Origin of the sequence: Moraxella sp. CTOTU47616 (genome assembly GCF_032017465.1) — a bacterium.
Lineage (GTDB): Bacteria > Pseudomonadota > Gammaproteobacteria > Pseudomonadales > Moraxellaceae > Faucicola > Faucicola tetraodonis.
Genome location: NZ_DALZPU010000001.1, coordinates 173,014 through 230,684, shown reverse-complemented (window position 1 = coordinate 230,684; position 57,671 = coordinate 173,014). Strand labels below are relative to the sequence as shown.

Annotated in this window: 52 protein-coding genes (2 of these 52 only partly in view); 31 read left to right on the top strand and 21 right to left on the bottom strand. The window is 43.7% G+C overall.

The window, feature by feature from the left end:
• Window positions 1-1,403, top strand: the 3' portion of a protein-coding gene (locus tag RTS10_RS00960) for an NAD(P)H-hydrate dehydratase (RefSeq protein WP_312538775.1). The gene continues 274 nt to the left of window position 1, outside the view; 1,403 of the gene's 1,677 nt are visible here — the last part of the coding sequence; its start codon lies beyond the left edge, outside the window; it ends in the stop codon at window positions 1,401-1,403.
• 111 nt (window positions 1,404-1,514) lie between these two features.
• Here RTS10_RS00960 and RTS10_RS00955 read toward each other — a convergent pair whose 3' ends face one another.
• The gene (locus RTS10_RS00955; RefSeq protein ID WP_312538774.1) at window positions 1,515-1,991 is read right to left on the bottom strand and encodes a DUF4124 domain-containing protein; all 477 of its coding nucleotides are present in this window, start codon (window positions 1,989-1,991) and stop codon (window positions 1,515-1,517) included.
• Window positions 1,992-2,747: 756 nt separating this feature from the next.
• Between RTS10_RS00955 and RTS10_RS00950 the strand changes: the two genes are divergently transcribed.
• From RTS10_RS00950 to RTS10_RS00915, 8 genes are all read left to right on the top strand, one after another.
• On the top strand, window positions 2,748-4,463 hold the full coding sequence (locus RTS10_RS00950) for an acetolactate synthase 3 large subunit (protein ID WP_264754942.1): 1,716 nt from the start codon (window positions 2,748-2,750) through the stop codon (window positions 4,461-4,463).
• Window positions 4,463-4,954, top strand: coding sequence for an acetolactate synthase small subunit (ilvN, locus tag RTS10_RS00945; protein WP_007116784.1), 492 nt, complete (start codon window positions 4,463-4,465; stop codon window positions 4,952-4,954). Before RTS10_RS00950 ends, ilvN begins: the two co-directional genes overlap by 1 nt.
• 56 nt (window positions 4,955-5,010) lie before the next feature.
• The gene (gene ilvC, locus RTS10_RS00940; protein ID WP_065252581.1) at window positions 5,011-6,027 is read left to right on the top strand and encodes a ketol-acid reductoisomerase; all 1,017 of its coding nucleotides are present in this window, start codon (window positions 5,011-5,013) and stop codon (window positions 6,025-6,027) included.
• A 148-nt stretch (window positions 6,028-6,175) separates the two neighbouring features.
• On the top strand, window positions 6,176-6,715 hold the full coding sequence (locus RTS10_RS00935; RefSeq protein WP_312538772.1) for a hypothetical protein: 540 nt from the start codon (window positions 6,176-6,178) through the stop codon (window positions 6,713-6,715).
• Between the two features lie 211 nt (window positions 6,716-6,926).
• Window positions 6,927-7,139, top strand: coding sequence for a cold-shock protein (locus RTS10_RS00930; RefSeq protein WP_007116781.1), 213 nt, complete (start codon window positions 6,927-6,929; stop codon window positions 7,137-7,139).
• 469 nt (window positions 7,140-7,608) lie between these two features.
• Entirely contained in the window at window positions 7,609-8,358 is a 750-nt protein-coding gene (locus RTS10_RS00925; protein WP_312538770.1) for an electron transfer flavoprotein subunit beta/FixA family protein, read from the top strand.
• 83 nt (window positions 8,359-8,441) lie between these two features.
• The gene (locus RTS10_RS00920) at window positions 8,442-9,374 is read left to right on the top strand and encodes an electron transfer flavoprotein subunit alpha/FixB family protein (RefSeq protein WP_201664265.1); all 933 of its coding nucleotides are present in this window, start codon (window positions 8,442-8,444) and stop codon (window positions 9,372-9,374) included.
• Between the two features lie 207 nt (window positions 9,375-9,581).
• Complete coding sequence (locus RTS10_RS00915) at window positions 9,582-10,217, top strand: hypothetical protein (RefSeq protein WP_312538768.1); 636 nt, start codon at window positions 9,582-9,584, stop codon at window positions 10,215-10,217.
• 89 nt (window positions 10,218-10,306) lie between these two features.
• On the opposite strand, the gene corA is transcribed toward RTS10_RS00915, so the two are convergent.
• The 3 genes from corA to RTS10_RS00900 all read right to left on the bottom strand — a co-directional run bounded on the left by corA (window position 10,307) and on the right by RTS10_RS00900 (window position 12,994).
• Window positions 10,307-11,467: a magnesium/cobalt transporter CorA gene (gene corA, locus RTS10_RS00910; protein WP_312539002.1), complete on the bottom strand. Its 1,161-nt coding sequence runs from the start codon at window positions 11,465-11,467 to the stop codon at window positions 10,307-10,309.
• A gap of 505 nt (window positions 11,468-11,972) precedes the next feature.
• Entirely contained in the window at window positions 11,973-12,356 is a 384-nt protein-coding gene (locus RTS10_RS00905) for a DUF2237 family protein (protein WP_065252584.1), read from the bottom strand.
• Window positions 12,357-12,400: 44 nt separating this feature from the next.
• Window positions 12,401-12,994, bottom strand: coding sequence for a glutathione S-transferase N-terminal domain-containing protein (locus RTS10_RS00900; protein WP_312538767.1), 594 nt, complete (start codon window positions 12,992-12,994; stop codon window positions 12,401-12,403).
• A 303-nt stretch (window positions 12,995-13,297) separates the two neighbouring features.
• On the opposite strand from RTS10_RS00900, the gene RTS10_RS00895 reads away from it, so the two are divergent.
• From RTS10_RS00895 to RTS10_RS00885, 3 genes are read left to right on the top strand one after another with little or no spacing between them, the layout of a single operon-like run.
• On the top strand, window positions 13,298-14,593 hold the full coding sequence (locus tag RTS10_RS00895) for an ATP phosphoribosyltransferase regulatory subunit (RefSeq protein WP_312538766.1): 1,296 nt from the start codon (window positions 13,298-13,300) through the stop codon (window positions 14,591-14,593).
• A 57-nt stretch (window positions 14,594-14,650) separates the two neighbouring features.
• Window positions 14,651-15,949 carry an adenylosuccinate synthase gene (locus RTS10_RS00890; RefSeq protein WP_007116772.1) on the top strand — a complete coding sequence of 433 codons (1,299 nt, stop codon included), beginning with the start codon at window positions 14,651-14,653 and terminating at the stop codon, window positions 15,947-15,949.
• A 56-nt stretch (window positions 15,950-16,005) separates the two neighbouring features.
• Window positions 16,006-16,734, top strand: coding sequence for a sulfite exporter TauE/SafE family protein (locus tag RTS10_RS00885; protein WP_007116771.1), 729 nt, complete (start codon window positions 16,006-16,008; stop codon window positions 16,732-16,734).
• 2 nt (window positions 16,735-16,736) lie between these two features.
• Here RTS10_RS00885 and RTS10_RS00880 read toward each other — a convergent pair whose 3' ends face one another.
• From RTS10_RS00880 to RTS10_RS00865, 4 genes are read right to left on the bottom strand one after another with little or no spacing between them, the layout of a single operon-like run.
• Window positions 16,737-17,363, bottom strand: coding sequence for a LysE family translocator (locus tag RTS10_RS00880; protein ID WP_312538764.1), 627 nt, complete (start codon window positions 17,361-17,363; stop codon window positions 16,737-16,739).
• 41 nt (window positions 17,364-17,404) lie between these two features.
• The gene (locus RTS10_RS00875; protein WP_312538763.1) at window positions 17,405-18,223 is read right to left on the bottom strand and encodes an ABC transporter permease; all 819 of its coding nucleotides are present in this window, start codon (window positions 18,221-18,223) and stop codon (window positions 17,405-17,407) included.
• Window positions 18,220-18,936, bottom strand: coding sequence for an ABC transporter ATP-binding protein (locus tag RTS10_RS00870; protein ID WP_312538762.1), 717 nt, complete (start codon window positions 18,934-18,936; stop codon window positions 18,220-18,222). Before RTS10_RS00870 ends, RTS10_RS00875 begins: the two co-directional genes overlap by 4 nt.
• A 57-nt stretch (window positions 18,937-18,993) precedes the next feature.
• A complete protein-coding gene (locus RTS10_RS00865) occupies window positions 18,994-19,602 on the bottom strand; it encodes a cob(I)yrinic acid a,c-diamide adenosyltransferase (protein WP_312538761.1) in 609 nt (202 codons plus the stop codon).
• A 107-nt stretch (window positions 19,603-19,709) separates the two neighbouring features.
• Here RTS10_RS00865 and cysS point away from each other — a divergent pair, with 107 nt between their 5' ends.
• From cysS to pdxH, 5 genes are all read left to right on the top strand, one after another.
• Window positions 19,710-21,158: a cysteine--tRNA ligase gene (gene cysS / locus RTS10_RS00860; RefSeq protein ID WP_312538760.1), complete on the top strand. Its 1,449-nt coding sequence runs from the start codon at window positions 19,710-19,712 to the stop codon at window positions 21,156-21,158.
• Complete coding sequence (locus tag RTS10_RS00855; RefSeq protein WP_007116765.1) at window positions 21,159-21,584, top strand: YqaA family protein; 426 nt, start codon at window positions 21,159-21,161, stop codon at window positions 21,582-21,584.
• Window positions 21,585-21,803: 219 nt separating this feature from the next.
• Window positions 21,804-23,270 (top strand): IMP dehydrogenase, encoded by a 1,467-nt coding sequence (gene guaB, locus RTS10_RS00850; RefSeq protein WP_312538758.1) that lies wholly within the window; start codon window positions 21,804-21,806, stop codon window positions 23,268-23,270.
• 200 nt (window positions 23,271-23,470) lie between these two features.
• Complete coding sequence (glmM, locus tag RTS10_RS00845; protein ID WP_239742166.1) at window positions 23,471-24,826, top strand: phosphoglucosamine mutase; 1,356 nt, start codon at window positions 23,471-23,473, stop codon at window positions 24,824-24,826.
• Window positions 24,827-24,851: 25 nt separating this feature from the next.
• Complete coding sequence (gene pdxH, locus RTS10_RS00840) at window positions 24,852-25,511, top strand: pyridoxamine 5'-phosphate oxidase (RefSeq protein WP_312383450.1); 660 nt, start codon at window positions 24,852-24,854, stop codon at window positions 25,509-25,511.
• Between the two features lie 56 nt (window positions 25,512-25,567).
• Here pdxH and RTS10_RS00835 read toward each other — a convergent pair whose 3' ends face one another.
• The gene (locus RTS10_RS00835) at window positions 25,568-26,287 is read right to left on the bottom strand and encodes a Bax inhibitor-1/YccA family protein (RefSeq protein ID WP_007116760.1); all 720 of its coding nucleotides are present in this window, start codon (window positions 26,285-26,287) and stop codon (window positions 25,568-25,570) included.
• 201 nt (window positions 26,288-26,488) lie between these two features.
• Here RTS10_RS00835 and RTS10_RS00830 point away from each other — a divergent pair, with 201 nt between their 5' ends.
• The gene (locus tag RTS10_RS00830; protein ID WP_007116759.1) at window positions 26,489-27,421 is read left to right on the top strand and encodes an NAD(+) kinase; all 933 of its coding nucleotides are present in this window, start codon (window positions 26,489-26,491) and stop codon (window positions 27,419-27,421) included.
• Window positions 27,422-27,470: 49 nt separating this feature from the next.
• On the opposite strand, the gene RTS10_RS00825 is transcribed toward RTS10_RS00830, so the two are convergent.
• The gene (locus RTS10_RS00825) at window positions 27,471-28,814 is read right to left on the bottom strand and encodes a lytic murein transglycosylase (RefSeq protein WP_312538757.1); all 1,344 of its coding nucleotides are present in this window, start codon (window positions 28,812-28,814) and stop codon (window positions 27,471-27,473) included.
• Window positions 28,815-29,066: 252 nt separating this feature from the next.
• Between RTS10_RS00825 and ppnP the strand changes: the two genes are divergently transcribed.
• A complete protein-coding gene (ppnP, locus tag RTS10_RS00820; protein ID WP_036597446.1) occupies window positions 29,067-29,354 on the top strand; it encodes a pyrimidine/purine nucleoside phosphorylase in 288 nt (95 codons plus the stop codon).
• A gap of 67 nt (window positions 29,355-29,421) precedes the next feature.
• Here the strand turns inward: ppnP and RTS10_RS00815 are convergent, their stop codons facing one another.
• Both RTS10_RS00815 and RTS10_RS00810 read right to left on the bottom strand, forming a co-directional pair.
• Window positions 29,422-30,402, bottom strand: coding sequence for a pirin family protein (locus RTS10_RS00815; RefSeq protein ID WP_312538754.1), 981 nt, complete (start codon window positions 30,400-30,402; stop codon window positions 29,422-29,424).
• A 158-nt stretch (window positions 30,403-30,560) separates the two neighbouring features.
• The gene (locus RTS10_RS00810) at window positions 30,561-32,516 is read right to left on the bottom strand and encodes an ATP-binding cassette domain-containing protein (RefSeq protein ID WP_312524043.1); all 1,956 of its coding nucleotides are present in this window, start codon (window positions 32,514-32,516) and stop codon (window positions 30,561-30,563) included.
• Window positions 32,517-32,620: 104 nt separating this feature from the next.
• On the opposite strand from RTS10_RS00810, the gene RTS10_RS00805 reads away from it, so the two are divergent.
• Both RTS10_RS00805 and RTS10_RS00800 read left to right on the top strand, forming a co-directional pair.
• Window positions 32,621-32,896 (top strand): SlyX family protein, encoded by a 276-nt coding sequence (locus RTS10_RS00805; protein ID WP_282841006.1) that lies wholly within the window; start codon window positions 32,621-32,623, stop codon window positions 32,894-32,896.
• A 360-nt stretch (window positions 32,897-33,256) separates the two neighbouring features.
• A complete protein-coding gene (locus tag RTS10_RS00800) occupies window positions 33,257-34,420 on the top strand; it encodes a PilT/PilU family type 4a pilus ATPase (protein ID WP_219331197.1) in 1,164 nt (387 codons plus the stop codon).
• 122 nt (window positions 34,421-34,542) lie between these two features.
• On the opposite strand, the gene RTS10_RS00795 is transcribed toward RTS10_RS00800, so the two are convergent.
• A complete protein-coding gene (locus RTS10_RS00795) occupies window positions 34,543-35,640 on the bottom strand; it encodes a 3-deoxy-7-phosphoheptulonate synthase (RefSeq protein WP_312538752.1) in 1,098 nt (365 codons plus the stop codon).
• Between the two features lie 328 nt (window positions 35,641-35,968).
• Here RTS10_RS00795 and lpxB point away from each other — a divergent pair, with 328 nt between their 5' ends.
• The gene (gene lpxB / locus RTS10_RS00790; RefSeq protein WP_312538750.1) at window positions 35,969-37,357 is read left to right on the top strand and encodes a lipid-A-disaccharide synthase; all 1,389 of its coding nucleotides are present in this window, start codon (window positions 35,969-35,971) and stop codon (window positions 37,355-37,357) included.
• Window positions 37,358-37,416: 59 nt separating this feature from the next.
• Here the strand turns inward: lpxB and RTS10_RS00785 are convergent, their stop codons facing one another.
• Together RTS10_RS00785 and purD are read right to left on the bottom strand one after the other, a co-directional pair.
• Window positions 37,417-38,832 carry an ABC1 kinase family protein gene (locus RTS10_RS00785; RefSeq protein WP_312538749.1) on the bottom strand — a complete coding sequence of 472 codons (1,416 nt, stop codon included), beginning with the start codon at window positions 38,830-38,832 and terminating at the stop codon, window positions 37,417-37,419.
• A 172-nt stretch (window positions 38,833-39,004) separates the two neighbouring features.
• On the bottom strand, window positions 39,005-40,309 hold the full coding sequence (purD, locus tag RTS10_RS00780; protein ID WP_312538748.1) for a phosphoribosylamine--glycine ligase: 1,305 nt from the start codon (window positions 40,307-40,309) through the stop codon (window positions 39,005-39,007).
• Between the two features lie 68 nt (window positions 40,310-40,377).
• Between purD and RTS10_RS00775 the strand changes: the two genes are divergently transcribed.
• Window positions 40,378-41,100, top strand: coding sequence for a ribonuclease HII (locus RTS10_RS00775; RefSeq protein WP_096488846.1), 723 nt, complete (start codon window positions 40,378-40,380; stop codon window positions 41,098-41,100).
• 213 nt (window positions 41,101-41,313) lie between these two features.
• On the opposite strand, the gene RTS10_RS00770 is transcribed toward RTS10_RS00775, so the two are convergent.
• Entirely contained in the window at window positions 41,314-41,769 is a 456-nt protein-coding gene (locus RTS10_RS00770) for a DIP1984 family protein (protein WP_007116746.1), read from the bottom strand.
• 35 nt (window positions 41,770-41,804) lie between these two features.
• A complete protein-coding gene (locus RTS10_RS00765) occupies window positions 41,805-42,677 on the bottom strand; it encodes a glycerophosphodiester phosphodiesterase (RefSeq protein ID WP_312538745.1) in 873 nt (290 codons plus the stop codon).
• 147 nt (window positions 42,678-42,824) lie between these two features.
• Between RTS10_RS00765 and RTS10_RS00760 the strand changes: the two genes are divergently transcribed.
• The 3 genes from RTS10_RS00760 (at window position 42,825) to pgeF (ending at window position 46,162) form a co-directional block, all read left to right on the top strand.
• Window positions 42,825-43,862, top strand: coding sequence for a hypothetical protein (locus RTS10_RS00760; RefSeq protein WP_312538744.1), 1,038 nt, complete (start codon window positions 42,825-42,827; stop codon window positions 43,860-43,862).
• A gap of 142 nt (window positions 43,863-44,004) precedes the next feature.
• Window positions 44,005-45,186, top strand: a complete 1,182-nt coding sequence (gene prpF, locus RTS10_RS00755) for a 2-methylaconitate cis-trans isomerase PrpF (protein ID WP_409455565.1) — start codon at window positions 44,005-44,007, stop codon at window positions 45,184-45,186.
• 67 nt (window positions 45,187-45,253) lie between these two features.
• Window positions 45,254-46,162, top strand: a complete 909-nt coding sequence (pgeF, locus tag RTS10_RS00750; protein WP_312538740.1) for a peptidoglycan editing factor PgeF — start codon at window positions 45,254-45,256, stop codon at window positions 46,160-46,162.
• Window positions 46,163-46,221: 59 nt separating this feature from the next.
• Here the strand turns inward: pgeF and RTS10_RS00745 are convergent, their stop codons facing one another.
• Complete coding sequence (locus RTS10_RS00745; RefSeq protein ID WP_312538739.1) at window positions 46,222-47,865, bottom strand: peptidylprolyl isomerase; 1,644 nt, start codon at window positions 47,863-47,865, stop codon at window positions 46,222-46,224.
• A 244-nt stretch (window positions 47,866-48,109) separates the two neighbouring features.
• Window positions 48,110-51,094, bottom strand: a complete 2,985-nt coding sequence (locus tag RTS10_RS00740) for an LPS-assembly protein LptD (protein ID WP_312538738.1) — start codon at window positions 51,092-51,094, stop codon at window positions 48,110-48,112.
• Window positions 51,095-51,259: 165 nt separating this feature from the next.
• On the opposite strand from RTS10_RS00740, the gene RTS10_RS00735 reads away from it, so the two are divergent.
• The 4 genes from RTS10_RS00735 to RTS10_RS00720 all read left to right on the top strand — a co-directional run bounded on the left by RTS10_RS00735 (window position 51,260) and on the right by RTS10_RS00720 (window position 56,011).
• Window positions 51,260-52,372, top strand: a complete 1,113-nt coding sequence (locus RTS10_RS00735; RefSeq protein ID WP_312538736.1) for an aminoglycoside phosphotransferase family protein — start codon at window positions 51,260-51,262, stop codon at window positions 52,370-52,372.
• Window positions 52,373-52,378: 6 nt separating this feature from the next.
• The gene (murU, locus tag RTS10_RS00730; protein WP_312538735.1) at window positions 52,379-53,077 is read left to right on the top strand and encodes an N-acetylmuramate alpha-1-phosphate uridylyltransferase MurU; all 699 of its coding nucleotides are present in this window, start codon (window positions 52,379-52,381) and stop codon (window positions 53,075-53,077) included.
• A 190-nt stretch (window positions 53,078-53,267) separates the two neighbouring features.
• Window positions 53,268-55,265 carry a transketolase gene (gene tkt, locus RTS10_RS00725; RefSeq protein ID WP_060994992.1) on the top strand — a complete coding sequence of 666 codons (1,998 nt, stop codon included), beginning with the start codon at window positions 53,268-53,270 and terminating at the stop codon, window positions 55,263-55,265.
• An 8-nt stretch (window positions 55,266-55,273) separates the two neighbouring features.
• Window positions 55,274-56,011, top strand: a complete 738-nt coding sequence (locus RTS10_RS00720; protein ID WP_083106203.1) for a phosphoribosyltransferase — start codon at window positions 55,274-55,276, stop codon at window positions 56,009-56,011.
• A gap of 23 nt (window positions 56,012-56,034) precedes the next feature.
• Here the strand turns inward: RTS10_RS00720 and RTS10_RS00715 are convergent, their stop codons facing one another.
• Window positions 56,035-56,820 carry a UDP-2,3-diacylglucosamine diphosphatase gene (locus tag RTS10_RS00715; protein WP_312538733.1) on the bottom strand — a complete coding sequence of 262 codons (786 nt, stop codon included), beginning with the start codon at window positions 56,818-56,820 and terminating at the stop codon, window positions 56,035-56,037.
• A 9-nt stretch (window positions 56,821-56,829) separates the two neighbouring features.
• Complete coding sequence (locus tag RTS10_RS00710; RefSeq protein WP_036593522.1) at window positions 56,830-57,339, bottom strand: peptidylprolyl isomerase; 510 nt, start codon at window positions 57,337-57,339, stop codon at window positions 56,830-56,832.
• 212 nt (window positions 57,340-57,551) lie between these two features.
• Between RTS10_RS00710 and RTS10_RS00705 the strand changes: the two genes are divergently transcribed.
• Window positions 57,552-57,671 carry the 5' portion of a glutamine--tRNA ligase/YqeY domain fusion protein gene (locus tag RTS10_RS00705; protein WP_312538732.1) on the top strand. It continues 1,632 nt past the right edge of the window, so only the first 120 of its 1,752 coding nucleotides appear in the window; its start codon is at window positions 57,552-57,554; its stop codon lies beyond the right edge, outside the window.

Sequence of the window (57,671 nt, the reverse complement as noted above, 5' to 3'; positions counted from 1 at the left end):
GCGATGCTTGGTTGGTGGCGCATTATGTCAACCAGCTTTGCCCGCATTGGTCAGTTACCGTAGTACAAGTCGCAGCGCCTAGCACCCTCGACAGCCAAACAGCAAAGCACATGTACCTGTCAAACTGTCCAAATGCGGCAAAATACTTGACGTTGACAGCATTTTTACAGCCATTCTATGAGCTTGGTTTAAGCTATCAGTATGATGTGGTGATTGATGGGTTGTTGGGGATTGGACTCGATGGCAAGCCTAGCGATGATTATCAGACAATCATCAATTGGATTAATCAATACCGCAAGCAAGTTCACGCTTGTCAAGTCATCAGCATCGATGTACCCAGCGGACTTAATGCCGCTACGGGCGAAGTGTACGATGACATTGCGATTAAAGCAGACAAGACACTTTGTTTAATCGGGCGAAAGGTCGGACTGCATATCGGGGGTAGTAAAGATTATGTTGGCAGCGTTATCGATGTGCCTTTGCTCCCTATTGAGCAATCAGGCATCTTGTTGCATTCCACGCTACCTAACTTACCACAACGTCAGCAGGTGAGCCATAAAGGTACGTATGGTCATGTACTCATCATCGGTGGCAATCGGTTACAGGATGGGCATGGCATGGCAGGGGCGGCGATATTGGCCGCCAATGCAGCATTGAGCAGTGGTGCAGGCAAAGTCACTGTTGCCTGTCATCGTGATTTTCATCCAGCCATTGTCACCGCTTTGCCCAATGCCATGACCGCGGATTTACACAATATCGCTAGCGTCATCGAGCTGATTGACGCGGTGGATGTGGTTGCCATCGGCATGGGTTTGGGTAGGGATAAAGTAACGCTTGATTTATTTAACCAGTATCTTATGGCCATCAAGCAATCAGAGAAGCTATGTGTCATTGACGCTGATGGTTTATACCATTTAGCAGATTGGGCAAGCACGAGTGACGGTTTAAATGCTCCCATTCAACCACGATTGGGACAGTCAAACCAACGGTTTTACCTAACGCCGCATTCAGCGGAAGCAGGACGTTTGCTCAATCAGCCCTATACTGATATCGATCGAGACAAAATCAGCGCGATTCGGGCATTAGCTCACCAATATGGGGGCAATTGGCTTATCAAAGGGGCGCAAACAATTGTGCTTGAAGGTGACAGTCTTGAGCGTGACAGCATTGATATTTGCGGCTTGGGTAATGCCGGTATGGCAACGGCTGGCATGGGCGACTGCTTGGCAGGTCTGATGGCGGGCTTATTGGGGCAAGCAATTGCCGCACCCATGCTAGCCTCCGTGCTCATACATGCCAAAGCGGGTGATACGTTAGCAGAAAAAATGGGTGAATATGCGTTGCAAGCCAATCACATGGCATCGGCAATCGGTGACATCATCCATCAATTCACGCAAGATTAAAATCATGGCAGGTTAAGAAGGTTCAATAGAAAAAAGGTGAGAATTCACTCACCTTTAACCTTTACACACCGTTAATTTTAATTGAATGCTAAAGTCATATAGCATGCAAAGTTATTTACAGTATTGGCTCACTGTTTGCGCGACTTGCTGACGGCGTAGCTCAATTTCACGACCATCTAAATATTTACGTTCACCTTTATTATCCATCTCATAGACGCGCCCGCCTTGGTTTAAGTTGGCAAGGGTACTTTGTAAGGCTTTACAGCGCTCCGCATCTTGCTGTTTTTTGAGTTGCTGATTTTGTGCTTCAAGTTCAGCAGCGCGTTTTTGATCAGCTGTCAGCGTTGGTGATACACCTGATGCAGCACCTGTAGTATTGCCAGCGGTTGCAGGTGCAAGACTACTAGGTCCAAGTTCACGGGTATTAACCACTTGCACTTGTCGCAAATTAACACCATTGGTCGGCGCATATTGGCTATAATGCGGCACACCATTTTTGTCAGTCCACTTGTAGTAAGTGGCTGCATTTGAACTCGCCATAACGAATGGTGATAACATGAGTGATAACAAAAACAGTGGCTTTAACATTGTTTTTCCTATGCAAGAAACGAGAAAATTATGCGATAGCCTATCACAGCTTGATAGCTTTTAGCAGTAAATTTCGACAAGATAATCGTTTAATTTCCTAAAGGTAATTTTCTAAAAATGACTGGCTCAATCAGTCTGAGATTTTAAAGTTTATCAATCCTTAAAACCAAGCCTTAAAATCAAGCTTCAGACAATTCATTTATCTATAACTAAAAGTTATAAATCCTAGTAGCTTTTTTTTATTGACAAGTGTTAAAAAAACTCACATCATAAGTCCTCTACTGGTCGTTAGTAACAATTATCGTTGGTTACTAATTGGTAAAATCTAAGCTAATTGGCGCTATCCGCTGATTAGGCTCTACAATTGGATGAGAGCATTTTTTACCGTTGTTGTTGTTTATGAATCTAAACAAAAGAATCTAACAACCCTGACTTATCGGTCAACAAAGACAAAAAGTAGCCATCAATTTATACATTACGTAATTTTTGTGATGCTTTCTTTTTTGGTTATCATGCTTTTTGCCCTCGTCTGATTTGTTCACTGTTACCTTATGGCAGTGTTGAAGATTCTTGCTAATCATTTAGCAATTTTTATCTAAAACAACTTCCCAGTATCATTTTTGAAGACGACCATAAAAGGTGATGACAGTGACTCAAACTACCCAAGCTCCCAATATGACGGGAGAAAACCAAACGGCTCACGCTGCACCCAATTTTGACAAAAAAACCGCCAAAGCCTCAGCAGGTGAACCTGTGATGATGTCTGGTGCAGAAATGCTGGTGCAAGCGCTAATTGACGAAGGTGTCGAATACATTTTTGGCTATCCAGGCGGCGCCGTGTTGCATATTTATGATGCTTTGTTCAAACAAGATAGCATTGAGCACATCCTCGTGCGTCACGAACAAGCAGCGGGTCATATGGCAGATGCTTATTCCCGTGTCACAGGTCAAACAGGGGTGGTATTAGCGACATCAGGTCCAGGCGCCACCAATACGGTTACTGCCATCGCAACCGCGTTTATGGATTCCATTCCGATGGTTATCATCTCAGGTCAGGTGCCTTCAAGCCTCATCGGTGATGATGCGTTCCAAGAAACTGATATGATTGGTGTGTCACGTCCGGTCGTCAAACACAGTTTTCAAGTACGTCATGCCAGCGAAATCCCAGAAATCGTGCGTAAAGCGTTTTATATCGCAAGCTCTGGTCGCCCAGGTCCTGTGGTGATTGATGTACCCAAAGACAAAACCGCGCCTAACGAAAAATTCCCTTACCATTTCCCTGAGTCGGTCAGTATGCGTTCTTACCAACCATCGGTTCGCGGTCATTCAGGACAAATTCGTAAAGCCATCGAAACCTTAATTGCTGCCAAACGCCCTGTTCTATATTCAGGGGGTGGCGTGATTGCGTCAAACGCAAGTGCAGAATTAACCGCATTAGCCCGTTTACTTAATTTACCGGTGACCAATACTTTGATGGGTTTGGGCGCTTATCCAGGATCGGATAAACAGTTTTTAGGTATGCTTGGGATGCATGGGACGTATGAAGCCAATATGACCATGCATAATTCAGATGTGATTTTGGCTGTGGGCGCGCGTTTTGATGACCGTGTGACCAACAATACGCAAAAATTCTGTCCAAACGCTAAAATTATCCATATTGATATCGACCCTGCATCAATCTCAAAAACCATCAACGCACATATCCCGATTGTCGGTGATGTAAAAAATGTGCTAAGCGATATGCTCGCCGTATTAACAGAAAATAACGGACAGCTTGACCAAGCCGCGCTAAATGATTGGTGGGCGCAAATCAATGAATGGCGTAAACGTCATGGTCTACGCTATGACAAAGACGACAGCAATGGCATGAAACCACAGCACGTTGTTGAGCGCTTATATGAGTTAACGCATGGTAAAGCTATCATCACATCTGATGTGGGTCAGCACCAAATGTTTGCCGCCCTATACTATAAATATGACGAACCCCGTCAATGGTTAAACTCAGGTGGGTTAGGCACCATGGGGGTAGGATTACCTTATGCAATGGCAGCCAAACTTGCTAACCCAGAGCGTGATGTGGTCTGTATCACCGGTGAAGGCTCAATTCAGATGAATATCCAAGAGCTATCAACTTGCCTACAATATAACTTACCAGTGAAGATTTTAAATCTTAACAACGCCCAGTTGGGTATGGTCAAGCAATGGCAAGATATGATTTATGAAGGTCGCCATTCGCACTCTTATATGGATTCATTACCAGATTTTGTCAAACTTGCAGAAGCTTACGGTCATGTCGGTATCCAAATCACTGACCCAGCCAAACTTGATGAACAACTTGCTTATGCCTTATCCCTCAAAGATCGATTGGTATTTATCGATGTACTCGTCGATAAAAACGAGCATGTTTATCCAATGCAATTAGCAGGTCAGTCAATGCGTGATATGTGGTTAGCCAAAGGGGAGCGTACCTAATGAAACATTTAATTTCTGTCTTAATGGAAAATGAATCAGGGTCACTGTCTCGTGTAGTTGGCTTATTTTCACAACGTGGCTACAACATCGAGACATTGAACGTCGCGCCAACCGATGACCCGACTTTATCGCGTTTGACCTTGACCACAGATACCGATCAAAATAAGATTGAGCAAGTGACCAAACAGTTGCACAAGCTGATTGAAATCGTTAAAGTAACCACGCTGACCGATAGTGTACATATTGAGCGCGAACTCATGCTGATTAAAGTGCGTGCCACGGGTAGCAACCGTGAAGAAGTGAAGCGCTGTGCGGATATCTTCCGTGCAAGTATTGTTGATATCACGCCCAATGTCTATACCATTCAAATTGTCGGTGACACGGCAAAATTGGACGGCTTTATCGAATTGATGGGACGTGAACGCATTTTAGAGGTAGTACGTTCTGGTGTTATTGGTATCGCTCGGGGTGAAAAAATCCTCAGCGTCTAAATTTACCAACCTTTTAATCTTTTAATAGTAGTTGTTTTTTACACAAGGAAATAGTTATGAACATTTTTTATGATAAAGATTGTGATCTATCAATCATCCAAGGCAAAAAAGTTGCGATTATCGGCTATGGCTCACAAGGTCACGCCCACGCATTAAACCTAAAAGACAGCGGTGTTGATGTCACCGTAGGTCTTCGTAAAGATTCATCATCTTGGAAAAAAGCAGAAAATGCCGGTCTAAAAGTGGCTGAAGTAGAAGAAGCAGTCAAGCAAGCCGACCTAGTCATGATTTTGACCCCTGACGAATTCCAAAAACAATTATACAATGACGTGATTGAGCCAAACATCAAACAAGGTGCCACGCTTGCATTTGCCCATGGTTTCTCAATCCATTACAACCAAGTGGTACCACGCAAAGACCTAGACGTCATCATGATTGCGCCAAAAGCACCGGGTCATACCGTGCGTAACGAATTTGCCACAGGCGGCGGTATTCCTGACTTAATCGCCGTTTACCAAGATGCCTCTGGTCAAGCCAAACAAGTCGCATTGTCTTACGCGATGGGCGTCGGCGGTGGTCGTTCAGGCATCATCGAAACAACGTTCAAAGACGAAACTGAAACGGACCTATTTGGTGAGCAAGCGGTACTGTGTGGTGGTGCGGTTGAACTGGTCAAAATGGGCTTTGAAACCTTGGTTGAAGCAGGTTATGCCCCAGAAATGGCGTACTTTGAATGTCTACACGAATTAAAATTGATTGTAGACTTGATGTACCAAGGCGGTATTGCTGATATGAACTACTCAATCAGTAACAACGCAGAATACGGTGAATACGTGACAGGTCTAGAAGTTATTAATGACCAATCACGTGAAGCGATGCGTAATGCCCTAAAACGTATCCAATCAGGCGAATATGCAAAAATGTTTATCGCTGAAGGTATGTCAAATTACCCATCAATGACAGCGCGCCGTCGTCAAACCGCTGAGCACGAAATCGAAAAAACAGGTGCCAAACTTCGCGGTATGATGCCTTGGATTACCTCAAGCAAAATCATCGACAAAGAGAAGAACTAGTTTTGCACCCAGTTAGTTTGACCAATGACATCATACCCATTTGGTAAAAACAATAAAATGACAATAACCCTGCGCTGTGTAAAGTTACATGGACAGGGTTTTTTAGTATAAAATAATGGGTATCGATGTAAACTTTATGAGATATGTTTTGAATATAGCGTCTGTTTGGCAGTTATCCACTGCAACTTTGTTAAACACTTTTAGCGGCATGAGTGCTTTGCCTGCATTGGCAAATCCTTTGAATTACCTCATCGGGGATAGCTATACGTTAAATTGGCAAGCAATTTATCTGGTCGGTACGTTAATTGTCGCCCTACTGATTGCCTATGAATCCATTGTTTTGAAGAAAAATTTAGGAAAACTGCCGCAATCAACGTTATTTAGCGTGAGCTCCATATTAGAAACTGTGTGGCTCATGGTATCTGTGGTTGCCGTATATTATGGCGCATTTAGTAGCATTGCCAAAGTCGTGCCATTTGCCTATATTTTGTATAGCATATTTGGTTGGATTTACGGATTTTATCTACTCAAAGACCAGGCGGGCGATATTAAAGATGTCGATGACATGAGTATGCCCATCAAATATATGGACTATAGCCTATCATTTTCACTGGTGATTACGGTGACCAGCATTGCGATATTTATCAATATGTTGATGAACGGTGTTATCGCCTTTAATCTAGCTTAATAAAGTCAATTGAAATCCCTTTTTAATTGTAACTTTGTGGTAAAAAAATCAAAAAATAGTAGGTGAAACGCTAAAACTAGGCTATACTGTCATTATTCGCTAAAATACACTTAACAAACTTTTGGCGATGACAATTTATAACACCCTGTATTTACCTAAGTAATTGCAAGCGTTATAGATAACATAGTTAATTTTTAATGTAGGATTTTTTATGTCAGATAAAGCTACTGGTACTGTAAAATGGTTCAATGAGAGCAAAGGTTTCGGCTTCATCGCTCAAGACAATGGCGGTCAAGACGTTTTTGCTCATTACAGTGCAATCCAAGGTTCAGGTTTTAAAACACTTAAAGAAGGTCAACGTGTGAGCTTCGTATTGAGCCAAGGTCAAAAAGGCCCACAAGCCGAACAAATCGAAGCACAATAATAATAACTACAAGCTTAATTGTTTGTTTATTAACTGCTTATCTTAATTAGCTTGCAATAAAGAAAAACAACCAGACGATAGGTTGTTTTTTTTTGCGCGTTTGTTTTGTGTTCAATGTTTATATCAAGCACAAGACATTGTATGTTGAATATTTAGTTAAAAAATTTCCCTAATTATTTTAGTTATGATATATTCGAAAAATTCAAGAATTTTTGATGTTTTCCAACCATTTTTTTATGACTTAAAATTCATAGGATTTTCTTGATTTGTTGGGTAAGTTATCGCAACATATATTATTAACAAAGATAATGGGTATTGTGAGTATTCACAGTATAACTATTCTTTTTAGCTTGCTAAGTTAGCTCACCAAGCTAGTTTAAGTTAAGAAGAATAGGGTGTTCATTTTATCATGACTGGGGATACTTGGATTTATCCTCCTTTTTTAATTCATATAACAAACGAGGAACGTATGAAAGCATTAGTTGCTGTTAAACGTGTAGTTGACTATAACGTAAAAGTTCGTGTAAAAGCGGACAACACTGGTGTTGACTTAACCAATGTTAAAATGTCTGTAAACCCATTTGATGAGATTGCTGTGGAAGAAGCTGTACGCCTACAAGAAGCGGGCGTCGTCTCTGAAATTGTTGTTGTATCTATCGGTCCAAAAGAAGCACAAGAACAAATCCGTGGCGCAATGGCACTGGGTGCAGATCGTGGTATTTTAGTTGAAACTACTGACACTGTGCGTCCACTACAAGTCGCAAAAATTTTAAAAGCGATTGCACAAGCTGAAGCTGCTGACATCATTTTACTAGGCAAACAAGCGATTGATGATGACAACAACCAAACAGGTCAAATGCTAGCGGCATTGATGGATGTAGGTCAAGCAACCTTTGCATCACAAGTAAAAGTCGAAGGTGGTAGCGTCAATGTAACACGTGAAATCGATGGTGGCTTACAAACCGTTCAGTTATCATTGCCTGCGGTTATCACCACTGATTTACGTTTAAATGAACCACGTTATGCCAAACTGCCTAACATCATGAAAGCGAAGAAAAAACCATTAGAAGAGAAAAAACCAGAAGATTATGGTGTTTCTACCGCTAGTAACATTCAAATCGTAAAAGTAACGCCACCTTCAGAGCGTAAAGCGGGTGTTAAAGTTAAATCGGTTGACGAGTTAGTCGATAAATTAAGAAACGAAGCTAAAGTTATCTAATTATTAGTTATCTAATCATTTAACTACCTTCAATTTAATTCGTCATTTAACGATAGCGATTATCAAATATTAAGGAAAATCTCATGGCAATTTTAGTATATGCAGAACATGATAATAAAGAGCTGAAAAAAGCAACACTCAACACCGTAACGGCAGCAAGCAAAATCGGTGGCGATATCGTTGTGTTAGTTGCAGGTCTTGGCTGTGAAGCCGTGGCAGAACAAGCCGCTAAAGTAGCGGGGGTATCAAAGGTGCTTTGCGCAAGTAACGCTGCTTTTGAACATCAACTGGCTGAAAACGTTGCTAAACTCGTCGTATCGCTTGCAGGTGATTATAGCCATATCGTGGTGCCAGCGACAACAACGGGTAAAAACTTCTTACCACGCGTTGCCGCTTTGTTAGACGTAAATATGTTAACTGATGTGACCGCTGTGATTGATGCAGAGACATTTGAACGTCCAATCTACGCAGGTAATGCCATTGCAACCGTTAAAGATACTGAAAGCAAAAAAGTCATCACAGTTCGTACTACTGCATTTGATGCAGCGGCAGCAGAAGGCGGCGCAGCCAGCATAGAACAAGTAAGCGCAGGCGAAGATGCGGGTAAATCAAAATTTGTCGGTGAAGAACTGGCAAAATCTGATCGTCCAGAATTAACTGCTGCAGAGATTGTTGTATCGGGTGGTCGTGCATTAGCCAGCGGTGAAAACTTCACCAAATATATTGAGCCCCTCGCTGATAAACTAGGCGCTGCGATGGGTGCATCACGTGCCGCAGTTGACGCAGGTTATGTGCCAAACGACCTACAAGTGGGTCAAACGGGTAAAATTGTCGCACCAAACCTATATATCGCCGCAGGTATCTCAGGTGCTATTCAGCATTTGGCAGGTATGAAAGATTCAAAAGTTATCGTTGCCATCAACAATGACCCAGAAGCGCCTATCTCTCAAGTGGCTGATTATTTCCTAGAAGGTGATATTTTTGCAATCTTGCCAGAACTAACTAGCAAATTGTAATTGCCGCTATCATAAGCTACTAAGCGATAAATATATAGGCGATAAATATAAAAAAACCTCATGCTTTTTGAGGTTTTTTTATTTGCTATTTACTCGTTAAGCAGTGACTTAATTATCGCTAAAAGTATATTGATTGTTGTATAGCGACTAGGTAATATAATAAAAATTGTGGGATTTTATTGGTAGTAAATTTTTTGGAAATAAATCGTGAAAATGGATTTAAAAAAATTCCGTACAGAAATGCAGCAGCGGCTTAGCGAGCAGCAACTAGACAATGTGAAAGTACGTCCCTTTATCTGTTCAGGGTCACCCCTTAATTGCAAAATTATGATGGTCGGCTACAATCCAGCTCGCGAAGTTAATTTAGACGTGTTTGATGCAAATATTTGGCATGATGACATAGGGTTTGATCGTGAATCGTTTGCTGAACATTATGACATCGCTAGCTACAATGATGATTTACAGTGGAATCGCAACCATATATTTCAGCAAAATTTGATTGATGAAATCTCAAATCATCCTGTGATTGAAACTTACCTTTATAGTGTTATCACCCCCAAAAAGACTTTATTAAGCCCCCAGCATAAACGTACGCATCTATTTGATTGGCTATATGGTATTCTCAAACCTGTTTTAATCATTACCCAAAATATGGATGTCATTAAATATTTTGAGCGAGAAGCCAATAAAACTCTTGTGAGAAATACATTTAACGCCATTACTTATCGCGATTTACACTGTGTGATTTTGCCCATCAGCCATTTATCCAAAAAATGGAATGACACCGAAATGTACCATTTGAAAGCAGAAATTGATGAGCTGTTTAATTTAATTACTGTTTAGAGAATAGTGTTTAATTGATAAATTTATAAACCAATAATAAAAAAACCTAACAGCATCATCTGTTAAGCTTTTATAATTAAAGATAAAATTTATAACCAACCTGCCTTTTTAAAGCGATAGTAAAGCGTGAAACAAATGGTCAAAATAACGGCTAATAAGACATAGTAGGCATAATGCATTTTTAGTTCAGGCATATTTTCAAAGTTCATCCCATAAATCCCTGCGACCGCGGTCGGAACCGCGAGGATACCTGCCCAAGCGGCAAGTTTTCGTACCACATCATTCTGACCCGTATTTACCACTGCCATGTAAGTATCCATGGCAACACTGAGCATTTCGTTGAGTCCATTGACCGCATCGAGCGCACGCAGTAGATGGTCATTGACGTCGCGAAAATACGGTTTGGCTTGGCTAGGGAAACTTGGAATCAAATCAGTCTTTTTATGATTGATAAAAAAATTACAGATATCTTGTACGGGTAAGATGACAGCACGCATATGTACGAGCTGTGATTTTAATTCATACAAATTGCGCAGCGTATGCTTGTTAAAGTTTTCAGAGAAAATTTCCCGTTCTTGCTCGCGCAAATAACGTCCTAATTTTTCAGTGACAGGTAAGTAGTTATCGACGATAAAGTCTAAGATGGCGTGCAGCACAAAGATGGGTCCAAGGCGTAATTTTTCTGGTCGGCGATGGCAAAAATCTCGCACACTTTGGTAGCTATGAGAGGCACCTTGACGAATAGTGATGATATATTGCTTGCCCATAAAGATAGCCGTAGTGCCATAACGAATGGTGTTTTCGGTCAATTTGGCGGTTCGTACCACCACGAACACGCTATCATTACCATAGCTTTCAACTTTGGCGCGTTGATGCTCAGCGAAAGCATCTTCAATGGCAAGTTCGTGTAAGTCGAATGCCTCTTGGACTTCTCGAATGGTTTCGATACTTGGGTCATGCAGTCCTACCCAAACAAATACGTTGTTGTTGGATAATTCGCGGCGCACATCATCAAGTTCAATCTCGCCGATTTTTTCCCCAGATTTACGAGAGTAGGCAAAGCAGTTGGCAATCTCATTTTTCCCTTTAAAGCGATCTTCGGTGATTTCAGCTTCAGGGTTGTACTCAGGGGGTGGTACATCGGTCGGTGCATAGACTTCGACAGTGCCATCATCATCATAATCTTCGCCATAGATATAACTATCATCACCGTGCAAATCGAGTTCTTCATCAGTGATTTCATCATACATGAAATCCGCATTGGCAAGGGTAAAAGCATCTGCAGACATATCATGTGGCGGATTAAGCGCTGAGGCTAAAGGCGGCGTTACGCGCTGGGTCGTCTGAGTGGGGTGCTCTAATAAATCGTCGCTGCGTTCAGATAAATTTTTGTTTTGGTGGGGTGGCGTCATAACCAAAAACCTCGCTATCACGATTTGAAAGAGTTATATCAGATCGAATAAATGTGTCCAGTCGTTATCAAAGTACTAAAAGGTAGCAACCACAAAACAGCAAGTAAACATCAAAGTAGGCAAATGCGCCTGTGTGTTCTTGCTATTTTGTAATTCTCAGTGATTTTTAAACGAATAAAAAAGAAGTCATGCATTGACAATGCAATCATACGGCTAAAATTAGATGGATAATGATAACAGTGAAAAATGACAATCTCAAGATAATTATACGTGAAAGCCCCCTAAAACCTAGATTAATCTCGTTAACCATAGGCTTAGCAACGGTCATTTTTTCACTATCGGCTTAAATAGCATACTGCTGCAGTGTCTCTATATCTACTAACTCTAAGAGACTCTCATGACATGCGGCAAGTTTTAGCGGCGGCGCAACCCCCGCATCCAATGCTTCCACCCAGCGCAGGGCACACACGCACCAAAAATCATTGGGCTGCAGCCCTGGAAAACCAAATTCGGGTAAAGGCGTCACCAAATCATTGCCTTTGGCAACAGAAAATTCTAAGAATTCTCGGGTCATTTTGGCGCAAACCGTGTGTAAGCCGACGTCACCAGCGCCAGTATGACAAAAACCATTTCGATAATAACCTGTTAACGGGTCAAAACAGCAACTCGCTAATGCGGTACCCAGTACATTGGTTTGGTTTAATTCAGCTTTTGGATGATAGGACATAGTGAGCTCTTTTTACGTTTTGATTGGGCTAGATGGATGATTGGCTAAAGTTGAGAGATAAATGTTGGTAGTTTTTCTAAAGCAGTACTCTGAGTTTTTTGCATAAAATCTCGCTGATAAAATTGCTCCAGTGCCGCTTTGTTTGCCTCAGTGACTGCCTTGTCAAACACCTCAGCCAAACGTAATTTTAAATACCCTAAGGCAATGCCAAAAAAGATTTGGCCGAGCGCATCGCTTTGTGCATCGAGCTGTGGTGCATTGGGGAGTAAATTCGACAATAGACTAGTTGAGCGCTCAATAAATGGATGTGGGGCAGCACTTGCTGGCTGAAAGCGCTCGGTGGCAAAGGCGCGAACAGCTTGATTGATAATGCCAAGGCTCAGGCTTGTTAAAGCGGCAGATTTTTCATCAGCGAAAATTTGCGGCATCAGATGCGCCAAAATCACACTGCTTTCGGTGATGAGTAATTGATTATCGGTGAGCAGGGCAGGTACTTGGCTAAAAGGGTTGACCGCTAATAATTCTTGTGGGTTTTCCCAAGGCATGACAAATATAAGCTCGGCATCGATTTGCTGGCGTAAACAGGCGACCATCACGAGACGGGCGAAAGGGGAAGTAGTTGAGACAAAGAGTTTCATGGGTGAATTGGATTTCCCTATACTGGTTGCATGGCTGTAAGTTTTAATAAATAAGTTTCAAAAAATTTTATAGGAGTTTAGCATAAAAAATTGGGCAATAAAAAAATGCCTAACCCCAGTGAAGCTATGATACAATGAAAAGGAAAAGTGCCCTTATTTTATTCTTTGCTTATTTTATTTTTGTAAGTGCCCTTCTCATCGATTATTCTATGATTTTACATGGTAATTCATGGTCTATGTTTTCATATGGCCGCTTGTTGTCATGTCTAGTGATATATCATTTAATCATCCTTAGGATTTATTGTGTCAAATTTAGCATCAAATTCCACAAATGTGGCAAATCAGTCTGCTTTTTATCTTAATACAAAAAATACTTGGCTATTACCCGATGGGGTTGTCGACTTACTATCAACCGAAGCGGTAAAGCAAGAAACCCTGCGTTATCAATTGACCCGTATTTTAATCAGCCATGGCTATGAATTTATTAGCCCGCCTATGATTGAATATACCGAAAGCTTGCTCGGCTATGCGTCTGAAGATGTTAAATTACAAACTTTTAAAATCATTGATCAGCTAACCGGTCGGCTCATGGGGGTACGCGCAGATATCACCCCACAAATTGCGCGGATTGATGCGCGTCTACACAATAATCAAGACACTAGTAACCCATCAAAATCAATTTCCCGCTATTGTTATGCAGGGCATGTAATCTATACCATGCCAAAGGGCTTATTTGGTTCGCGCACCCCGCTACAGTTGGGGGCTGAGATTTTTGGTACCGACTCACTAGCCAGTGAAGTGGAGCTATTAGATGTGCTATTTACCTTGTTAGATAGCACGGATGTGATTGCACGCTCGCATATTGATATTGGTCATGTGGCGATTTTTCAGCAGCTTTGCCAGCTTGCCAGTGTACCTACGTATCTGCAAGAAAAACTCATTGAGCTCTATGCCAATAAAGCGTTACCTGAGCTGAAACTTTTGACCAGCAAAATGAGCCAGTTTGGCGAACTTGCCAACGATTTTTATGTGCTAGGCGAGGCAGGTAATGACTTGCAAAAACTGAGCGAACGGCTCTCAACTCAAGCCAAACACGATGCTATCATTGCCAAAGCCTTGTCTGATTTGACTTATTTGGTGAGCTATCTTGAAGACCACTGGGATGCCAACGTCAGTGTCGATGTCACAGGATTGGGATATCACTATCATACAGGCGTTGTCTTTAATGTGTACGTGGCAGATGAGTCATTGCCGCTGATTCGTGGTGGTCGTTTTAGCAACCATTTTCATCATGAAGTTGATAATACCGATGCCGTGCGTTCCGGCGTTGGCTTTAGCTGCGAGCTAAACCGTTGGCAAAATCATATCCAGGTACATGAGCAGCCTTTTACCGTGGTACCTTATAGCCATGTACAAACTATTTTACATGTACCCAATCATCCTGATGCGCCAGCGCTCAAACAAGCGATTGACTCACTACGCCAAGAAGGGCATCGGGTGATGATTGCGCTGGATGAAACCGATGAACCTGAGCAAACCACCCATCGTTTGCAAGTAGCGAATGGGGTTTGGTACTTAGAGCATTTGGCAGAAAATTAATTTTTAAGCTGTTGTAAACTTGTTTTTAGCAATTACTTTGATAAAAGGTGACTTATCATGAAACATACGGGAAAAAACGTCGTTGTCCTTGGTAGCCAGTGGGGCGATGAGGGTAAAGGCAAAATCGTTGACTTATTGACTGAAAAAGCCAGTGCGGTGGCGCGCTATCAAGGCGGTCATAATGCTGGTCACACTTTAGTCGTTGGCGGTAAAAAAACCGTATTACATTTGATTCCATCGGGTATTCTACGTGAAGGTGTCACTTGCTACATCGGTAATGGCGTGGTGCTAGCCCCAGATGCGCTATTAAAAGAAATGCAATCACTGGTTGAAGCAGGCGTGCCTGTGCGTGAGCGACTTCGTATTTCGCCCAACTGCCCACTGATCATGCCACAGCATGTAGCGCTTGACCAAGCCCGTGAAATCAAACGCGGCAACAACAAAATTGGCACGACCGGTCGTGGTATCGGCCCTGCGTACGAAGATAAAGTAGCGCGCCGTGCATTGCGTTTTGCTGACTTGTTGCGAGCTGATTTTGCCGATAAATTAAAAACTAACCTTGAGTTCCATAACTTTGCCTTGACCCAATACTATGGGGTGGACGCAGTCGATTTTGAGGCGACCTTAAAGTTGGCAGAAGAGTGGCGTGATGCGCTAAAAGACTTGGTAGCTGATGTGACGGGCGAGCTTGACAAGCTATGCAAAGAAGGCAAAAACTTAATGTTTGAGGGCGCGCAAGGTACATTGCTTGACGTTGACCACGGCACTTATCCCTTCGTTACCAGCTCAAATACCACCGCTGGCGGCGTGGCGACGGGCACCGGTCTTGGACCCTTGTACTTTGACTACGTATTGGGTATCACCAAAGCTTACACCACACGCGTGGGGGCGGGTCCCTTCCCAACTGAGCTATTTGATGATATCGGTGAGCACATCGGTACTGTCGGTCAAGAATTTGGTGCTACCACGGGCCGCGCCCGTCGTTGTGGTTGGTTTGATGCAGCGATTCTACGCCGTGCTGTGGTACTAAACTCCCTATCTGGTATCTGCTTGACCAAGCTTGATGTGTTAGATGACCTTGAACAGCTCAATATCTGCACAGGTTATGAGTTGCCAAGTGGGGAAGTTTGCGGCTCTAGCGATGCGGAGTTTTACGAGAACGTGAAACCTATCTATGAAACTTTGCCAGGCTGGAAAACGAGCACTGTGGGCGTGACAGAGTATGACAAGCTACCTGAAAATGCCAAAGCTTATATCAAGCGCATTGAGCAGCTTATCGAGTGCCCCGTTGACATTATCTCAACAGGCCCTGACCGTGCTGAAACCATCGTGCTACGCGACCCATACGATGCCTAACCCTCACTTATCAAAAAACCCGATGTGACGTCGGGTTTTTTATTTTAGGGCAAAAAATGCTGAATGATAGCTTACTCGCCTTAGCCAATTTATTAACCTCTGCTTTAACCGCTATCACAGGCGTGGGCGGCGGCATGATACTCATTGGACTGATGCCATTTTTTGTGCCTGCAGCAGCGATTGTGCCAGTGCATGGCGTGACCCAGCTTGTCAGTAATGCCACGCGCGCTTGGTTTGGTCGGGATGCCCTAGACTTTACCTATTTTTGGCAATTTTTGGCGGGCTCATTGACGGGACTGTTGGTATTTGGCGTGTTAGTTCGCTTTATCCATTTAGAGCTTATTCCGTTATTTATCGGCATTTATATCTTACTAATAACTTGGTCAAGCACTTTTAACCGAGTGATTCGCCGTTTTGAAAGTTTCTTTTTAGTAGGATTTGCACAAACGGGCTTGGGCGTGTTTGTTGGCACACCGGGTCCGCTCAATATCGCCATGCTCAATAAGTACTATGATGATAACAATGTCGTCGTTACTACGGGCGCCTTGATGATGACGGTGGTGCATACCGCTAAATTGATAGTTTATGTGGCGATGGGATTTGTGTTTGCCGATTATTGGCAATTGCTAGTGATGATGGTCATCATGGCAACCGTAGGCTCATGGCTTGGTACCCGACTGCGCCATAAAATCCGTTTAGACTGGCTAGAAAAAATCCTGCCGTATCTACTCACCCTCATAGCGCTCAAATTGATTGTCGATATCGCCCGTCACTATTTTTTTTGAACCTAATGCCAAAAAATCTCAGTAATAAGCGCGATGGCGATGATAATAAATATCAAGCCACATAAGCGATTAAGCCACATCAAGCGATTGCCCAATTGCAGCCAATCCGACAGTTTTTTGCCACTCATGGTATAAACCAGTTGCCAAGTTATCTCAATCATAAAAAAACCCACCGTGAGCATGAGGTATTGCGGCAGTAGAGGCGCGGAAAAGTTGATAAATTTGGGGAAAAATGCGGCAAAAAACAAAATCGCCTTGGGGTTGGACAACGACACCCAAACCCCTGTTTTAAACAGTTGCGCGGGGGTCGGTATCACCTGTAACTGGTCACTGTGCAATTCGCTGTCAGCTTGGCGCCAAGATTTTATCCCAAGATAGGCTAAATACAGCGCGCCCACGACTTTGATAATGGTCAGTAAAACAGGCGCGTTGGTACTGATAAGCCCTAGCCCTAACAGTGACGTTGTCAATAAAATAAATAAACCCATGCTCAGCCCTGCCAACGTCCACAGGGTTTTTTTGATGCCATAATTGACACCAAATTGGAACGCTAACAGCATATTAGAGCCAGGCGCTGCCGAGATAAGGCAAGTACTGATTAAAAAAAATAAGAAATTTTGCAGGGTCATTAGAATTTTTAGTAAATAAATGAAAGATAGCCAATTAACGGTTAATGAGAAGTGTTGGCAGAGGGTGGAATGACAAACTGCCACTGCGGGTTAAAAAACCGTCGAAAAATCAGCAAAGTCGCTATTGTACACCCTAATGTACTGCTGGTGGCAATTAAAAACAGGGTAATAATTTGATAAAGCACGGCTTGGTGCGGGTCTGCGCCTGCCAAAATTTGTCCTGTCATCATACCCGGCAAGCTCACTAACCCCACCACCATCATGCTGTTAATCGTCGGTGTGATACCATTTTGAATGGCAGCAATGACATAGGGTTTTGCGGTTTCCCAAGGCGTGGCGGACAATGCCAAATAGGTATTAATCATACTTTGTTCGCGATGAAAACTGCTGACAAGTTGGTTCATAGAGAGTGAGACAGCGGTCAATGAATTACCTAAAATCAGCCCCAATAACGGTATCATGACTTGCGGACGAAACCATGTAGCTGCGTTGTCTGACAGCACCCACCCACCACCAAATATAGCTACCACCCAACTACTGACAAACACCGCCAACGCCGTATCCCAAAATAAACCTTGATAAGGCTTTTTAACCCGATTTTTGGCAGCGATACTAGCGATAATCGACATAAAAGTCAAAATTGCCAACACTTCATACCATTGCTCTCTGGCAAAAATCCACGCAAGTACCAGTCCAATTAAGCTTAGTTGAACCACCGTGCGAAAACTTGCAATGAGCAGGGATTTGACGATACCCAATTTTAACCAAACACTGATTGCCATCACCAGTAATAATGCCAGGCTTGCCAGCGCTACTTGTAGGTAGGAGATAGCGGGCATGGTGATGGCTAACATCATCATGGCTGATTGCCTTGTGATACGGATGCGCGTACTTTGCTATCCACCGTTAACTTGTGATTGCTCAATTGACCATTAGCCATCGTCCAGTGGCTAGTGCCAATCGCCAATAAGCGCTGAATTTGGGTCGGTTCATGGCTGATCCACACGACGGTAGCATTGGGGATGGATTGATACCAGTGGTTAATCAATGTTTCGACTTGCTGGGTGGTAGTGGTATCAAGGGAGGCGGTAGGCTCATCGAGTAATAAAATGGTCGGGTGCAACTGTAGCGTGCGTAATAAATTGACGAGCTGTTTTTCGCCACCCGATAAGCTGCGGCTATCTTGCTGTAAAAACTGCGGTGATTTGCCAAGGTTAACTAGGTGCTGTTCATGCCAAGATACATCGAGTTTTTTGTCTTTATAAAGTGCAAAGCTAAAGGGCAGGTTCAAGTTATCTAAGACGCTGCCCTCAATCATTTCACTTAGTTGCGCAATATAGGCAACCTGTGAGCGCCAAATAGCCGGCGTCAAATCGGTCAAATTTTTGCCGTTTAAGGTGATGTTACCTGCTAACATAGGTAATAGGCTTGCTAGTAGCTTTAGCAGTAACGATTTGCCGCTACCCGACTGCCCTGTGATGACAATAAAGTCATGGTCATGGATTTCACCTGAAACATGATTGATGAGTGTTCGATTGTCGATTTGGTAAGACAGTTGGTCAAATTGCAGCATAGCTTTTTAAAGTATAGTGTTTTTAACGGATAGCGTTTTTAAAGTACAGTGATAGGGTTATGACAGGGTGGTTTTATCCCAAAGCACTTCTTGACCGGCATCCAATCGAGCAACGACGCGCGCCAATACAAACAGCCAATCGGACAGACGATTGATAAACTGCAGACTAATTGGTGAGACATTATCATCCCGCGAATTTAATGCCACGAGTAGGCGCTCAGCGTCTCGGCAATAGCAGCGAGCGATATGCACTTGGCTGGTCACAATGGTGCCTGCAGGCAAGATAAAATCTTTGAGGGGTGGTAAATGGGTGTTACACTCATCAATTTGGTTTTCCAGCTCTGTCACATACTCTGCCAAAATCCCGCGGTATTCAGGCATGGCAAGTTCGCCCCCTAGATTAAAAAGCTGGTGCTGCAAGCGGCTTAGCTTAGCATCAAATTGGGCGTGGTTGGGTTGAACATGGTTAGGTTGGTTTTGACTGTTTTGAGTATGGTTATCTTGACTAAGATAGCCCCGTAATAAACCGATTTGGGAGTTTAATAAGTCAATTTTACCCATGGCGTCAAAGCGTAAGTCTGCCTTAGACACCCGTGAACCATCCGCCATGCCAGTGGTGCCGTCATCGCCCGTTCGGGTGTAAATCTTTGATAATCGATTGCCCATTGTAGAGACCTTAAAGTGTGAAATATGCCAAATCATAGCACTTTTAACAAAATTTCGGTATGATAACCGATTGTCTTTTTTATCCAACTTGCACAGGTGACTATCCCATGACCCAGCTGACACAGCCCATGCCGATTACCATATATGACTCGATGAGTGGACAAAAACGCCCATTCACGCCCTTAGAAGCAGGCAAAGTTGGCATGTATGTATGTGGGATGACGGTGTATGATTATTGCCACATTGGTCATGCACGGGTCATGGTCGGCTTTGACGTGGTTGTGCGCTGGCTGCGTCATATTGGCTATGATGTCAACTATGTGCGTAATATTACCGATATTGATGACAAAATTATTAACCGTGCTAAGGACAATGGCGAAAGTATCTATCAGTTGACAGACCGCTTTATCAAAGCCATGCATGAAGATGCTGATAATCTGGGCTGTGAGCGTCCTAACAGTGAGCCAAAAGCCACGGATTTTATCCCACAGATGCAACATCTAATCCAAACGCTGGAAAGCAAAAAGTTAGCCTATCAAGGCGCAACGGGCGATGTCTATTATGCGGTCGAAAATTTTGCTGAGTATGGCAAACTCTCAAAACGTCGCCTATCCGATATGCAAGCGGGTGCCAGTGAGCGGGTGAATGTTGAGACAGACAAAAAAAATCCGTTTGACTTTGTATTGTGGAAATCTGCCAAACAAACAGAGCCATCTGAGACCAAATGGCAATCGCCTTGGGGTATGGGTCGCCCAGGTTGGCATATCGAATGCTCGGCGATGAGTACCTGCTGCTTGGGCGATACCTTCGATATCCACGGCGGCGGGCATGATTTGCAATTTCCGCACCACGAGAACGAAATTGCCCAATCTGAAGGCGCAACCGGTAAAACCTATGCCAACAACTGGATGCACGTGGGCTTTATCAATGTTGACGGTGAGAAAATGTCAAAATCACTGGGTAATTTCTTTACCATTCGCGATGTGATGGGGCAGTTTCACCCAGAGACCATTCGCTTCTTTATTTTATCGAGTCATTATCGCAGTCCAGTGAATTTCTCGGATAGCGCGCTTAAAGAAGCCCAAACTAGCCTCACGCGTCTATATCAAGTCTTAAAATCTGTAGAAAACCTGACCCAACCAGCGGGTGAGATTGATAAAACCCCATTTGAAACCCCTTTTAATCAAGCCATGTGCGATGATTTTAACAGTGCAGGGGCGGTGAGCGTATTATTTAGTCTAGCGCGTGAAATCAACAAAGCGGTCAATCTCGAAACCGCTGAAGGCAATGCCCAGGCGCTAGCATTGGCAACATTGCTAAAAGATTTGGCACAACCGCTCAATATCTTGCAGCTTAATCCAACCGATTTTTTACAAGCGAAAGTGGGCGAAACGGCCGGGTTAAGTGATAGCGAGATTGAAGCATTCATCGAAGCGCGCAAGCAAGCCAAAGCGGACAAAGACTTTGCCAAAGCTGACCAAATTCGTAATGATTTGAAGGCGCAAGGCGTTGAGCTAGAAGACGGTAAAAATGGCACGACATGGCGCCGCGTGTAATTGGCTTATTGGTTCCTATGGTTAGCCGCCTTTGGCTCGGCAACCCTATTGCCCATGCAATCTGAGGCGGTGCTTGTCACCTTATTGGCCAAGGGACACTATAAGGCTTGGCTGCTATTGGTGGTGGCAAGCGTTGGTAATGTATTGGGTTCGTGTGTCAATTTTTGGCTTGGGCGTCAGATCGACCGCTTTTATGACAAGCCTTGGTTTCCGGTATCGGCTGTCAAGCTTGCCAAAGCCAAGCGTGTCTATCAAAAATATGGGTTTTGGTCATTGCTTGCTAGCTGGGCACCCATGATCGGTGATCCGATTACGTTGTTTGCCGGTGTGTTCGGTGAACGGTTTTGGCGCTTTTTGCTGTTGGTGACGATTGCCAAGACCGCCCGCTATGTAAGCTTATATGCGCTTTATCTCGGTGTAATTTAGAAAAATGATTGCAATAGACATGTTTTTTATCTAAAATAGGCGGTTAATTTAAAACTTAAATAAAAGATGGTGTCAATTGCGATTTAAGCTGACAACAGACTAAACCACAAGGCTGGGCAGGGAACTGTTCAGCCTTTTGCGGTTTTTTGGCTGTCAAATTTTTCACCACGACAAAATTTTAATTACTATTTAACTACGCTTAACTACTCCGAGGTCTTTATGTTACGAATCGTTGATGAAGCACTTACCTTTGATGATGTGCTGCTACTACCTGCTTATTCTGAAGTCTTGCCTAAGATGGTAGATTTAAAAACCCGTTTGACACGCGGTATTGAGCTAAACTTACCCATCGTATCTGCTGCGATGGATACTGTGACTGAATCGCAAATGGCGATTACCATTGCTCAGCTTGGCGGTATGGGTATTTTGCACAAAAACATGGACATTGATTTACAAGCCATGCAAGTACGCCGGGTGAAAAAATTTGAAGCCGGTACGGTTGTTGATCCTATCAGTGTATCACCCGATACCAGTGTGGGAGAACTGCTCCGTATCACCAAAGAAAACAAAATCAGCGGTGTGCCTGTGGTAGAAGGTAACCAAGTGGTCGGTATCGTCACTCACCGTGATATCCGTTTTGAAAATAACCTAAGCCAGCCTGTTCGCAATATCATGACCCCAAAAGAAAAATTGGTGACAGTCAAAGAAGGCGAGCCTACAGAGAATATCAAACGTTTGCTACACGAACACCGCATCGAAAAAGTGATTGTTGTGGACGACAATTTTCAATTAAAAGGCTTGATTACTGTCAATGATTTCACCAAAGCTGAAAACAACCCAAATGCTTGCCGCGATAGCAAAGGTCGCTTACGTGTTGGCGCGGCAGTAGGTACGGGGGCGGACACAGAAGCCCGCGTTGAAGCGCTCATCGCTGCCGATGTCGACGTGATTGTCGTAGATACCGCACATGGTCATTCAAAAGGCGTCATTAATCGCGTGGCTTGGGTGAAAAACAACTATCCAAACATCCAAGTGATTGGCGGTAATATCGCCACTGCTGATGCGGCACTAGCGTTGCGTGATGCGGGTGCCGATGCGGTCAAAGTGGGTATCGGTCCGGGCTCTATTTGTACCACACGTATTATCGCAGGTATTGGCGTGCCGCAAATTTCAGCGATTAGCAACGTGGCTGATGCGCTAAAAAATGACATTCCTCTGATAGCCGATGGTGGTATCCGTTTTTCAGGCGATATGGCAAAAGCGTTAGCAGCGGGTGCCTCTTGTATCATGGTGGGTTCGCTACTTGCCGGTACCGAAGAAGCGCCAGGGGAAGTGGAGCTATTCCAAGGTCGCTACTACAAAGCCTACCGTGGTATGGGTTCGCTAGGTGCGATGTCAGGACAAAACGGTTCATCCGATCGTTATTTCCAAGACGCCAAAGAAGGGGTGGAAAAATTGGTACCCGAAGGTATCGAAGGTCGCGTCCCTTACAAAGGTCCAATGAATGGTATCATCAACCAATTAGCCGGTGGCTTACGTTCGTCAATGGGTTACACAGGCTGTGCCAATATTGAAGAAATGCGTAGCAAACCACAATTTGTGCGTGTGACTTCGGCCGGCATGAAAGAATCTCACGTACATGACGTACAAATCACCAAAGAAGCCCCTAATTACCGTGTAAACTAAGTGATAGGTTGATTGCGCTAAAACTGGGTTAACTACCCAGTTTTTTTATAGCCCAATTTATTGCCCAAAGTTTTTATAGCCTAAAGTAACGTGTTGCGCCATCACCCATAAAAACAAACAGATGTCGCAACATGCGTGAAATTTTGCTATGCTAAAATTTTATATTGTGATAACAACAATGGGCGATAAAGGAGAATTAAATGAGTTATTTTGGTACTGATGGTATTCGTGGTAAGTTTGGGGAATTTCCGATACATCCGCAGTTTTTAATCAAATTAGGCTATGCCACGGGTAAAGTGCTGCTAGCCAACCAAGCAGCCCCGAATGAAAATCATCGTCCCAATGTCGTCATTGGTAAAGATACACGGCTTTCTGGCTATGTTATTGAAGCCTGTCTGCAAGCAGGGTTTAACGCCGCAGGCGTAGATGTACATATGCTAGGCACTATTCCAACTCCTGCCATCGCGCATTTGACCCGAAGTTTTCACGCTGATGCGGGCGTAGTGATATCCGCATCCCACAATCCGTTTTATGACAACGGTATCAAATTTTTCTCCAATGAAGGCAAAAAGCTGTCAGATGAAATTCAGCAAGCCATCAATGAAAAAATTGATGAAATCAAAGATATCAATGTCGTCATTGACACTCCAGAAGCGCTAGGCAAAAGTTATCGTGTGGAGGATGCCAAAGGTCGCTATATCGAGTTTTGTAAGGGCACTTTCCCCTACAACCTAAATTTAAATGCCCTAAAAATTGTCGTTGACTGTGCCAATGGCGCAGGATACAGCGTCGCACCCCGTGTATTACGTGAGTTAGGTGCTAGCGTAATTGCCATTGGCGATAAACCCGATGGCATTAATATCAACGACAATGTCGGCTCTACCCATCCGGCAAACTTGCAACAAGCGGTGCTTGACCATGATGCCCAAGTGGGTATTGCTTTAGATGGCGATGGCGACCGTATCATCATGGTCAACGAAAAAGGCGAGTTGGTTGATGGTGACGGCATCTTATATATTTTAGCCACCCAAGCAGAGCAACAAGTCGATGGCGTGGTAGGTACCTTGATGACCAACATGGGTCTGCAATTAGCGTTTGATAAAGCGGGCATTGCCTTTGAGCGCGCCAAAGTTGGCGACCGCTATGTCATGCAAGGGCTTGAGAAAAATCGCTGGGTACTGGGCGGTGAGTCATCGGGTCATATTTTAACGCTAGATAAAGCCAGTACGGGCGATGCCATTGTGGCAGGTCTACAAGTGCTTGCGGTGATGGCGCAGAGCAAACAATCATTATCAGAGCTGATGAAGGGTTATACCCAGCTCCCACAAAAATTGGTCAATGTCAGATTGGCGCAAAAACAAGATCCCTATACCTTCCCAGAATTGGCAAATGCGTTTAAAGCTGCCGAAGAAAAATTGACAGGACGGGGTCGTTTACTGATTCGTCAATCAGGTACAGAGCCATTAATTCGGGTGATGGTCGAAAGCGATGATGAGATTGAGTGCGATATGCTAGCCAATGAACTTGCTGAAAAAGTACGCCAAGTGATGGCGTAAAGTTGACATTTCATAAGGATAAAAAATGAGTATTGATTTTACCAGTCAACGATTATCGTATGAACAAGGCGAGCTTATCGAATCACACTTGCCGGAGCAGCCGTTTGGCTTGCTACAAACTTGGGTGCAGCAAGCGATTGATAGCAAGCAAGGAGAAGCGTATGCGTTTTCACTGGCGACTTGTGGACGTGATAGGCAGCCAAGTGTGCGCACTTTACTGATGCGTGAAATTATCCAATTGGATAACACGGGCATTGGCCTCGTGTTTTATACCAATTACGACAGTGCCAAAGGCTGTGATTTGGCGACCAACCCCAATGCTGAAGCATTATTTTTTTGGCCAAGCTTAGAAAGACAAATCCGTCTTACCGGCGCTGTACAAAAGGTTAGCCGTGAACAATCCGCTCAGTATTTTCATAGCCGTCCCCGTGATAGCCAATTAGCTGCTTGGGTCAGCGAACCACAAAGCAGTGTGGTTGCTAGCCGCGAGGTAATGGAAGACAAATTTGCCCAATTAACTGTGCAGTATGGGGACAACCCAATCCCTTTACCAGAATTTTGGGGTGGCTATCTGTTGACGGTAGAAAAAATCGAATTTTGGCAGGGTAGAGCCAATCGTATGCATGACCGCATCGTCTATTCGCTAAATGACGAGCAATGGGTGATGGAACGCTTATTACCTTAAACTACAAGCCATAAAAAACACGGTACTTTAAACCGTGTTCTTTTATTTGATAAAACTTAGTTTTGTAGGGAACGTAGTAAACGCACAAATTCAATATACATCCACACCAGCGTTGATAAGATACCAACGCTTAGTACCCATTCATAGCTTTCATCCACCCCTGCGGCATAGGCTCGCTCAACGCTATCAAAATCTAATAACAAGCTCAGTGATGCAATCACAATCACCAGCAAGCTAAAACCAATACCCACCACGCCACCGCTAAACAAATACGGCAGTGAGCTACCAAATAGGCTAAACCCGATTTGTACCAGATACACCAGCATAATAGCAATCACAGCAGACATCATCACAGAACGAAATTTTTGGGTGACTTTAATCACGCCACTGCGATAAAGCGCCAGCATCACTGCAGCGGTTACAAAAGTTGCGACCAACGCCGTCGGCGCAACTGTGGGAAACTTGATGCTAGCAAAGAGAGAAATCGCGCCAATCACGATGCCCTCTAAAATTGCATAAGGAATTGCCAGTGTTTTAGCTATGTGGGGTTTTGAGATAATTACCATACTCAATACAAAAGCCACCAAGATACTGGCTAAAGCCGCTACACTAACAAAACCTGAAGTGACGCCACTAGCTAGGCAATAGCCAAAAAATCCAACACCCGATAACGTCGTCAGACCTAGCAGAAAAGAGGTTTTTCGAATGACCCCTTTGACCGTCATCGGTGTCGTACTAACCGCAAGTTCAGCACGAGATATAATCGGATTTGCCATAAAAATTTGCTCCCAAGCGTTAAAAAATTTCAAAATTTAGCTATATGTTAATTACCTTAAATTAGCAAATAGCAATGAGTTTGTATACATTAACTGCACAACGAAGGTTAGCAATTTTGTAATATAAAATACTGATTGGGCATAACGTGAGCCAGTAAGCTGTGATAAAATAGCTTAATCTTTATCAGTTAATTTTCTGCTATGACGTCCACACTTATTCCCAATCCTGCCTTTGGGCGTATCGGCATTATGGGTCGTGCCAACAAGCCAAGTGTCATTCAAAGTATCTACCAAATTTGTGACTTTTTTCATGAGCAAGGGTTGCCTTTATTAATTGACCATCAGACGGCACGGTTGCCGGCATTGAGTTTTGCACGTTTGGGTGACATTGCTACTATTGAGCGCAGTTTGCTCGGCGGTGCTTGTGATTTGGTCATTGTGGTCGGTGGTGATGGCTCGCTGCTACATGCGGCGCAAGTACTGGTCAAACACAAAGTGCCCGTAGTGGGGGTAAACCGCGGACGTTTAGGGTTTTTAACTGACATTTACCCTGATGATTTAAACGTAAAATTGACCAGTATTTTACAAGGTCATTATCAGCTTGAAGATCGATTCTTGTTAAAGATGGAAATCCGTCAAGGTGCGCATGTGATTTATGAAGATATGGCGCTAAATGACATTGTGCTGCATGCAGGAAAATCAGTGCATATGCTAGATTTTCATTTAAAAATTGATGGGCTGAATGTCTATCGTCAGCACAGTGATGGTCTGATTGCCTCCACACCGACGGGTTCCACCGCTTATGCGCTATCAGGTGGCGGGCCGATTATTCATCCTAGTATGGATGCCATTTGTCTGGTGCCCATGCATCCACATACCTTATCAAGCCGCCCGATTGTGGTTAGTGGTAACAGCGAAATCAAAATCCGCATCCATAAAGATAACCGCACCCAGCCGATGGTGAGTGCAGATGGCAAACCGTCGGTGCCGCTCAACCAAAACCAGCGCTTAGTGATTCACAAGCATCCTAACAAACTCACGTTATTACACCCACCTGGGGTGGATTTTTTTGAAGCTTGCCGTACTAAACTGGGTTGGAATAGCTACGCTGAAGAATTTAGTATGGATAATTAAATAAAAAAGCCACCTGAATCATTCGGTGGCTTTTTTATGAAGAAATATATTAATTAATCAGCCCACTTGCCGAGCGTTTTGAGATAAATCCATCTGGGATTTGGTTGTGGTCTGCTTGCCAGCGCTGGAATGCCAATTTGGTATTGGTGCCTACGACGCCATCTGACCCTTTGGTATCATAACCCATTGCCGTCAAACGCTGTTGCAGTTGGCGTACTTCATAAGTAGCAAGTGGCTGCTCATAGCGTGGCCAAGATTGCTGTAAGCCTGGTTGACCGATAATGGCTTTGGCAAGTAAGCTTACCCCCATGGCATAATTCGAGGAGTTATTATAGACCTTAATCGCATCAAAATTTTTGGTTAATAAAATCGCAGGACCCTCTTTACCCGCAGGGAGCCACAATTCTGCCATCGCATCCATGGGCGCATTTGGGGTAATAAATTGAACACCTAAATTTTGCCAGTCTGCCATGGTTTTTTTGGTACTAACCTGGCGATAATCAAAACCATTTGGTAATCGTACTTCATAGTACGAGCCCATGCCACGCTGCCAGCCGGCATTTTTGAGATAGCTTGCGGTAGAGGCTAACGCATCAGCGGTATGCCAAGGGTTACGATGACCATCACCATTGCCATCTACTGCTTCATCTAGCCAAGTTTTGGGAATAAATTGGGTATGTCCCATCCCACCTGCCCAAGAGCCGCGCAGTTGCGACCAATCAATATCACCACGCTCAAGCAGCGACAACAGCGCTAGTAGCTGATCCTCTGCAAAACTGCGGCGGCGACCATCATATGCCAGGGTCGCTAAACTATTAACCAGTGATGAGTTGCCTGTGCCTTGACCGTAAGAAGATTCCATGCCCCAAATGGCAGTCACAATAGAGGCCGGCACACCATACTGATTTTCAATGCGCTCAAGTAGCGCGCTTTGGCTGGCAAAATTGCGCTGACCGCCACTGACACGACCACTCGATGCGGCACCATCGATATATTCCCAAGGCATTTTGGCAAATTCAGGCTGTCCTTTATCCAGTGACACCACTTGCTCACTGTAGTTGGCGCTTGACAGCAAGCGTTCAACATCAGCACGGGGGTAACCTTTTTGCACGGCGCGTTCAATAAAATCCGATTTCCACTGATAAAAGCTACTATATTGATTGGTGGGAACAGTCACAGGTGGCACGGGCGTGACTTTCGGGGGTGCCGTAATCACCACAGGGGAAGTCGGCAAGGTACCTGGTAGTTTTTGGGGTTGGGTCTGAATAGGTGCTGATGAACAGGCTGCCAACAATGCCGCTAAGCTGACAGGCAATGCCAGTTTTTGACCAACCAAACGATGCGACAAACAGAGCGATAAAGCGACGATAGACGACGAATATTTAACATACATAAAGCAATAACCTCAATTAATACAAGCCAAGTGCGTGCAAACATAACAACTGTGGTAAAAAAATGAATATAGCATAAAAATAGGAAGTTTTAGTTGTTAAGGAATAATTGATATAAAAATACTACAAAAATTACGCTCAAAGTATTTGCCAAATTTTGGCAGTTTTGCCAGTGTTTTTGGAAAATAGGATTGATAATTGGTCAAAAAAGTTTATGATAATCGGTTTATAGTAGCTAATTTTGAGGAGTAACTATGCTAAAAGTCAATCAATATTTTGATGGCAATGTGGCATCAATCGGTTTTCAAACAGCCACCCTACCTGCGACCGTGGGTGTGATGAAAGTAGGCGAATACGAGTTTGGCACAAGTCAATTTGAAACCATGACCGTCATTAGCGGGGCTATCTCAGCACTATTGCCAAACCAAACTGACTGGCAAACTTTTAAAGCCAATGAAACCTTTACCGTCGATGCCAACCAAAAATTCAAGGTAAAAATTGACGAAGAAACGGCTTATCTTTGCACCTACCAAGATAAATAATCAAGATAAAGTAAGTAATAAAAAAGCGATATCAAATCCATGATATCGCTTTTTTTAGCCGAAAAATTTATTGAATATCGCCAAATTTCCCCGCATTAAAATCTAAGATGGCTTGACGGATTTCGGCTTGGCTATTCATCACAAAGGGTCCGTAACCCACCACAGGCTCATTAATCGGTTCACCACTCATCAGCAAGATTTTCGCTCCCGCTTTGCCCGCCGTTAAGCGTACAAAATCTTCGCCGGTATCGCCACTTTCAATCTCAAAAGTGATTAATTGATTGGCGTGTGCTTGCTGGTCGTGATCAGCGTTGATGATCACATCGCCTTGCATCGACAATAACAACAAATTGTGGGTGCGAGAAATCGCGACTTCTATCGAGCGATTGGGTTCAATACTGATATCCCACAAGTTAATGGGGGTAAAAGTCGTGCCAATGCCGCGTGCCTTACTGTCACCCTGTTGGGGGGCGTGAGTATTGATAGTAGGGGTAAACTCCCCAGCAATTACCTTAATTTGTCCTGCATGCAGTCCTTCATCATCGTGCAGACTGACCACCGCCATGTCATCATTGGCAAGATGTTGGTATTTGGCAGGCGTGGCTTTATCTTTGGCAGGTAGATTGACCCAAAGCTGTACCATGCTAAAATCACCGCCTGCTTGGCTAAATTCAGGGGAGTGAAATTCCTCATGAATCACGCCATTGCCTGCCGTCATCCATTGCACGTCACCTGTCTTAATCGTACCGCCACCGCCACTAGAATCACGGTGAGAGACTTCACCTGCATAGGCGATAGTTACCGTTTCAAACCCTTTATGCGGATGTTGTCCGACACCGCGAGGGGCTTGAGCATTGGGTTCAAAATATTGTTTTGCTGCATAGTCGAGCATTAAAAAAGGATCGGTGCGTTTATCACCCACCATGTGATTGAACATCGGGTTGACATGAAAACCATCACCTACCCAATGAGGGCGTGGGGCAGCATGGATTTTGTCAACTTGTCGGTAAGTTTTATTGCTATTTTGCTTGCTATTTTGCATGGCCATGATTTTTCTCCTTATTGATAGCTATAATATAGGAGCAAAAAGGCTATTTTCAATTATAAATTACATTATATTGGTTATTGTAAACATTAACTAATATAAAATATAAAAAAAAGCAAGGTTAATTGTTAACCTTGACTTTATAAATTATTTACTTATTTTTAATCATCAAGTTCTGACCAGCGCGCCATTTTTTCAAGTAGCAAATCATCAATCTCGTTGAGACGTTCACTGGCTTGGGTAGCGGCTGCCATATCACTCACAAACCAGCTGCCATCGGCTAATTTGTCTTGAAGTTCAGCTTGCTCTTGCTCGAGTAGCGCGATTTCATCGGGGAGACTATCTAATTCACGCTGTTCTTTGTAGCTCAGTTTTTTCTTCACCGTATCAGTTTTTGGCGCATCAGTGTTAATCACTTCTTTGGGCTTTGCTGCTGTCTTTTCTGATTTGTCTGCTTTGGGTTTAATCGCTTGCTCACGGGATTTTTGCGTCAAATAGTCTTGATAGCCGCCCACATATTCTTTGACAATACCATTGCCATCACTATCTTCATCAAAAACCCAAGTTGATGTTACGACGTTGTCCATAAAGGTACGGTCATGGCTAATCAGTAAGATGGTGCCATTAAAGCTATCAACCGCTTCTTCTAATAGCTCTAGGGTTGCCATATCCAAGTCGTTAGTCGGCTCATCAAGTACCAAGATATTTGCAGGTTTTAGTAGCTGTTTGGCTAGCAAAACGCGGTTACGCTCACCGCCTGACAAGGCTTTGACTGGCGTTCTTGCACGTTCTGGGGCAAATAAGAAATCTTGCAAATAGCCGATGATATGTTTCTTTTTACCCGCCACTTCTACAAAATCAGAACCTTCTGCGACGTTTTGTACCACGGTCGCTTCTAGATCAAGTTGGTCACGCAACTGGTCAAGAAAGGCGATTTGTAGATTAGTGCCTAATTTTACTGAGCCAGATTTGGTGATATCAGGCTGTGGAATATCCAAAATCGCATGAATGAGCGTGGATTTGCCGACACCATTTTTACCGATAATACCAATGCGGTCACCACGCATGATGCTGGTGGTAAAATCTTTCACCAAGGTTTTATCGCCATAACCTAGATTGAGATGTTTGACATTGGCAACCAATTTGCCGCTGTTGTCGCCATCGTTCATGCTGATATTAACTTGTCCGACTTGCTCACGGCGGGATTTACGTTCTTCACGCAGCGCCTTTAACGCGCGCACGCGACCTTCATTGCGGGTACGGCGCGCTTTGATGCCTTGACGAATCCACACTTCCTCTTCAGCCAGTTTTTTATCAAAATTGGCATTGGCTTTTTCTTCGGCACTCAGTTGTTGTTCTTTAAGTTCTTGGTAGCGGGCATAGCCTTTATTGACATTGCCTGCTTGCTTGGTGACGTCATAACTGCGTAGAATACCGCGATCAAGCTCGACAATGCGGGTGGCGATTTTGTCAATAAACGAGCGGTCATGCGAGATAAACAGCAGGGTTAATCCTTGCGCGTTTTGCAAAAATTGCTCAAGCCATTCGATACTTTCGACATCCAAATGGTTGGTCGGCTCGTCAAGTAGTAGCACATCAGGTTTGGTAATCAGCGCACGGGCAAGCAGTACACGGCGTTTGCGCCCCCCCGATAATTCACTAATATCGGCGTCGCCGTCCAAGTTCATCATCGACAGCATGGTCTGTACTTCACGGGTCAAGTCCCACCCATGGGCATCATCAATTTTATGCTGCAAATCTGACATCAATTCGCAGGCTTTCATGTCACCACTGGCGCATTTATCACTGGCTTGCTCGTAGGCTGTTAGCCATGTTGCCACGTCACCGGCACCTGCCATAACGATGTCACTGACTTTGCCCGACGTTTCGGGAATGTCTTGCTCAAGCATGGCAATTTTCAGATTGCCACTTATTTGGAATTCGCCACTGTCAGCCTTGACTTGACCGCTAATGACCTTAAACAAAGTTGATTTGCCTTCACCATTGCGCCCAATCAAACACACGCGTTCGCCTTGTTCGATATTAAAATCAATACCGTCCAAAATCGGTGCAATACCAAATGCTAAATGAATATCTCGTAAATGAATCAGTGCCATAACTTTCTCAAAGTTTAGTAAAAATGTTTGTATAATAGGAAAATGCGGCTATTGTAGCAGACTTTATGGCAAAAAATTGTGGGGAAACTTATGAGGCATTCTAAATGAGCGAAAAAGATCATCAAAAACAGGCAAGCGATGAAAACGGGTTGGTTAATATGGTAGAAAAATTAACCCAAGCGTTGATTGATTTACAAACGCAAGTGCTGTTTATGGAAGATACATTGGATAAACTTGATAATATCGTCACCGGGCAAAGCCAACTGATTGCTGACCAACAACGGCAATTACAGCTACTTTATCAAAAATTGGAAACTCAAACACAAGGCTCACAAATTCAGCCGTTTGATTTGTTGAGCGATAAACCGCCGCATTACTAATTTTATTGACAAAAATTGAAATTTTTATCAACATGGCAAACGTTTTATGCGCTATAGACTGCCAATGCCCTAAATAGGAAAAACCAATGGTAGCTAGTTGCATCTGACTATCAGCAACAAACTCTGCAAGAATTGACCGTGATGGATATAAAACGCAAACTGCTTTATCAATGCTTTATCAAGGCGTGCCGTCAAAGATAGGCAAGGATGAGAGGCTAAACGGGTCGTTTTTTAACGTAAATTTTGTACATGTATCTATCAATTTTCATCAGCATAGCAAACAAGTTTCACAAGCATATCAAGCAAACATAGTGCTATGACCAAATAATCTGCTTTCATTTATTGTTAGGAATATCCTATATGAGTCATAATGAATCTTTAATCAGTGTTGCCGAAGAAACGTTACATGAAGCCAAAACAGTCATGTTTAATATGCTGTCCAAAGTGGTAGAAATCGGTGGTTCTGATTTATTTATCTCAGCGGATTTTCCACCCAGTATTAAATATCACGGGCTCATGAAGCCGCTCAATAAACAACCACTGACGGCTGAAAAAACCAAACTGTTTGCCTATAGTTTGATGAACCAAAAACAGCGCGAAGAATTTGCAACCAATCTTGAGTGCAACTTTGCGATAAATGTGCCCAATGTATCGCGATTTCGGGTTAATGTGTTTCAGCAGCAATTACAAGTGGGTATGGTGATTCGTACCATTACGGCAGAAATACCCAACTTTAAACAGTTGCTACTACCTGAGCAGCTCAAAAAAATTATCTTGGAAAAACGTGGGTTAGTGCTGGTCGTAGGGGGAACGGGGTCAGGTAAATCAACATCGCTGGCGGCAATGATTGACCATCGTAATGAAAACTCCGCAGGTCACATCATCACCGTCGAAGACCCAGTAGAATATGTGCACAAACACAAACAATCCATGATCACCCACCGTGAAGTAGGCGTGGATAGTCATTCATGGCATAACGCACTCAAAAACACCTTGCGCCAAGCGCCTGATGTGATTTTGATTGGGGAAATTCGTGATACTGAAACTATGGAAAACGCCATTGCATTTGCTGAAACAGGTCACTTATGTTTAGGCACTTTGCATGCCAATAATGCCAATCAAACCTTAGATCGTATTATCAACTTTTTTCCAGAGGAGCGTCGTAACCAATTGCTGATGGACTTGTCATCGAATATGAAAGCTATCATTTCGCAGCGTTTGATTCGTACAGAAGATGGTAAAGGTCGTCGGGCAGCGGTAGAAATTATGCTTAATACCCCATTGATGGCGGATTTGATATTAAAGGGTAATTTTCATGAAATTAAAGCGCTGATGACCAAATCTCGAGAATTGGGTATGCAAACCTTTGACCAAGCCTTATTTGATCTATACGATGAAGGCGCCATCTCGTATGATGAAGCAATTCGCAATGCTGACTCTGCCAACGAACTGCGGTTGCAAATCAAACTTAAAAGCCGACGCGGGGAAGGTGGCACGCAAAGCACAAGTGAGCTAAAGCTTTAATAAAAAAACGCCCTGCGACTAAACAAGTAACACAGGGCGTTTTAATCAGCTATCTGAAAAACTAGAGTCAATTAACAATTAATAATCACTTACTCATTACTAATCACTTAAAAAAATAACAGTTACTCATTCAACTCGCGAGTGGGTAATACATCTTTAATGGCGTCACGTAAATCATGCATCGCTTTGACCGTGGTATCCCAATCGATACAGCCATCGGTAATAGACTTGCCATATTCAAGCTGGCTCAAATCCGCGGTCAAATCTTGACGACCGCCTTTAAGATGACTTTCAACCATCATCCCAATAATCGAGCGATTACCGTGTTTGATTTGCTCAGCGATATTTTGAATGACCATCGGTTGTAGGTAAGGGTCTTTATTTGAATTGGCATGGCTTGAGTCGATCATGATTTTACCTGAGACTTTACCTTTGGCAAGTTCATTTTCCGCTTGGGCAACGGCAGTGGCATCATAGTTGGGTTTGCCATTACCGCCACGAAGCACCACATGACCGTATGGATTACCTTTTGATTTGATAATCGACACCAGACCATCGGCAGATAGACCTAAAAAGCTATGACCAGATTTCACCGCTTGCATGGCATTGACAGCCACTGTCATACCGCCGTCTGTACCGTTCTTAAAGCCAACTGGACAAGACAGACCTGAAGACATCTCGCGGTGAGTCTGACTCTCAGTGGTACGTGCGCCAATCGCTGACCAGCTGATTAAATCTTGGATATACTGCGGTGTATTGGGATCAAGCGCTTCGGTTGCACAAGGTAAGCCTTTTTCATTTAAATCAAGCAGCAGTTTGCGCGCAACACGCAAGCCTTTATTGATATCAAAGCTATCATTCATGTCTGGGTCATTGATTAAGCCTTTCCAGCCCACTGTGGTACGGGGTTTTTCAAAATACACACGCATCACGACATAAATACTGTCTTCAATTTCTTTGGATAAAGCCAACAGTTTATCGGCGTATTCATGCGCAGCGTTGACGTCATGAATAGAGCAGGGACCAATCACCATCAATAAACGTTTGTCTTTACCGTCTAAAATATTACGCACGGTTTCGCGACCTTTGGTCACCGTCTCGATAGCTTTGGGGCTCAATGGTAGTTCGTTTTTTAATTCCGCAGGCGTCACTAGCGGTAAAATTGCTTCAATATTCACATTATCTACATCAGCGATATCAGTTTTGGCAAAAGTTGTCATAATTCTCACAGGCTGTTGGCAAAAATTTAAAAAATCACTATAAACCAAAAAATTTATAATGTCATTACTTGAGTCAGTAGGAAAGCCTACTTTTAGTTTGGCAGTTGATAAAATATTTTGTCAATGTTCAAAATCTGTTTGGTCAAAGTTTTTTTGGATATTTGGGTAATCTGCATATCCTACAGCAACATTATAACAACTCTTGTATCAGTATACTAGTACAAAATAACAAATAACTGTCATTAAATTTTTTGATGGTTTTACTTTTCATCTGTTTACCCCTAAAATATTTTTTTAAAATGATAACCAAACAAGGCTGTTTAATCCCATGTACGCTAACGCCCCTGCACAAACCATTTCAGACCTTGCTGCAAACGCAACACTCGCAACCGATATTGCTAACCCAAGCGCAGCCAGCTTTTCTAACGTCAGCGAAGCGAGCTTTTCTAACATCAGTGGAGAGAACTTGCTGCAAAACGTTGCTAAAAATAAATTTCAGCCGATTGTCATTGGTATCGTAGCAGGCGAGGTCTCAGGCGATGCGCTGGGTGCAGACTTCATGCGCCAGATGAATAATTTGCGTGATGACATTGTGTGGGTGGGGGTGGGTGGCGCACAGATGCAAGCGCAGGGGCTTAACTCAGTCATTGAGATGTCTCGTTTGTCGGTGATGGGCTTGGTGGAAGTGGTCAAGCATTTGCCAGATTTGTTTAAAGCACGCGATGAGATTTTGGCAGCGTTTAAACAAAATTCAATCGATATTTTTGTCGGCATTGATGCGCCTGATTTTAATTTACGATTGGGTGAACGGTTAAAATCAGCGGGTATTTATTGTGTGCAATATGTCAGCCCATCGATATGGGCATGGCGGGAAGGGCGAATTGAGAAAATCAAACGCGCGACCAATTTGGTGCTGTGTTTGTTTCCTTTTGAGTTGTCTGTGTACCAAAAACATGATCATCCCGCCGTGTGTGTCGGGCATTCACTCCTCAAGACCATTGATGACAATTTACTTACAACGCCCATGGACGAGCTTCGCCGTGAGTTGATTTGGGATAATCCCACCTATCATCAGTTTTTTGTCAAAATGGGCGAGCTTGAAATGAGTCATCTCATTGCAGTGATGCCAGGCTCAAGACGCAGTGAAATCGATGCGATTTTTCCAAAAATGCTCAAAGCCATTCATCAACTGTTGATTATGGATGATAAGCTATGCTTTATCGTACCAACGGTCAACGAGCATCTACTGACTATCGTAGAGCAATATCTAGAAGCCCAATCAGCGCAGGTGCGCCATCATGTGACAGTGAGCTGTGATGAAACACAAGCGGATTTTAGCCAACGGGTGATGGCGGCGTCAGACTTGGTGCTGCTGGCATCGGGTACCGCCACGCTTGAAGCCATGCTACTGGGTAAACCGATGGTAGTGGTATATTCACTCAATAAAATGACCTTTTGGCTGGCAAAACGCCTAGTCAAAGTGCCGTATGTGGCACTGCCTAATATTTTGGCAGGTCGAGAAATCGTACCAGAATTGCTACAAGAAGACGCCAACCCAGACAATATTTGCCGTGTGGTACAGCAATCATTAAAAGTCAAAAACTATAACGAGCAGCTGCGAGATTTGCGGCAAACATCAGAGTGGCTGCGTGAACAAAGCAACATCAATCCCGCCAATGCGGTGATTGATAATTGGCTGACGTGGAAAAAACAGTAAAAATCCCATACGAAATTTGACGCTTTATCAAGTTGGGCGCGGTGATATTGACGGCAAATTTACGTCCAATCTTCTGAGGTGAATGTTGCCATCAAGTCATGGGCTTTGGTTCTTGCATCAAGCACAGTCATAAACGTGTAAGCGCCGATGAATTTACGGCTAATAAACATCAGCTCTTTAGGCGGCACGCTAAAGGCTTTTGAGGTCGCTGATTTGCTGGCAAGCTTAATGACACGGTTATGTAAATCACTTTCCGCCCAAATATAATTGCCATGTACATCCAGTACATTCGGTGGAATCGTCGGATTATGACTTGGCAAACTAAAGGGTTCACTGGCAAGCAAACATAGCTCGACCATATCATTTTTCACCGAATCACTAAGATTAGCAAAGAATTCAAAATGCTTGCCTGCTTGTTCAATTGCTTGGCGCATTTTGCTACGGTCATGAAAAACCCCTGCCAACAGCAAATTACGGGCGATAAGTAGCAGATTGTCATCAAACTGACGAATCGCGCCAAAGTCCAATAACACCAATTGGTCAAGCTGTGTATCAGGCTGCTGTGCAAGGCGAATCAGATAGTTGCCAAAATTGGGGTCGGTCTGCATATCCCCCCATTCAAAAATCTCACGCAGCATAATTTCAATCGAAGCCTGCCCAATCGCATTCCGTCTTTCTTGCGGTAGCGCAAATACTTGCTCATCCAAAATCGATACGCCATCTTCATAGGTCATACATAGCAGCCGATCAGTGCTATAAGCTTTGAGGATGCGCGGTACCACATAGCGACTATCGCCAACAAAACGTTGAAAAAATAGCTCAGTGGTATCTGCTTCGAGAAGGTAGTTGACTTCATGATGCAGCAGGTCACGAATTTCTTCAAACCAATCATCGAGTTGACGGGTTTGTGGGACAACATTGGTGACTTTAAGCAGTTGGCGAAACAAATCCAAGTCACTGTCTACGGCGTCAGCGATATTGGGGTATTGCACCTTAAATACCACTTGCTCGCCCGTGGCTTTATGAACCGCTCTATGTACTTGCGAAAGTGAGGCGGTGCCAATTGGGGTATGGTCGATATCAAACTCATGGATGGTATCGCCCAATTCTTTTTGCAGCGCTGATTCGATAATTGACCATGAAAAAGCAGTCGTCTGGCTGTTCAATGTCTGTAATGCTTCTGTGATTTCGGGGGGCAAAAAATGCTCCCCGTACAGGGCTAACATTTGACCGATTTTGACCACCGAGCCTTTGAGTTTACCCAGCTCATCCACCAAATATTGGGCTTGCTCACGCATAAAAGCTTGTTTTTGTACCGCTTTTTCTTCTTTTGATTTGAATAATCCAAAGGCACTATTGGTCGCCCATCGTCTGCCGATATTGAGCGATGCTTTGGCAATCGATAACCGACGGTCAAGCGCCGAGGTTTTGAGCTGTTCAAGCGGTTGGTTATCGTAATTTTGCGGATTTGCCATACAGGGTGCCTAATGTTTTTGAAAGAAAAAGCCAAATAAAAAGCAAATCATTTTAACACATGATTTGCTTTGATTGTTGTTACCGATTTTTAATAAAGCGGATTAACACTTAGCGTAACCACTTGGCTAACACAGTGGCTAGATGTCTAAATGCCATATCATTGGTTACTGGTTATTCGGCGCTAGATTGAATAGCGCGCCAACCGATATCACGGCGATATTGCATACCATCAAAGCTAATAGCGCCACAAACTGCTAAGGCTGTAGTTTGGGCATCCAAAATATCGTCACCGAGCGCCGTCACGCAAACCACACGGCCGCCATTGGTGATAATTTCACCATTATCAAACGCTTTGGTGCCTGCGTGGAAAACTTTGACATCCATATCCGTTTGCCCATATTGTGAGTCAAGCGTTGGTAACCCATGGATGACATCGCCGTTGCTCGCGCTTTCTGGATAGCCTTTGCTAGCCAGTACCACACCCAAGGCAGGACGCTCATCCCACTCGGTTTGTTTGGGGAGATTGCCATCCAACCCTGAGGCTATCAAGTCAACCATTGAGCCTTTTAGGCGCATCATAATGGGCTGTGTTTCTGGGTCACCAAAACGGCAATTAAACTCAATCACATAGGGGTCATTGTGGTCATCAATCATCAAGCCTGCGTACAAAAATCCCGTATAAGGCGTGCCATTAGCGTTCATGGCATCGACCACTGGCTGAATTACACGGGCAATCACCTTATCATGTACTTGCTGTGTCACCACGGGGGCAGGTGAGTAAGCCCCCATACCGCCTGTATTAAGACCGCTATCACCTTCGCCAATACGTTTGTGATCTTGGCTGGTTGCCATCGGTAAAATATGGTTGCCATCTATCATACAGATGAAGCTGGCTTCTTCGCCTTGCAAGAACTGCTCAATCACCACACGGCTGCCCGCATCACCAAATTTGTTGCCCGATAACATATCATTGATGGCATCAACGGCTTCTTGTTCGCTCATCGCCACAATCACGCCTTTACCTGCGGCTAAACCATCGGCTTTAATGACAATCGGCGCGCCTTCGGCTTTCACATAAGCAATCGCTTGCTCGGCATCGCTAAAAGTTTGGTATTTGGCGGTAGGAATATGGTGTTTTATCATAAAATCTTTGGCAAAGGCTTTTGACCCCTCAAGCTGCGCGCAATACGCCGTGGGTCCCCAAGTTTTGATACCTGCTTTTGTTAAATCATCAACCATACCTGCCACAAGTGGCGCTTCAGGACCAACCAATACAAAGGCAATGTCATTATCTTGGCAAAATTGAATCACCGCCGCATGGTCTTTGACGTCTAAATCGACATTTTGTAGTTTGTGTTCAAGCGCTGTGCCCGCGTTACCATTGGCAACAAAAACTGTGCTAACTTTGCTATCTTTGGCGCATTGCCATGCCAATGCGTGCTCACGTCCACCTGTGCCAATTACTAAAATATTCATATTGTTTCCTTAAAAATGTAAAATAGCCGTATGGTAGGCATTGTAACAAATTTTGGGATCTAAATTAAATGACAAAGCATTTTATTATCGGCGTGGATGAAGTCGGGCGCGGGCCGTTATTGGGCGATGTGGTAGTTTGTGCGCTCATCTTCGATAAAGCGATTTTATCTATCAAAGAAGATAGCGTAAGCACTGATTTACACACTGCTGATAGTGTAGGTATTAGCCACAATCATGCCCTAAGCGCGCTAACCGACTCCAAAAAACTGTCAGAGAAAAAACGAGAAGCGTTATTTTCCTTGATTGAACAAACGGCGAGCGCGCATCAGGTTGTCAAAATTTCTGCCAGCTTAATAGACCAGCTCAACATCTTACAAGCGACATTACTAGGGATGAAACAAGCGGTGGCAGGCGTGATGGCGCAAATGTTAGCGCAATACCCAACGGCGACCTTTAGCGTCATGGTGGATGGCAATAAACTGCCCGTGTTGTTTGACTTGCCCAATTATCAGCAAATTACGCATGAGCAAGCGATTGTGAAAGGGGACGGCAAACATGCGTGTATCAGTGGCGCCAGTGTGATTGCCAAAGTGACGCGTGACCGAGACATGGTGGCGTTGTCAGAGTTATATCCTGATTATGGCATTGAGCAGCATAAAGGCTATCCCACTGCCGCCCATATTCAAGCGATACAACATTACGGTATTTTGCCCATGCACCGCAAAAGTTTTGCCCCCATCAAACAGAGGATTTTAGACAAAAAAGGTGAACATACAGTCAATATCCGGTAGTAATGAGTGCAGGTCTAAAGTCGCCTTGTGAGCGGGTTTAACTAGTAAGGTGTGCTGAGCATGACAAGTAAAAAGATGGTCTTGCTCGCAGACCTGCAAGCTGTGCCCGATTTGTTTTCAACCTCTCGGTGGACAGCGCGCCAAACAAGGTCTGATAGTCGCCCTGTATGTTCAAATCTATCATAGCAAATTGTAGGGTTTTTTCAAACTAGCTTATACTAAATCAATCTGCCAATTAGCGGCTTGCAATTGGATATTTAAGTTTCTAAGTTTGACCGCTATGTCATCTGCTTGTTTTTGCAGTTTGACCGGTTCAATCACTTTTTGCCATTTGATTTCTCGATAGCTATAACGATCGCCTTCCGTCTTAGCATTATCAATCGCAGTTTGCAGCAGGCGATGGCGTTCGGCAAGTTCATCACGCTTGACTAAAGTGCTTAGCATGGTTGAACCATCGGGCATGACAGCGATGGCATTGGTGCGATGGATATGGTCGATTAACGCATACAGCTCGCTCATGACTTGATTGGCTTGTAGCAGCAGTTCATTTGGGTTTTCACTTGGGGTATCGCCGTCTTGGACTTTGACGTTTTCAGCAATGCGCGATTTCAAACTGGCGAGCTTTTTTTGCATATCGGCACGTCGTAACAAAGCTTCTGCAAGTTTCATGGTTATCTCCTGATTGGTCAATTTAGTGGGTCAATTTAAACGTTAAACTCATATAATTGGGTTAAAAATTGGGTAGGATAATCTGTAATCACACAATCGACGCCCATCTCAATCAAGCGTTTTGCTACATCAACCTCATTCACCGTCCAAGCGGTGACTGTTAAGCCATAAATTTTGGCAATTTCCAACAGGGCTGGGGTGATAAGCGCATAATAAATGCCCACTTGGCGACAGCCTAACGCACAAGCGCGATTAAAGGTTTGCAATATTAAGTTTTTACCCGATGCATCAGGCGTCGGTAAAAAAGCAATTTGGCTTGCCAGCGTGGTTTTAGGCTCAAGTGTCTTAGGCTCAAGTAATAATCCTGTCGGAAAGTGAAACGTTAAAAATTGCTGTTGGTTGTGAATTTGGTACAAAATATCGGTATCAAAACTGGTCAAAGTAATGGGTAAATCTTGCCATATTTCTTGTGATAATAGCCTAAGCAGATTTTTAACCAACAAGGCTGGCTGGGTTTTAGCATGGGTTTTGATTTCTAGTTCAATATGGCAAAAGTGTTGCAGATAGGGTGGTAAATCGTCTAGCAACAATAGGCGATGTTTTAAAAATCCTAGTTCAAAACGTTGGGAAAAACGCCCATAGTCCGATTGCACAATGGCGTCTAATTCCGCCCATGTTTTATCAGCAATCCACGATTGTTGTTTTGCCAGCCGATTTAAGGTTTCGTCATGTACCACCACAAATTTACCATCGGCGGTCATTTGGATATCAAATTCAACCCCATCAAGCTGCTTCCCATGTTTTTGCAATTGCTGCACGTAGGCAAAGCCGTCTTGACAGTTCTCTAGCCTTTCAGCGCGAGCAGCACGATGACCGAGTAAATAATAGGTTTGATTTGGATGGCGCATACGATGCTCGCAATAGACAATAAAATTTTATGACTACTAAAAATTATTACAACTAAATTTTATTATAAATAATAGTGAACAACTAGCCAATTTGCAAAACTTTGCTTTATAATGGCATGGTAATAAATTCTGCGTGAAAGGTGCCTTATGTCTATGATTTTCCCACAAAATACGTTGTCAAAAAAAATGCTTACGCCGTTATTGTTGGCGTGTTTTGCCTTAACCGTCGTGGGATGTAGTCGCAATGAGCAAAAAGACGAGCAAACTGGCAGTACTGCAAGCAGTGAGCAAAAGCCAATTGAAACGTCTGATATTGCCTGTAACAATGAGAAGGCAACTGGTGCCATTCACAGTTATCTGGTCAATCGCATTGACCAGCAAGCCAAAAAACAGTCTGACATCATCCAGCAGCAAGCAGGGACGATTGTTGATATGACTATCTTGCAAAATGGCTTGTCGCAAGTGGCAATCAACCTAGAAAGTGTGAATGGTAGCAATGGTAAATGCCAAGCGACGGTGTCGTTTAATATGCCTCAAGCGCAGCTCGATAACGCGGATAAAATTTATACCCGTCTAAAAATGCCAGTCGCCGCCGAGCAAATCACGTCGCGTGGGTATCAACTACAAAATAGCACGTTGGTGGCAAACAATGTTGGGTTTGGCCTATCAGCCAGTGGCGCCAATTACCAAGTCAATAGCACAACAGGCGACGATGTGATTGGGCTAGTCGGTGAGATTATGGCAAATTCGGCATTAGCGCAAACGCTGACCCAACCATCTAATACGCCCTTAGCCGGTTCTTCGGCAGGCGCCATACCTGTTCTACCGCCTGTGACTAGCAGACCCAGTGTCGCGGCCAACAACAGCCAAAATTCAACGACCAAACCTGTCAAGAAACAAACGCCAGAAAAACCAAAAACCAACAGTGAAAAAAACGACAGCGAAAAAACCAAGACTGACGTGACCACCACATCAGACAAGAAAAACACAGCATCAGATAGCGCGGATAAAAAATCGGTGAAAAAATCTGAGTCAACCACCTCAAATGCTGATACCAAATCAACCGCTACTAAGACAACGGCTAGCACAAGTACAGACAAATCGACCAAGTCAATATCGCATGAAAAAGTCCCAACCGACACCAATGTAAAATTAACCATTGAAGAAAAAAACGAGCAATACTAACGTAAGCCACTGATAAATGACGTGTTTAACGTATATCACCCAGTCATCAATTTGTTTTATCATCTTTTTGATGTAGTAATGTGACTAAACATAAAACAAATTGATGCGTCAATTCTCTGCCTGCCACCATAAGGATATGAACATGGCTAATTTTGCCCCACAAATCGCTGTTAAAGCTACCTATATGCGCGGTGGTACATCAAAAGGTACTTTTTTCAAGCTTGATGACCTACCTGAACGCTGCCAAACCCCAGGGGAAGCCCGAGATAATTTTTTACTGCGGGTGGTGGGTAGTCCAGATCCGTATGGTAAGCAAATTGACGGTTTGGGAAATGGCTCATCATCAACCTCCAAAGTGGTGATTTTGTCAAAAACAGACGTTGCCGATCATGATGTGAATTATTTATTCGGTCAGGTCGCCATTGACAAAGCGATGATTGATTGGTCGGGCAACTGTGGAAACTTAACCGCTGCGGTCGGTTCATTTGCGATTGCCAATGGGTTGGTGGATGCCAGTAAAGTGCCCCAAAATGGCATTTGTGAAGTCCGAATTTGGCAGCAGAATATCAGCAAAACCATCATCGCGCATGTACCCATGGCCGATGGTCAGGTGCAAGAAACGGGCGATTTTGAGCTAGATGGTGTGACTTTCCCAGCAGCCGAAGTCAAAATTGAATTTATCGACCCTGTGGATAGCGATGGCGATATGTTCCCGACGGGCAACTTGATTGACAAACTTACTATACCTGAAATCGGTGAATTTGACGTCACGATGATCAATGCGGGAATCCCAACGATTTTTTTAAATGCCAAAGACTTGGGTTTTACGGGCGCTGAGCTGCAAAAAGACATCAACAGTAACCAAGAAATTTTGGCGAAGCTTGAAAAAATCCGTGCCCATGGCGCAGTTAAAATGGGACTAATTGCAGCGTTAACAGAAGCTCAAACCCGTCAGCATACCCCAAAAATTGCTTGGGTTGCGCCACCCGCTGATTATACCGCCTCTAGTGGCAAAGCAGTCAAGGCAGGCGATATTGATTTGCTTGCCCGCGCGATGAGTATGGGTCAACTGCACCATGCCATGATGGGTACAGCCTCGGTTGCGATTGGCACCGCAGCGACCATTAAAGGTACGCTAGTCAACCAAGCGGCCGGTGGCAAAGCGTTGTCTGAAGTACGCTTTGGTCACCCATCAGGCACGCTACTGGTCGGGGGTGAGTCCTCGCAAGTGGATGGCAAATGGCAAGCCAAAAAAGTGTCTATGAGCCGTTCAGCGCGCCGTCTGATGGCGGGTGAGGTGTATGTGCCGGGCGATGCGTTTTAATCGACAAAGCATTCACAAGCCAACTTATAGCCTAATACCTAAGAGACTAATAACTAAGAGCCCAATAATGACAGATAAGCACTCACACTGGATTGAACTTACCCAAGCACCGAAGCAAGGGGTAACCGTGGTTCAAACCCTATCTGGCTCTGAGTCCCTGCCAAGAAAGTCAAGTAATTCAAGCAAGTCAAGCAATGATTCAGTGGGGCAGTCTAGTTTGAATGCTATGTACGGTCAATTCAATCTAGGCTTGCATGTAGGGGATGATAGCATGCAGGTGCATCAACATCGTGCGCACTTGCTGCAATCCTTGCAACACTATCATCCCGTATTAAACAGCATTCATTGGCTTAATCAAATCCATGGTAATGACGTTTATCAGGTTACCGATAAAATTGGCACAGCAGCGATATCGGCCGATGCGCATATCACTCGTTTGCCTAACGTTGCCTTAGCGATTATGACAGCAGATTGTGTACCTGTCATGATAGCGACCGATGCAGCAGATGATAACAAGCTGATTGCCGCGATTCACGCTGGCTGGCAAGGTCTTAGCAAAGATATCATTGCAAAGACCGTGCAAAAAATGGTACACCAGTTTGATTTTGCAGCGGGGGACAATGCGCCTGCTGAAATGCACAAGGTCACTCGTGGGTGGCAAGCTTGGATAGGCGCTAGCATCGCACAATCAAGCTATGAAGTGGATAGTCGTGTCAAAGATGCGGTGTTATCAGTGTTAAACGTATCTGAGGTTGTCGCTACTCAGTTGTTTCAGCCAAATGCTGATAAGGTCGGTCATTATTTTGCCGATTTGCCTGCAATAGCAGAATTACAGCTCAAGGCTTGTGGCATTCATCAGGTGCATAAAAGTGGTTTAGATAGCCATGGTGATGCACGATTTTATTCGTATCGTCGGCAAACCCAGCATCAACTACCTGCAACAGGTAGAATGGCAACGCTGATCTTCATGGATTAATTCTCATAAAAAAAGGCAGTGTGTTAATCAATCATACTGCCTTTTTTGTGCAAGCTAAATTATTGCATAATTTTAACGTAAGCTTGGGCTCTTAAATCCTGCATCCAATCATCTAGCGCTTGCGGTGCCATACGTTGGTATAGAATTTCACGAGCCATGTTTTTACGATAGACATCACTCACATCTTTCTGGCGTTTTTCATCGACTTTAAGAATATGCCAGCCAAATTGTGATTGAAAGGGCACAGAATAGTCATTTACCGACGTTTTTTTCATCATTGCTTCAAAGCTTGGTACCATATCACCTTCACTGACCCAGCCCAAATCGCCGCCGTTGCTGGCGCTTCCTGGGTCTTTTGAGTAGGTGCTTGCTAAAGTAGCGAAGTCCTCACCTTGACGCAGTTTTTCATAGATAGTGTCGATCTGCTGTTTTGCCATGTCAGCGGGTAGGGCAGTTGACGGGCTGATTAAAATATGGCGGGTATGCCATTGATCGATGATTTTTTGCTGACCGCCGCGTTTATCGACCAGTTTAATCACGTTATAACCTTCTGCTGTGGCAATCGGGTTGGTGACTTGCCCGACTTCAAGGGCGGTGATGTTTTTTGACAGTTCTGTCGGTAACTCTGCCGCGACGTGGTAGCCCATATCGCCCCCTTGAATTTGCGCGTTATAGTTGGTTTGCGCGTCAGTCATGATTTGCTCAATATTGGCATTCTCAGCTTGCAAGTTTTTGGCAATTTGGGTGGCTACAGTCAGCGCTTGTTTTTTTTGTTTGTCGCTGGTTTTACCTGCAGCATCGGCTTCAAAAGGCACACGAATATGTAAGGTGCGATATTGTGATTTTTCTAAAGCGTTGCTCTCTGGTGATTTTAAGAAGTTATCGACATCTTGATCGGAGATTTTGATGCGGCTAGCAAGTTGCTGCTGCTGCAAGGTTTGTATCGTCAAGTCTTCACTGACTTTTTGACGCAATGCTTGGTAACTACCTGCGCGCTGGGCGTCAAGTTTTTGCTGGAATTCAGCAAGGCTTGCGACCCCATTTTGTTGCGCCAAATTGGTCAACGCAGCATTCACTGCGCTCTCTTCAGCTTGCAGTCCTTGGCGTTTGATGATATCAAGTTGGATTTGCTTAGTAATTAGCTGATCCAATACTTGCGGATAAAGTTGCTGTGCGGGTGGTACAGCTTTATTTTGCGCTTGAAGCTGTGCAGAAGCTTGAGCAACCGCGCGATCCAACTGGCTGCGTAAAATAGGGGTGTCGTTGACAATAGCAATCACGCCATCAATGACCTGATCTTGCGAGCTGTTAGTGACGACAGGCGCTGGCTTGGCTGATGAATTAGCGACCTCTGGTGCTACGGGCGCAGGTTGAGAGACAGCCGGTGCAGTTTTTTGAGTGGTAGGTTTTGACACGCTGGCTTTGGTGTCAGCTTTGACTGATTTGGCAGCGTTGGTGGTTTTGTTTGCTGTTACAGCTTTGGTTGATTTGCTTGTGGTTTGTGTCGCAGGTTTGGTGTTAGATTTTTTGCTAGATTCCACCGTCGTTTTGCTGCTAGTCGTATTAGTTTTAGCTGTTGCAGTCACGGCTTGCGCGTTCAATGTTGGCATAACCAATAGTGCGCCATATATCAAAGCGCTAGTGAGAGCAGATAGGGTGTTACGGTGAAAATTGGGTAAATTATGCATGACAGCATGGTTCATGGCATGTATCCTTAAAATAAAAACCAAAAAATAAAAAAAGTAAATTTGATCACTCAAAAAATTAGGGCAAAACAATTTCAATAAAATGGCTGGTCTTTCACCAAGTTTCTTACATCAAATTTCTTAGATTTAGATGTTGCTAAGTTTGGGTCATTTTATACAATAATATTTGCTGGCGTATGTCTGTATGATAATAAATCCTAAAAAACCTCAAGTTTTAGGCAGTTTTTTGCGTAAAAGGCGTTTAGTATTTAGGGTCATAACCCAATACCCGATTACGCATCAAGCTAGCCAGTCGACCATCACCTTTATTGGATAACCCATTTAAGCTAATTTCTGCCATGATGGCGTGGTCAGCACTGTCTTTATCACTTAATTCATCATAATAACGGCGAGCATAAATCGATAAGCCATAACAACAGCTATCATAAGTAAAGCCCGCCAACACATCACTAAAACGACTCTTCTCATTATCGTATTGGACAGCCCCTAAAAACTGCCAATTATCATTAATAGGTAAAACAGTAGAGCCTGTGAAAGCAGAGAGGGCTTTTTGTCCAAATCTACTCTCATTGCGTTTGATATACCCTAAGTTATAAAGGCTATTGTAAGTTGGCGCATAACGAAATTGGGTATTGATATAGTTTAAATCCGCGTTGTCATCAACCGAGCCATCTAAATCCACCCAAAAATCTTGACGCGGTTGGGTGCTTACCTCAAAGACGGTACCGGTATTGTCAATTTTTAACCCATCATCAGTATTGTCAAGATGTACCCGAATATCACTCAAATAAATTTGTTTACCCACGCTAGCATCCAAGCGAGTCAAACCATTGCGATCAATATAGCGATAATTTAATGAAGGGGTTAAATGGTTGTTGTCGGGCAGGCGATCATATCCCAAAAACCATGAATCTTCATACAATTGCGAAAAATTGAGCGATGCCAAACGGGTATTAAAGTTGGGTACATCAGTCTGGTCTTTATAAGGCGAGTACACATATTTTAGGCGCGGGCTTAATAACTGATAGCCGCCCAAGGAGTCATCAAATTTACCAAATGGGGTACCTGCTTTAAAGAAATTTAAGCCACTGTCAATACTAAACTGCGGTACAAAAATAGATTGGCTTTTGCTATTTTCATCCAGTCCATTGGCATCAGCTGATTCTTGGTCAAATTGGGTATAAAGGTGCTGTAAACTCACTGACGGGGTCACGTATCCCCAAGTTCGCGTCATTGGGTAGGCGGCAGTGAGTTTGTTATACAGTCTGCCACCGCTTTGCTCAGGTGCAGAGCCATCATCGATTGGGCGTTTAAAATAAGCAAAATCGCTGATACCCGTCAAATCAAATTGGGTTACCCAAGGCACACGATATTTGACCGATAACTGCGGCAGACGGTCATACGGTTTGTCTTTATCCAAGATTTTGTCTGAATTGGTTAAATTACGATCCAGGGTTTGAAAGGTCTCAATCTTGGCAAGGGCAGTCAAATAGTCATTGTAATAATTGGCTTGAATGCGGCGCGGTAAATTTAATTGAACGGTTTCGTCACCCAATGTCTCAAAATCGTTTAAGAATTTAGGATCTGAGACATACTGGTATAGCGCGTCAATGGATAGGTTAGGGATATCTTTTGACTGCCAATGATGATTATAATAAAAGCGCTTACGGTCTTCATCATTATATTGTTTGTCGTTTGGCAGATAAGAGCCTGTCAAGCTACCATAACCAAATTTTTCTGTCAGATAGCGGAACTCACCTGTCAACATCGGATTGCGATCAGTAAAAATGGTTGGCGTGACAGTGGCATCGTAATTTGGCGCTAGATTAAAGTAATAAGGTAACTGTACATTAAAACTCCCTTCCGTACTAAAGCCGCCGCGTGGTAACAAAAAACCACTGGTGCGGCGATCGTCAATCGGAAAGTTAAAATACGGCAGGTACAATACCGGGGTGTTTTTGACTTTTAACGTGGCATTATAGGCTTCACCGCGACCCGTGTCGGTATTGATATCGATGTTTTTGGCATTGATTTGCCAAGTCGGATTGTCAGGCGCACAGGTGGTAAACATGACATCGTCAATTTCAACGCGGCTTTCATCGACCTTATTAAGCCGTTTGGCATAACCATACGCTTGTAGTGGCACGCTGGCAAACGCCACATCTTTGGCGGTTGCTTTGCTGCTATCAGTTTGGTACGCCAGTTCATCGGCAACGGTAATCAGCCCCCCTTTTGGGCTATCTTTAAGGCTTACACGTGGGTTACCGTCTGTCGATTGGGCACTTTGCGCGGCATCGACCAACAAAACATTACCTTGAGCGGCCGCAATGCCATCTTGCACGTTAACGACCACTTTATCGGCAGAGATTTGCTGACGACCTTGATTGATTTGCACATCGCCTGACAATTCAGCGTAATTTTCATTGTCATAATACCCATAGTCAGCCGAGGCATAAATTGGGAAGCTGCTATTGGGTTGGTCGGTAGCAGCTGCCGCTAATGCCTGTTGTTGATAGATGGTCGAAGTGGGATATACCCAGTTGCCATGACACATGGCGTCTTTTCGGGTGACTGCTTTTGATTGCGTATTTGCTTGAGCACCTGACTGTTGACTATCAGGCGTGAGCGAGTTCAGTAAATTTGGATTAGCATTTGAATTAGCAACCGTGGCGCTAGTATCGTCCGTGGTTTGCGGGGTTTTGGGTTGATAAAAGGTTTTGAGCTTATCTAGACTGGCTTGCTGCTGTTGATTTGGGGTAAAGTTGAGTCGAGTACGCGCAGAGTTTGGTTTGATGTCAGGCGCGCTAATCGGTGTGATACCTTGATTGGTGGTTACATCGACAGTAGTAACGCTGTCTGCTGTGGTGGCGATACTACTATCGGTATCGGGCTTTGCAGCTGAGGTATCAAGGTTTTGTTTTTCAATACTTTGTGATTCAGTGCTTTGTGTCTCAATATTCTGTGACTCAATGTTTTGAGGTGCTGTGCTTTGTGCTGCCGCTGTATCAGTCGATTCCGTAACGGCGGTTGTCGGCAACACCGCAAGCGCTGAGGTTGAATACAAAGTAGTAAACATCGCACCAAGCGTCATCGCTAAAACGTTGGTATGTCGATAAATTTGGTGTAATGATTGATGCAGGCGTGTAGGCTGGGTTGGCAAAGACGAATGTGAAGTTAAACGATTAGAAGTTGACGAAATAGGCGACAATTTCACAGATTTTTTCATTAGACATTTACCAAAGACGCAATATAAAAACCTTCACATCATATCACTAGCTTCATCAATATACTATTGCAAAAGATGTTTAAAATTGCAAACATGATAGACGCCACTTGAGAGATACGCAGATTTTCGGTAGCATAACTTATTTTTATTGAGTAAGCCCATCTTATGAACCATCCTGCCGCACAACCTACTAATCAACACCCTTTCGATAGCCCAGCTTTGCCATCAAATACCGAGCCATGTGAACAACAGTCACGTCAACAACAGCTGCACATTTGGTTGACCCAAGTTTTTCCAAATCAGTCATTGCAGCATGAAAAAATACCTGGTGATGCCAGCTTTCGCAGCTATCATCGCTTAACCGTCGACAATCAACATTATATCGTGATGGATGCGCCGCCAGCAAAAGAATCGGTGAAAGAATTTATCGCCGTGGACAATTTAATGGCAGGTCATGTGCATGTGCCAAAAATGATTGCCACGGATGAACAGCAAGGTTTTATCGTTCTTGAGGATTTGGGAAATACGGATTTTGCCGATGTCATTGCCAAGGATTTAACGGATGCAGGCGAGCTGGCAAAAACTGCGCGCTATTATCAGCAGGCAATGCAGGAAATTTTGGCGATTCAAAAAATTGATATCAATGATGCCAAAGCCGTTATCCCAAGTTACGATGATGCCTTGCTGTGCCGAGAAATGGGGTTGTTTAGCGAGTGGTTCTTACCTTATATCGGCGTGACGATGAACCCAGAGTTAGAGATGCTGTGGCAAGATTTGCAGTCTGATATTATCCAGCAAGTCATCGCGCAGCCTCAAGTGGTGGTGCACCGTGATTTTCACAGCCGTAATTTGATGGTATTAAATCATAGCGATGAGTTGGGCGTGATTGATTTTCAAGATGCTGTCATCGGTGCCTATACCTATGATTTGGCGTCTTTATTGCGAGATGCCTATATCAATTATGATGAAACATGGGTCAACACGCATCTGGCTTATTATCACCAATTGGCGCAAATTGATAAAAGCTTGGCAGAGTTTACCGTGGATTTTAATATCATGAGTATGCAGCGTCATCTTAAGGTATTGGGAATTTTTGTACGTTTGTTCGAGCGAGATGGCAAAGACCGTTATTTGACAAATTTGCCTAAAGTTTTCAATGATTTATTAACTTGTCTAAAAGCTATCACCCAATGCGATGAGCATCATACTTTTGATAAATTTGCTGATTGGATGACCGCCGTCGTTGAACCTGCTTTTCATCAAAAAATCCAAGGATAAAACCCCATGTCAACCACCATCACCCAAGCCATGATTTTATCCGCGGGTAAAGGCACTCGGCTGCGCCCTTTAACCTTGACCACGCCAAAACCACTTGTCGAAGTCGGCGGGCAACCGCTTATCGTGTGGCATATCAAAGCACTCAAACAAGCGGGTATCACCGATATCACCATCAATGTATCATGGCTTGCGGACAAACTGCTAAATGCAATCGGGGATGGCAGTCAATACGGTGTCACCATTCATTGGTCGATTGAGCCAGAAGAACCGCTTGAGACAGCAGGCGGTATCAAGCTGGCTTTGGCTACTGGTAAATTAAAAGACCAGCCATTTATTTTAGTCAATGGGGATGTGTGGACGCCTTTTGATTTTGCTCAACTAAGCCAGCTTCAGTTAAACGATTCCCAGGTTTATTTGCTACTCACCGACCAAGCGACGCATAACCCAACTGGCGATTTTGCCTTAGAAAATGGCAAGGTCAAGGCAGATGGTACGCCAAAATATACCTTTGCAGGGATTAGTGTGATGTCACCAAGATTATTGGATACGGTCAAGGTAGGTGAAACTGCGCCCCTTGCGCCACTACTTAAACAAGCCATGCAAGCGGGTTTGGTCATGGGGGATTTGCTGAGCGAGACGTGGGTCGATGTGGGCACGCTTGAGCGTTTAGAAAATTTGAACCAAAAATTGTCGGCTAACAAGTGATTTGGCAGAAAATTGCATCTTTTGCCATTTTGCTTTTATTTGAAAGCCGAGCAAACTAAACGGTTAAAGCTAAAAAAATGACCCAAAACTGTGATAAAATTTGTCACAGTTTTATTTTTAGCATGTTACATACGACAAAATTTAATTCTGTAATTAATTCTGTAACTAATTCTGTAATATAGGAAAGCCAATGACAACCCCAATTTCTGAACGTCGTCTTGCCAACGCCATCCGTACCCTAGCTTTTGAAGCGGTGCAAAAAGCCAATTCTGGACATCCAGGCGCGCCGATGGGCATGGCAGATATCGCTGAAGTGTTATGGCGTAAGTTTTTAAAGCACAATCCAACCGACCCAAATTGGCTAAATCGCGACCGTTTTGTGCTTTCAAATGGTCATGGCTCAATGCTGCAGTACGCTTTGCTGCACTTGACAGGGTATGACGTTAGCATTGAGGATATCAAAAATTTCCGCCAATTGCACTCTAAAACCCCCGGTCACCCTGAATATGGCTATACCGCAGGTGTGGAAACTACCACAGGTCCGTTGGGTCAAGGGATTGCCAACGCCGTAGGTTTTGCGATTGCAGAAAAAACCCTAGCCGCGCAATTTAACCGAGATGGTCACCAAGTCATCGACCACCAAACCTATTGCTTTTTAGGTGATGGTTGTTTGATGGAAGGTATTTCGCACGAAGTTTGCTCATTAGCCGGTACGCTGCAGCTGGGCAAATTGGTTGTGTATTATGATGACAATGGTATTTCGATTGATGGTGACGTTGAAGGCTGGTTCTCAGATGACACCCAAAAACGTTTTGAAGCTTATGGCTGGCAAGTGCAAAAAGTTGACGGTCACGATACCGATGCCATCACCCAAGCGACCCAAAATGCTATAGCTGAAAAAAATAAACCCTCACTCATCATCTGTAAAACCGTGATTGGCGCAGGTTCACCCAACAAGCAAGGCTTGGAGGCCTCACATGGCGCACCCCTTGGCGCGGATGAAATCTTGCTTACCCGTCAAGCACTCAAGTGGGATCACGAAGCCTTTGAACTTCCAGACGATATTTATGAAGGGTGGGACTGTACAGTTAAAGGTCAAGCACTACAACAATCATGGGAAAGTGAATTTGATGCTTATAAAGACGCTTACCCAGAGCTTGCCAGTGAATTGCTTCGCCGTGTGAATGGTGACTTGCCAGCAAATTTTGAGACACAAGCCCAGGAATTTATCAAGGCGTGTCAAAATAACCCAGAAAACATTGCAACGCGTAAAGCCAGCCAAAATTCAATCAATGCCTTACAGCCATTATTGCCAGAGCTGCTGGGCGGTTCTGCTGATTTGGCAGGGTCAAATCTGACTTGGTTTAAAAATGCCAAGGCGCTCGAAGATGATGCGGCAGGTAACTACATTCACTACGGTGTGCGTGAATTTGGTATGACGGCGATTGCCAATGGTATAGCCTTATATGGCGGGTTTATTCCGTATGTGGCAACGTTCTTGATGTTTATGGAATATGCGCGCAATGCGGTGCGTATGTCAGCCTTAATGAAACAACGTGTTATTAACGTCTATACTCACGACTCAATCGGTCTGGGTGAAGATGGACCTACTCACCAACCTGTAGAGCAGTTGTCAAGTCTGCGTGCCACCCCAAACCTGCATACTTGGCGCCCGTGTGATACGGTCGAGTCAGCCGTGGCATGGGTAGAAGCCTTGAAGGCAAAATCAACCCCATCCGCGCTGATTTTTAGCCGTCAAAATCTACCGCACCAAGCGCGAGATATCGAGCAAGTAGCCAATATTGCCAAAGGTGGCTATGTACTAGCCAAAGAACAAGGCGAGCTACGTGCCGTCATCATCGCCACAGGTTCAGAGATTGAGCTTGCAATGAATGCTTATACTGAGTTGACTGCCGAAGGTTTGGGCGTGCGTGTTGTATCAATGCCGTGTGCTGAAGTGTTTGCCAAACAAGAAATCAACTACCGTGACAGCGTGTTACCACCCCAAGTGCGTGCGCGTGTGGCGGTTGAAGCCAGCCATATCGATTATTGGTACAAGTTTGTAGGGCTTGATGGTAAAGTCGTGGGTATGACCACCTTTGGTGAGTCTGCCCCTGCCAAAGACTTGTTCCCATACTTTAACATCACCACTGATGCGGTGATTCGAGCTGTAAAAGCGGTTGTTTAAGCAATATCATGGATAGTATATATGCTAAAAGAACAACTTGGGTGGATTTTCCACCCATTTTGGTGTTATATGCTTTAAATACATTGAAAAACCTCGATGAAGATCTGTATATACAAGCCAAATCGGGTAATGAATTATCCGCTATTAAACTTTTAACTCAATTGATGACACAAAAGGATATAGCAAGTATCAAGCATTGCTTACAAGGAAAATCTCCTATTATCGCTCCTGTATTAGCGATAGAATTTTTGGGAAATAATAGACTTCCAATGGTATTTGGTCAAATTCTTGCCAATGAGTTAAATCTGCCCATCACCTTTGATATCGTACAAGCTGTAAAAGCGAACCATACTAAGGCTAGTGCTTATGAGCGAATCGTCAGACAAGCTATTTTTACTGGCGAAGTTGAACGTGGTCGAGAATACTTAATCGTTGATGATACAGTGGCGATGGGTGGGACATTAGCAGGACTTAAAGGCTATATAGAAACAATGGGCGGTAAGGTAATTCAAGCAGTTGTATTAACTGGCTATCAATTACCTTTTTTTGATATTGTTCCAACCCAAAAAATGATACAATTAATTCAGCTTAAACATCCTGATTTAGCTCAATGGTGGCAAAATGAATTTCACTTTCCTCTCGAATACCTCACAAGCGGTGAACTCGGGCATTTCAAAAAACCAAAATCACTTGACGAAATCAGAAATAGACTCATTGAAGCAGGACTTCAAAAGAGCCTCTATTAATAGTCAAAAAATTTTAAAGATGACTAAAGTGGTAATAAGATAATCGAGGTTTCATCAATAAGACAAATTTCAGCAAGTACCTGATTATCTCTAATCCGCCAATCGCCGAGCACCAACCGTTTCTTATCGCCAATTTGATGAATAGCAGGGCGGTGAGTATGCCCATGCATCAGTATATCGGCTTTTTGCAAGGCTTGTTTGACGGCGTGTTCATTGACATCCATGATTTGCAGGGATTTTTTGGCATTATCAGTTTTGCTTTTTTGGCGTAAATCTTGCGCGATTTGTTGGCGTTTTTTGATGGGTAGCGCGAGCAAAATTTTTTTACTGATAGGATGTTGGATGATTTTGCGAAAGCGTTGGTAACCTTTATCATCGCTGCACAGCGCATCGCCATGTTCTAGGCGAACTTTTTTGCCATTTAATGTCAAATAAAACGGCTCAAAAATCAATTGCCCGCCAAACTTGTTGCAAAATTGCTGCCCAAGCAGAAAATCCCGATTACCATGCATGACAAAAATCTGGCAGTTTTTATCGGATAATGTTTTGAGCTTTGCTATAATCGGTTGAAGCGCATCTATTAGGGTATCTGTATCGGCAACATCATCCCCTAGCCAAGCTTCAAACCAATCACCGAGAATAAAAAACTGTTTTAGGTTGGGCAATAAAGCCAGTTTATCTAAAAAATCTAAAAAAGCCTGCCCTAAAGGATTAGTGGCAGGCTCATTCATGCTCAAATGTAAGTCACTGATAATAACCTGCGTAATGGCGGAGGGATTATCGGTGACCAAATCTGCAAAACTTTGCATACAAAAAAATTATTTCTCAATTACTTTTGCATGGGTAATCACCACAGGCGTGGTTGGCACATCAGCGTGGAAACCGTATTTACCAGTTGGTACACCTTTGATTTTATTGACAATGTCCATGCCTTCAGTCACTTTACCAAACACGGCATAACCCCAGCCTTGTGGGTTTTTGCCAGAAAAGTTTAGGAAACTATTGTCTTTTACATTGATAAAAAATTGCGCAGTCGCTGAATGTGGGTCAGAAGTACGAGCCATCGCAATCGTGCCGACTTCATTTTTTAAACCATTATCCGCTTCGTTTTGGATTGGGGCATTGGTAGATTTTTCTTTCATGTTGGCGTCCATACCACCACCTTGAATCATAAAACCGTCAATGACGCGGTGAAAAATCGTGCCATCATAATGACCTGATTTGACGTATTCTAAGAAGTTTGCCACGGTGTTGGGGGCTTTTTCTTGATTGAGTTCGATAACGATGTTACCCATGGTGGTTTCTAATTCTACGTATGGCATATCCATTGTGTGCTCCTAATGGTTTTTATGGTTAAAAAAACGTATCTTGCAATTGTTGTGGCTATCCTAGCGATTTTCAATCAAAAAGTCAGTATTTAGTTTGCAAAGTTGGCAAAATTAAATGTTTCAATTAAATTCATTTAAGTTTTTTCAATGTCAAAAAACTGCTAGAATGGCAGATTAGTTCACCATTTTTGTAATAGGTAAGGGGCAACCAAATGACGGCGACGACCGACAAAAATACAAAAACCGACGATACAGCAACCAATAGTGAAAAAAATGACTTTATCCGTGCGATCGTACGCGATGACCTTGCTTCGCAAAAATATAGCCAGATT

What these genes read in the sequence shown, in the direction of transcription:
- RTS10_RS00785 (WP_312538749.1), bottom strand. Translation starts at nt 38,832, where the DNA reads ATGGCAAATCCGCAAAATTACGATAACCAACCGCTTGAACAGCTCAAA.
- lpxB (WP_312538750.1), top strand. Translation starts at nt 35,969, where the DNA reads ATGTACGCTAACGCCCCTGCACAAACCATTTCAGACCTTGCTGCAAAC.
- RTS10_RS00885 (WP_007116771.1), top strand. Translation starts at nt 16,006, where the DNA reads ATGCTGAATGATAGCTTACTCGCCTTAGCCAATTTATTAACCTCTGCT.
- RTS10_RS00815 (WP_312538754.1), bottom strand. Translation starts at nt 30,402, where the DNA reads ATGGCCATGCAAAATAGCAAGCAAAATAGCAATAAAACTTACCGACAA.
- RTS10_RS00830 (WP_007116759.1), top strand. Translation starts at nt 26,489, where the DNA reads ATGACGTCCACACTTATTCCCAATCCTGCCTTTGGGCGTATCGGCATT.
- RTS10_RS00715 (WP_312538733.1), bottom strand. Translation starts at nt 56,820, where the DNA reads ATGCAAAGTTTTGCAGATTTGGTCACCGATAATCCCTCCGCCATTACG.
- RTS10_RS00740 (WP_312538738.1), bottom strand. Translation starts at nt 51,094, where the DNA reads ATGAAAAAATCTGTGAAATTGTCGCCTATTTCGTCAACTTCTAATCGT.
- RTS10_RS00880 (WP_312538764.1), bottom strand. Translation starts at nt 17,363, where the DNA reads ATGACCCTGCAAAATTTCTTATTTTTTTTAATCAGTACTTGCCTTATC.
- RTS10_RS00865 (WP_312538761.1), bottom strand. Translation starts at nt 19,602, where the DNA reads ATGGGCAATCGATTATCAAAGATTTACACCCGAACGGGCGATGACGGC.
- RTS10_RS00890 (WP_007116772.1), top strand. Translation starts at nt 14,651, where the DNA reads ATGAAACATACGGGAAAAAACGTCGTTGTCCTTGGTAGCCAGTGGGGC.
- ilvN (WP_007116784.1), top strand. Translation starts at nt 4,463, where the DNA reads ATGAAACATTTAATTTCTGTCTTAATGGAAAATGAATCAGGGTCACTG.
- cysS (WP_312538760.1), top strand. Translation starts at nt 19,710, where the DNA reads ATGACCCAGCTGACACAGCCCATGCCGATTACCATATATGACTCGATG.
- ilvC (WP_065252581.1), top strand. Translation starts at nt 5,011, where the DNA reads ATGAACATTTTTTATGATAAAGATTGTGATCTATCAATCATCCAAGGC.
- RTS10_RS00950 (WP_264754942.1), top strand. Translation starts at nt 2,748, where the DNA reads ATGATGTCTGGTGCAGAAATGCTGGTGCAAGCGCTAATTGACGAAGGT.
- RTS10_RS00745 (WP_312538739.1), bottom strand. Translation starts at nt 47,865, where the DNA reads ATGAACCATGCTGTCATGCATAATTTACCCAATTTTCACCGTAACACC.
- glmM (WP_239742166.1), top strand. Translation starts at nt 23,471, where the DNA reads ATGAGTTATTTTGGTACTGATGGTATTCGTGGTAAGTTTGGGGAATTT.
- corA (WP_312539002.1), bottom strand. Translation starts at nt 11,467, where the DNA reads ATGTATGATGAAATCACTGATGAAGAACTCGATTTGCACGGTGATGAT.
- RTS10_RS00765 (WP_312538745.1), bottom strand. Translation starts at nt 42,677, where the DNA reads ATGCGCCATCCAAATCAAACCTATTATTTACTCGGTCATCGTGCTGCT.
- pgeF (WP_312538740.1), top strand. Translation starts at nt 45,254, where the DNA reads ATGACAGATAAGCACTCACACTGGATTGAACTTACCCAAGCACCGAAG.
- purD (WP_312538748.1), bottom strand. Translation starts at nt 40,309, where the DNA reads ATGAATATTTTAGTAATTGGCACAGGTGGACGTGAGCACGCATTGGCA.
- RTS10_RS00720 (WP_083106203.1), top strand. Translation starts at nt 55,274, where the DNA reads ATGGATAGTATATATGCTAAAAGAACAACTTGGGTGGATTTTCCACCC.
- RTS10_RS00770 (WP_007116746.1), bottom strand. Translation starts at nt 41,769, where the DNA reads ATGAAACTTGCAGAAGCTTTGTTACGACGTGCCGATATGCAAAAAAAG.
- RTS10_RS00735 (WP_312538736.1), top strand. Translation starts at nt 51,260, where the DNA reads ATGAACCATCCTGCCGCACAACCTACTAATCAACACCCTTTCGATAGC.
- tkt (WP_060994992.1), top strand. Translation starts at nt 53,268, where the DNA reads ATGACAACCCCAATTTCTGAACGTCGTCTTGCCAACGCCATCCGTACC.
- RTS10_RS00905 (WP_065252584.1), bottom strand. Translation starts at nt 12,356, where the DNA reads ATGTCCTATCATCCAAAAGCTGAATTAAACCAAACCAATGTACTGGGT.
- RTS10_RS00825 (WP_312538757.1), bottom strand. Translation starts at nt 28,814, where the DNA reads ATGTATGTTAAATATTCGTCGTCTATCGTCGCTTTATCGCTCTGTTTG.
- RTS10_RS00925 (WP_312538770.1), top strand. Translation starts at nt 7,609, where the DNA reads ATGAAAGCATTAGTTGCTGTTAAACGTGTAGTTGACTATAACGTAAAA.
- RTS10_RS00900 (WP_312538767.1), bottom strand. Translation starts at nt 12,994, where the DNA reads ATGAAACTCTTTGTCTCAACTACTTCCCCTTTCGCCCGTCTCGTGATG.
- RTS10_RS00930 (WP_007116781.1), top strand. Translation starts at nt 6,927, where the DNA reads ATGTCAGATAAAGCTACTGGTACTGTAAAATGGTTCAATGAGAGCAAA.
- RTS10_RS00710 (WP_036593522.1), bottom strand. Translation starts at nt 57,339, where the DNA reads ATGGATATGCCATACGTAGAATTAGAAACCACCATGGGTAACATCGTT.
- RTS10_RS00805 (WP_282841006.1), top strand. Translation starts at nt 32,621, where the DNA reads ATGAGCGAAAAAGATCATCAAAAACAGGCAAGCGATGAAAACGGGTTG.
- RTS10_RS00835 (WP_007116760.1), bottom strand. Translation starts at nt 26,287, where the DNA reads ATGGCAAATCCGATTATATCTCGTGCTGAACTTGCGGTTAGTACGACA.
- RTS10_RS00795 (WP_312538752.1), bottom strand. Translation starts at nt 35,640, where the DNA reads ATGACAACTTTTGCCAAAACTGATATCGCTGATGTAGATAATGTGAAT.
- RTS10_RS00955 (WP_312538774.1), bottom strand. Translation starts at nt 1,991, where the DNA reads ATGTTAAAGCCACTGTTTTTGTTATCACTCATGTTATCACCATTCGTT.
- RTS10_RS00775 (WP_096488846.1), top strand. Translation starts at nt 40,378, where the DNA reads ATGACAAAGCATTTTATTATCGGCGTGGATGAAGTCGGGCGCGGGCCG.
- prpF (WP_409455565.1), top strand. Translation starts at nt 44,005, where the DNA reads ATGGCTAATTTTGCCCCACAAATCGCTGTTAAAGCTACCTATATGCGC.
- RTS10_RS00800 (WP_219331197.1), top strand. Translation starts at nt 33,257, where the DNA reads ATGAGTCATAATGAATCTTTAATCAGTGTTGCCGAAGAAACGTTACAT.
- murU (WP_312538735.1), top strand. Translation starts at nt 52,379, where the DNA reads ATGTCAACCACCATCACCCAAGCCATGATTTTATCCGCGGGTAAAGGC.
- RTS10_RS00920 (WP_201664265.1), top strand. Translation starts at nt 8,442, where the DNA reads ATGGCAATTTTAGTATATGCAGAACATGATAATAAAGAGCTGAAAAAA.
- RTS10_RS00810 (WP_312524043.1), bottom strand. Translation starts at nt 32,516, where the DNA reads ATGGCACTGATTCATTTACGAGATATTCATTTAGCATTTGGTATTGCA.
- RTS10_RS00875 (WP_312538763.1), bottom strand. Translation starts at nt 18,223, where the DNA reads ATGATGATGTTAGCCATCACCATGCCCGCTATCTCCTACCTACAAGTA.
- RTS10_RS00760 (WP_312538744.1), top strand. Translation starts at nt 42,825, where the DNA reads ATGTCTATGATTTTCCCACAAAATACGTTGTCAAAAAAAATGCTTACG.
- guaB (WP_312538758.1), top strand. Translation starts at nt 21,804, where the DNA reads ATGTTACGAATCGTTGATGAAGCACTTACCTTTGATGATGTGCTGCTA.
- ppnP (WP_036597446.1), top strand. Translation starts at nt 29,067, where the DNA reads ATGCTAAAAGTCAATCAATATTTTGATGGCAATGTGGCATCAATCGGT.
- pdxH (WP_312383450.1), top strand. Translation starts at nt 24,852, where the DNA reads ATGAGTATTGATTTTACCAGTCAACGATTATCGTATGAACAAGGCGAG.
- RTS10_RS00870 (WP_312538762.1), bottom strand. Translation starts at nt 18,936, where the DNA reads ATGCTGCAATTTGACCAACTGTCTTACCAAATCGACAATCGAACACTC.